The sequence below is a fragment of the Enterobacter sp. BNK-8 genome (assembly GCF_048685095.1).
In the GTDB taxonomy this organism is placed as follows: domain Bacteria; phylum Pseudomonadota; class Gammaproteobacteria; order Enterobacterales; family Enterobacteriaceae; genus Enterobacter; species Enterobacter quasiroggenkampii.
In genome coordinates, this window is record NZ_JBLQTN010000001.1 from 1649779 (window position 1) to 1705507 (window position 55729).

Genomic DNA, 55729 nt, shown 5'->3' on the forward strand with positions numbered 1-55729 from the left:
CTCTTCGGTTGCGGCCTTCAGCAGGGTGTTGTTTTCGGCGCGCCAGCGGTTATAGACCGCTTCCATATCGTCCTGCGCCTGCTGCGCGTCCAGATCGCCATAGGCCTGATAGTTATCGGCGCGCAGATACTCAATCGATAAACGCATGACTTCGTGCATCTGGTTCCAGGATTTCTGCATCTCGTCGGTCAATGCCGCCTCCTGGCCCTTAACCTGCGGCAGTTTCTGCCACTCTTTGTTATAGGCTTCGGCTTTTGCCAGCGAGTCGCTTGCGGTGCCCAGCAGTTTATTGATCGCCGCAAGGGAAGCCGGGTCACGCTGGTTTTTCAGGTAGCGGATCGCCACGCGGGTGACGGTGACGCGCGTTTTCACCAGCGTGTTCACGCTGTCGCTCAGGCTTTCCTGCTGGGCGTTGAGCACGCCGGAGTTCTGGAAGTTATGGCGATCGTTGCTGACGGCAGAGTAGAACAACCCTCCCGTGACAACTTGCAGCAGACAGAATATGGTGAGGGCAAAGATAATACCGGTAATCACGTGCAGATTTTTCAGCATAGCGGTCGTCCGTTAGAGAAGATGCAGGGTTACTTCATTACTATCGTCGTAGAGAATGTAAACTTTAATTAACTCGCGCTTAACTAAAGGCTCCCAGAGGGAACCTGTTGTAAATCCGGATCATTTTTATGAGGAAGGCCAACATGAGCAGCATTGATAAAAGCGGGACGTACGCGCTTGGGACGCGGACGGTGAAACGACTGGGCTACGGCGCGATGCAGCTGGCCGGGCCGGGCGTCTTTGGGCCGCCGAAGGATAAGCAGGCCGCGCTGGAGGTGTTACGCGAGGCCGTGGCGGCGGGGGTGAACCACATTGATACCAGTGATTTTTATGGCCCTCATGTCACCAACCAGCTGATCCGCGAGGCGCTTCATCCTTATCGGGACGATCTGACGATCGTCACCAAGATTGGTGCCCGTCGCAACGACAAAGGCGCCTGGCTGCCGGCCTTTTCCGCACAGGAGCTGACGCAGGCGGTGCATGACAACCTGCGTAATCTGCAGCTGGACGTGCTGGACGTGGTGAACCTGCGGATCATGTTCAGCGCGCACGGGCCAGCGGAAGGGTCGATTGCTGAACCGCTCTCCACCCTGGCAGAATTACAGCAGCAGGGGCTGGTGCGGCATATTGGCCTGAGCAACGTCACGGCCACCCAGGTCGCGGAAGCGCAGAAGATGGTGCCGGTGGTGTGCGTGCAGAACATGTACAACATTGTGAACCGGGGTGATGATGCGCTGGTGGATCTGCTCGCGCAGCAGGGGATCGCGTATGTGCCGTTCTTCCCACTGGGCGGCTTTACGCCGCTGCAATCGTCCGGGCTGAAGGCTGTGGCGGATTCTCTGGGCGTCACGGCAATGCAGGTTGCGCTGGCATGGCTGCTGCAGCGTTCCCCGAATATCCTGCTGATCCCGGGCACCTCTTCCGTGGCGCATCTGCGGCAAAACCTCGCGGCGGGGGAACTGCAGCTGCCGCCTGACGCGCTGGAAACATTGAATACGCTGATGGACTGATCGTCACAGGCGCAAAGCCCGACATGCACTTCCGGGCTTTGCGCGTTTTAAATCTTCTGACACTTCAACGCGTTTGGGTTCGCTTCCGGAAATGACCTTGATCCCTGGCCATAATCCGTAATACTGTATTTATATACAGTATCTGGCGAGAAAGGCATTATGGACACTCTCTTTTCTTATCATCCAAACCAATCTATTGAATTACCGTTGTTTGCAGAGCGTGTAGCCTGTGGTTTCCCCAGTCCGGCTCAGGATTATGTGGAGGATCGTCTCGATCTTAACCGGCTGGCAGTAAGACATCCCAGTGCGACCTATTTTATCAAGGTGAGTGGAGACTCCATGATTGGCGCGGGGATTGGCGACGGCGATCTGCTGGTAGTTGATCGCTCGTTAAATGCCGAACATGGGGATATCGTCGTGGCGTCGGTCGCCGGTGAGTTTACGGTGAAGGAGCTACAGACGCGCCCGGCTCTGAGACTTCTGCCGCATAATGTCCGCTATCAGCCGATTACCTTTCATTCCGAAGAGGAACTGCAGATCTTCGGCGTCGTCACCCACACGCTTAAAACGCATAAACATGTTCGCGCTGGTTGATGTGAACAGCTTCTATGCCTCCTGCGAGAAGGTATTCCGCCCCGATCTGGAGGGGAAGCCCATCGTGGTGGTGTCCAACAACGACGGCTGCATTATTTCACTGTCGCGGGAGGCAAAGCAGTTCGGCATAAAAATGGGTGAGCCCTATTTTAAATTCAAAGAAAAACGGTTTCCGGAACGGGTTTACGTCTTCAGTTCAAACTATGCGTTGTATGCCGACCTCAGCAGTCGGGTGATGCAGACGCTGACCGATCTCGCTCCGGCCATAGAAATTTACTCGATCGACGAGGCGTTCGTGAACGTTTCAGGGATCGGTAACTGCCTTGCACTGGAAGCGTTCGGACACCAGATGCGCACGCAGGTCTTTAAAAATACGGGCTTAACCGTTGGCGTCGGCATTGCCCCGACAAAAACGCTGGCGAAGCTGGCCAACTATGCGGCGAAACGCTGGGTCAGTACCGGCGGCGTGGTCGATCTGTCGGGCCGGGAGCGGCAGCGTAAACTGCTGGCAAAGGTTCCGGTAGAGGAGGTATGGGGCGTAGGGCGGCGCATCACGAAAAAACTGAATGCGATGGGGATTACCACGGCGCTGGAGCTGGCGGAGGCCTCCTCGTGGGTCATTCGCAAACATTTTAACGTGGTGCTGGAGCGTACGGCGCGCGAGCTTCGCGGCGAGCCCTGTCTTGACCTGGAAGAGTACACCCCCACGAAGCAGCAAATCATCTGTAGCCGTTCGTTTGGTCATCGCATTACGCAATATGAAGAGATGCACCAGGCGATTTGCGCCTACGCGGAACGCGCCGCAGAGAAACTGCGCGGCGAGCATCAATACTGTCGTTTTATCAGCGTGTTTGTGCGCACCAGCCCGCATGCAGACAACGAAATTTATTACGGTAATCAGGCTTCGGTCACCCTGATGACGCCCACCAATGACTCGCGGGATATCATCCGTGCCGCCACGGAGGCGCTGGGGCGGATATGGCTCGACGGGTATCGCTATATGAAGGCCGGTGTCATGCTGGCGGACTTTTTCAGCAGCGGTGTCGCTCAGCTTAATCTGTTTGACGACAATCGCCTGCGCGCCAATAGCGCGGCGCTGATGGAGATGATCGACAGCGTAAATCACTCCGGCAAAGGGAAGATATGGTTCGCCGGGCAGGGGATTGAGAAACCGTGGGCGATGAAGCGGGAAATGTTGTCACCGGCCTATACGACGCGATACGCGGATTTACCGGTGGCGAGGTAAAAGGCGGTTATTTTGTGGCGTTGTGGGTCGCGATCTCAGGCAGTAATTGCTCAATCACGCTGACGACTTGTCATCAACGATCGGCGCGTTATACTCACGCGTTAAAATAAATGTATTGTGGGGCAGGGATATGCACGAAAGTCTAAAAATGATATCAGTCGCTCTGCCCCTCATTGCGCTTCTCATTCTGTTAAGCTTTTTGGTCAGACGCATTCGCCAGGCAAAACGTATCATTTCAGACCGTAACGGGATGAAAAAGATATCTGCCAATCCCTCAATATTTGGCGGAAATGCAGGTAAAACCTGGTTTTATGATGACCAGTTTTTATATGAAGTTAAAAACAACGCCACCCGTAAAATTGCGCTGGCTAACATCATTAAAATCAGACCGGGGAATACAGAGATAAACAGCAGACGGGTCTGGATTGTTATTTACCGTGATGGTGCAAATGAAAAGCAGGTGCAGTTTTATAACAATCTTACCCTCTGGAATCATAACTTCACGGCTTTTCTGGCAGCGGTAAAACGTGCCAATCCTGACGCTGTCGTTAAAGAACGCGCAATCCTCAATCTATGAAAAAGAGCCGCAGACGGTTTGCGGACGCTGCTCCTGTGCAGCGCCCATAGCATCAGGGTTAAGGGCTTACTCAACCGTTAATGCATCGACAACCTCGGCCACGCTTTTCACGCTTCGGATATTCCCAATCCCCGTGCCGAGCGCGATATAGCCTTCATCGGTGTTATCTTCCAGCATGCCCAGGCGCAGGCCCCGTAATCCGCCCATCGCCTTGCCCAGCGCTTCGTTGCTTGCGCCCGCTTTATCCATCGCCGCCAGTTTTTCCGCCAGCTTGCCGGGAAGAGAACGATAGTAGTGGGGGACGGTGCGGAAAAGCAGCAGGTCCAGGCCGTTGGCGGCAACAATTTTCTCTTTGACCCCCTGCGGCACGCGGCTTTCTTCGGTACTGATAAATACGGAACCGGCAAACACGCCTTCCGCCCCCAATGCATGCGCCGCTCTGGCGGTGCGATTATCGGTAATACCGCCCGCGGCCATCACCGGGACGTGCTTCACGGCGTCGGCAATCAGCGGCACGATGGAAAAGGTCCCCAGCGCCGTCGCGGGTAGCGTCCCACCCTCGTCAAAACCGGTGGCGACGATGATGTCTGCCCCCATCTCTTCAGCCAGAAGGGTGTTTTCCGGCGTGGGATTGATGTCGCGGTAGATAATGGCAATGCCCGCCTCTTTTAACTCACTAAACAGCGCGGGAATAATGCTGCCTTCCCCGTAGCCCGTGTACACCACGGCCCTGACGCCTTCTTCTTTTACCACCTTAAGAATTGGCCCGGTCCAGACGTCATTAACGGCGGTGGGGATCAGGTTGACGCCGAAGGGTTTTTCGGTCAGCCGTTTGGTTTTACGAATTTCTTCCCGCATTTTTTCGGCGGTTGCTTCCGGCGTGGAGACCGCGGTATCGGCGGTTAACCCTGCGTTGGGACCCAGCACGCCGAGTCCTCCGGCATTGCTGACCGCGGCCACTAAACGGGCATCAGTAAGCCAGGATAACGGTCCCTGAATAACGGGCTTTTCGATACCCAGGATCTGACAGATACGGTTATTTTTCATAGCAGACTCTCCCTTACGTTTGAATGAGGGAGAGTGTAGAGAGTAAGATTGTTAGGAAAAATAGCCAGAAAGATTCATCACTGTTATAAAATCAATAACAATCATTTTCTCCCGCTCGCGGCAAGACATCCCTTATGCAAATAAACCTCTTTGAATCTATTCGGATTTTTATTGAAATTGTCGACTCGGGGAGCCTTACCCAGGCGGCAGAGAATCTGCAGGTCCATCGACCGGCAGTGACCAAAGCGCTGCAGCTTCTGGAACAACACAGCGGCACGCGGCTCCTGCAGCGCACAACGCGTCGGATTAGCCTGACGCCGGATGGGGAAGCGTTTTATCGCCGCAGTAAACCCCTGCTGGCGCAGGCGGATGAATTACTGGAGTCGTTTGGTTCGGACCGTGCAATACACGGCCAGTTGCGAGTCGATATGCCTGTCTCTTTTGCAACGCTGCGGGTGATACCCAATCTGCCTGATTTTTATCGTCAGCATCCCGAGATCGAGATCATTCTGAGCAGCTCTGACCGCCGTCGGGATATGCTGCGGGACGGCCTGGACTGCGTGCTGCGGGTGGGCGAGCTGGACGATGGCGATTATATCGCGCGTAAAGTCGGGAACATTAAAATCACGACCTGTGCCAGCCCGGCCTGGCTGGCAAAACACGGTACGCCAGAAACGCTGGAGGATTTACGAAAGCATCAGGCCATCAACTGGATTAACAACAGCAGCAGGCACATTCAGCCGTGGACGTTTACCACGCCAGAGGGCGTCGCGGAGATCGCGCTACCCGGTAAGCTGGTGGTGGATAACTCCGAGGCCTACATCGCGGCAGGCCTGGCCGGGCTAGGGGTAATGCAGGGGATGAATCTCTTTCTCCAGCCTTACATTGACCGCGGCCTGCTGGTTGAGGTCTTGCCAGCCTATCGCTCGCCGGACCGCAAACTGTCACTGCTCTACCCACACCGCCATCTCTCCCGCAAGGTGCGGGTATTTACCGAGTGGCTGGAGAGTCTGGTGTGAAAGCGGCCAGCTCATGGCATAGCGCACCAATCTGCTCCACGGCATTGAGCAGGCGGGGCGTCGGTTCGTTTGCGCAGTTTAGCCGCAGAAAGTGCGTGAGTTCTGCGCCAGGAGAAAACAGGGGACCGGGGCTGACGCCAATACCCCGCGCCAGCGCGCGACGATGCACCTCCAGCGCGTTGACCTGCGGAGGAAGTTCGACCCACAACAGAAAGCCAGCTGCGGGGACGTTTACGCGGGTGCCGGGGAAAACTGGCCCCGACCTGCGCCACGACGGCGTCTATTCCCTCTGCGATCCGCCGCTTTAGCCGCCGCAGGTGACGGTCGTAGTCGCCGCTTGCCAGCATCTCGCTCGTCGCGGCTTCCAGCAGCGGCGCACCTGCCCACTCTCCGGCCATGCGGGCCTGCAAGACCTGCGTGTAATAGCGTCCGGCGGCAATCCAGCCGATTCGCCACCCCGGCGCAAGCGTTTTTGACAGGGAGCTGCAGTAAATCACATTCCCGCTCTGGTCGAAGGCTTTGCAGGCCGGAGGACGTTGCCCGTCACCGACCAGGTCACCGTAAACGTCGTCCTCAATCAGAGGAATACCGGCCTCTTCAAGCAGAGCAACCAGTTCCTGCTTGCGCGCGACGGGCATGCTGGCACCCAATGGGTTTTGCACGGTGGGCGAGGCCAGAACGGCCGCAGGACGGTGGCAGCGGATGGCGTCAGCCAGCGGTTCCAGTAACAGGCCTTCAGCAGGATCGGTGGGGATTTCTAAGGCCTTCAGGCCTAAATCCTCCAGCAGCAGGAGCGTGCCGAAGTAGGCGGGCTGCTCAATCGCCACCACATCACCTGGCTGACACACGGCCCGCAGGGCCAGGCGCAGCGCCTGCGTCGCGCCCGCGGTGATAATAAGATCGTCCGCGCCGAAACGGGCTCCCCACTGCGCAGCGCGCGCGGCAATCTTACTTCGCAAGTCTGCTCTTCCAGGAGGCAGGCTGTAGCTCTGCCCATGCGCGTCCAGACGACGGCCCGCGGAGTGCAACGCCCGCTGCAGCGCTTCCCCGGGCAGCCACGCGGGATCGGGCAGGGCGGCGCCCAGCGGGACCAGACGGGTTTCTGCACTGCTGAACAGCGACCGGGCCACGGCGGACAGGGTGACGGGGACCGGGCCAGCCGGGGAACGCGCGGGCTCCGCACGCTGAGGCTGGCTGATCTGGCGAATGTAGTAACCCGAACGCGGACGCGCAACGATCAGCCCCTCGGCCTCAAGGCAGCGAAGGGCCTCCAGCGCCGTCGGAAGGCTAACGTGCTCGCGTTCGGCCAGTTTTCGCGCGGAGATCATCCGGTCACCGACTCGCAATGCGCCTGAAGAGAGCGTGAGGCGTAGACTCTCAGCAATCCGGCGATAGTGTGGTGAGGAGGTGGACGGGGCAGACATGGGTATCTGTTCAGGCTAATTTTCGATAAAACTGACTATACAGCCAATGATGCGCGCCATCTATAGTGTCCGGCATGTTCAGGACAAGGAGGCATTATGCACAGCGATAATTTCGACATTTCCTCGTATTTCAAACGCATAAACTACACCGGACCGGCGGCGGCCGACACGTCCACCCTGCATGCGCTGATGCGTCATCAGCTCTTTTCCGTTCCCTTTGAAAATCTGGACGTGCAGGCGGGTAAAATTGTCTCGCTGGCGCCAGACGACATTGCCGATAAGGTGTTAAAGAAAGGGCGCGGCGGCTACTGCTATGAGGTGAACGGGCTTTTCGCCATGGCGCTGGAAGCGTTAGGGATACCTTACCGTTTTGTGGCGGCGCGTCCGATGTTCTACCCTGCACGGCGGCCAAAAACCCATATGGCGTTAATCGCTGAAGTGGAGAGCAGGCAGTGGCTTTGCGATCTCGGGTTCGGCAGCTACGGCATCCGCGCGCCAATGGCGCTGGACACGCTTGACGTGGATATCCCCCAGGATTTCGACACGTTTCGCCTGAGCCGCAGCACAGAGGGTGAGTATCTGCTCGAGGCGAAGGTGGAAGGCGAATGGGCCCGACAATACGGCTTCGATCTCACGCCTCAGGAGTGGATTGATTTCGTCCCGGCCAACTACCTGAACTCCACGCACCCGGATGCGATCTTTGTGCAGAAGCGGGTGGTGGTGCAGCACAGCCCGGAAGGACGCCAGATTTTACTGGGCGATATGCTGAAAACCATCACGGCGAACGGCACTGAAACGCGGCAGCTGGCGGAGGATGAAATCCGCCATGTCCTGACAGACCGTTTTGCGCTCACCGCCGCGTAATCGGAGAAAAATGGAGACTCAGCCCGGCCCGTCGGCTGTGGCTTTGCGCTGAGCCCCCCACTGTAACAGCAGGCTAAACGACGCGGGTAACACGGTCAGCGTCACCAGCGTCGCAGCCAGCAGCCCGCCGATGATGGCATAGGCCATTGGGCCCCAGAAGACCTGGTGAGAGATGGGGATCATCCCCAGAATGGCGGCACAGGCAGTCAGACAGATGGGTCTGGCCCTGTGCTCCGCGGCCGCCATAATCGCGGCATCATTTGCCATCCCCTGAGCAAGATTGCTGTCAACCTCGCTAATCAATATTACCGCGTTACGCACGATCATCCCCGCCAGGGCGATGACGCCCAGCAGCGCGACAAACCCCATCGGCGTTCCGCCAGGCAGCATAGCCAGCACGATCCCCGGTAAACCAAACGGGGCCATCAGGAGCGCCAGCAGCATCCGGGAATATCGCCGCAGCTGAAGCATCAGCAGCAACAGCATGATGACCAGCGTTACCGGAAGAACGGTAAATACGGAGCTGTTCCCCTTATTCGATTCGGCAACCGCGCCGCCTTCTTCAATGCTGTAACCTGCGGGCAGGTTCGCGCGCAGTTTATCCACCGTCGGACGCAGCGCGGCGGATACCTCTTCAGCCCTCAGCCCCGGGGCGAGGTCGGTTTGCACCGTGATAAAGGGCACACGCTGCCGACGCCAGATGACCGGATCGTCCACGCCCCAAACCGGCGTTGCGACGGCGCTGAGCGGAATTTTTTTACCGTCATTCCCCTGAATCGTGAGTGAGGAGAGGGTGGCGGTGCTCTGGCGCGCGCTGTCCTTGGCCCTGAGCACCACGTCGACAAGGCGGTCATTATCTCTGATGGACGTGACAACGCTGCCGGACCAGACGGTATTCAGCGTGCGGGCGAGGCTTTCTGACGATATTCCCGCCGCTCTGGCCGCCGTCTGATTTACCTCAAGGGTAATGACTCTCTCCGGCTCTCCGGCCGTCTGGTTAACGTCGCGTGAGAACGGGGAGCGGCCAATCGCGTCCGTGAGACGGTTCGCAAACGCCCGGACCTGCAGATAATCCGGCCCGCTCACCCGGTATTTGATGGGCCAGCCGACGGGAGGCCCCAGCTCAAGGGGCGACACGCGCGTGATGATGTCGCTAAATTGCGTCGCCAGGATCGTGTTGAGCTGTGCGTGCAGACGATCCCGCGCCGCAAGATCCTTCGCGACCACAACCATCTGGGCGATATTTTCATTTTCCAGCAGCACGTCCATCGGCAGGTAAAAACGGATGGCGCCTGAGCCAACGTACGTCGAAAAGCGAACGATATTGCTGTTGTCGGCCAGCGCTTTTTCCAGCTTTTCCACCTCTCTGAGCGTTTCCGGCTGCGACGCGTTGGCCGGAAGCGTCAGGCTGACCAGCAACTCGGGCCGGTCCGAGGCGGGGAAAAACTCGCCCTGCATAAACGTCGTGCCGTACGCTGACAGCCCCAGCGCGGCAAGCGCAATCAGTACGGTAGCGAGCCGGTGGCGGAGCGCCAGGCGTAAAAGCCGTCCATACCCGCGCGCGATCCTTCCCGGTCCTGCCGCGTGATGTCTGACTTTTTCCGGCAGCAGCCACGTGCCCGTTAGCGGCGAAAACAGGATCGCGACGGCCCAGGAGCAGAGCAGGGCGATGAGCACCACCGCAAACAGGGAGAAGCAGTATTCACCGGCGCTGGAGGCCGCAAAACCAACGGGAATAAAGCCGGCAATCATGACCAGAGTACCGGTGAGCATCGGGAAGGCCGTCGTTTTGAATGCATAGGTGGCCGCGTGTCGACGGGAATCCCCGGCTTCCAGCCGGGAGACCATCGTTTCGACGGCGATCATGGCGTCATCCACCAGCAGGCCCAGGGCAATGATCAGCGCCCCGAGCGAGATACGCTGAAGGCCAATACCGGCGAGCATCATGCCGACAAACGTCATGGCAAGCACCAGCGGAATGGCCGTCGCCACCACCAGTCCGGCCCGCAAACCCAGCGAGACAAATGAAACCGCCAGCACGATAACAACGGCTTCGATAAGTACCCGGATAAATCCGCTTACCGCGTCACTGACCACCGCTGACTGATCGGCGACTTTCACCATCTCGATACCGTGCGGCAGCCCGGCGCTGAGGGTCGCCATTTTTGCGTTCAGCGCAGCACCGAAACGCAGCATGTTGCCTGTCGGCGCCATCGACACCGCCAGACCGATAGCCGGTTTGCCGTTCACCCGGTAGGCCGGGGCCGGTGGCTCAGCGATTTCCCGAGTGACGGTGGCAATGTCGGTCAGCGGAATATAGCGATTGTTAACGTGCAGCGTGACGGCGCGTAAACTCTCTTCGGTGGTGAGCGCCCCGCTGACTTTTATCGCCATGTTCTCCTGCCCGGTACGCATCGTTCCTGCCGGGACAACGGCGTTTTGCGCCCGGAGGGCGTCGGCAACGTCCTGAATATCCAGCCCCATACCGGCCAGGCGCGCCGGAGAAAAGGCGAGAACCCACTGCTCCTGCTGTTCGCCCAGCAGGGTGGTTTTACCCATATCCGGCAGAGACATGAGCTCGCGCCGTATTGTCTCTGCGCGATCCCGCACCTCCCGCAGCGTAAAACCTTCGGGAATAAAGGCGTAAATTGTGCCGAACGTGTCGTCAAACTCGTCATCCACGGCAGGACCCTGCACCCCTTCGGGCAGGGACGGCGCGATGTCCTGCATTTTTTTGCGAACCTGATACCAGATATCGGGCACGCTTTGCGGGGGCGTATCATCACGGAGGTTGACGTGGATAACGGTGCGTCCGGCACGGGTTTCACTTTCGAGATAGTCCAGCCAGGGCGTTTCCTGCAGCTTTTTTTCAAGCGTATCGGTCAGCAGGCGGGTGGTATCCGTCACGGAGGCTCCCGACCACTGTGCGGAGACGACGGCCGTTTTAATGGTGAATGCCGGATCTTCATTACGCGGCAGCTTTTCATAGCAGAACACGCCCATCGCAATTACCAGCAGCATGAAAAAGCTGACCATCTGCTGGTTCTTCAGCGCCCAGGCGGAGAGGTTAAATTTGGTTTCCGATTCTGTGTTCATGGCTGAACCTCTCCGGCCATCACCGGCTCGCCGGATCGTAATGTGCTCACGCCCGCCGTAATCACCCGATCGCCTGGCTCAAGGCCGGAGGCAATTATGACGGAGGAGGCCGTATAGCCGACGGGCACCACCACGCGCAGTTGCGCCTGCGAACGCGGGGTAATGACGAAAACGGCCGGTTTGTCGCCGACGCGGGTCAGCGCCGACGCGGGAAGCGCGTACCCGTGCGGGGCGTCGGAGGGCAACGTCACGGTGACGCTGGCGCCCAGCGCCATGGCCTCCGGCGGGTTTTGCAGGGTAGCTCTGACGCGCCACGTGCGGGTCTGAGGATCGGCCTGCGGGGTGATATCCCGCAGTACGGCAGACGCCTGCACCGACGGGTCGCTGAGGAGGGAAACCTGCAAAACCGCTTTATCCAGAGTCGGGATCGCATCGGGCGCGGCAATGTCAAACGCCACGTCGCGGGCTTCCCCGGTCGCCAGCGTCAGCACGGACTGACCGTCACTGACAACCTGGTCCGCAGAGGCGCTCACGGCTGTGATGACGCCCGCTTGTGGGGCGATCAGGCGCGTCCAGCCGAGACTTTCGCGGGCATTTCGCCATGCGGCCTCGCTGCTTTTTAAGCGCGCGCGAGCGACAAGCCAGTCAGCCCGGGCGCTGTCGAGCTGCGTGCGGGCTATCGCGCCTGTTGGCATAAGCTTTTGCATGCGACTGACGTTAAGCGCGGCGACCTGGGCTGAGGCTTTGGCGCCTTCATAGTCGGCCGCGGCGCTGTCGAGCTGGTTTTGCCCGGTCGTATTATCAAGCGTGGCCAGCAGCTGTCCGGCAGTGACCCGGTCGCCAATATCAACGCTACGCGTCAGTATCCGGCCTCCGGTGCGAAAGCTCAGGGTCGTTTCATCGTGGGCATGGATCTCACCGGTTCTTTCCAGCGCGGGAAGGGAGTGGGCGGTGCCAACGACGACGTAGCGTACCTTACGCACTGGGTCAGGTTTGTTTTCGTGTTTATCACCGCAGCCGGTCAGCGGAAAAATCGCCAGCGCAAGCAGGGCCAGGGGAAGAAAATGCAGCCAGGAAAGGGTGCGCGCCACGCCGTACAAATGATGCAGGCAGTGGCGGAGGGAGAGAAAAAATTCGTCTGACATAACGCCGCTCCATAAAGGGAATGGCGTTATTAAATGCGCGCTACGTCGAGAAAGATTCGATGTTCTGTCAAGGCTTTATCAAGAGTGGAGATTTTCATTATCGGACGGATGCCAGGGCAACAAAATGCACACCGCGAGGCCGCCGGTTTCCGGTAATGACGCGCTAATCTCTCCCCCATGCGCCTGGCAAATCGCCCGGGCGATGGACAAACCAAGGCCGCTGCCGCCGGAATGCCGCGCGCGGGACTGCTCCTCGCGGCTAAAGCGTTTAAACATTTCCGGTAGGAACTGAGGCGACACGCCCGGCCCGTCATCGGTGAATTCGAGGATGTAATGCCCGCTGGCGTAATGCAGAGCCACCTCAAGGTGGCCGCCTTCGCGTCCGTAACGTAGCGCATTTTCCATGAGGATGGTAACGACCTGTCCCATACGGAACGCATCGCCCCGGAAGGGGCTGGTGTGCGGGTTACGCAGCGTTATCCTGAAATGATGCGCATCCGCCTGGGGCATGATCCAGGCAGCCCGCTCCTGAATCAGCTCATCCAGACAGAACGGCTGGTCCTCCAGCACAAGGTTACCCGCGTCTGCCAAAGAGAGAAGGTGAAGTTCATCGGTGAGGCGGTTGAGGTGCTGGAGCTGTTTCATCACCATGCCCAGCTGCGCCGGGCTGGCATCAAACACGCCGTCTAGCATGCCCTGCAGACGCCCGATGGCGGCCGTCAGGGGCGAGCGCAGCTCGTGCGCCATCGCGACGTGCGAGGCGCGGAGCTCTTTCTCATAGCGGGCAAGTTGTCCCGTCATAGAGTTAAAGTCGGTCGCAAAGCTGACCATTTCTGCCGGTGCATCTTTGATCAGCTCAGCCTGACGGCCAAACTGACCTTCGGCGACATCCTTTGCCGCATCGCGAAGTCGGCTGAACTGCAGTGCCAGCGGGCGGGCGTGTTTGAGCCCCATCACCACAATAAACGGGATCATCACCAGCACCAGCAGGGCCACCGTGACCCAGTCCGCTGAGGCGATGGACGGCGTGGAATAGCTCAGGCCCCACCAGGTGTCCACAATCGAGTGGAAGCGGGCCGGGTTGGCCTGCGGGTTCTGGCTGAGCGTCAGAAACTCCTGCCGGACCGCTGGCGGCATCCTGCCCATGATCCAGTAGTTCTGGACCGCATAGCGCAGCCACATGCAGGTGGCAATGACGATCACGCTGCCGATGGCCAGCGCTAAAATGCGCGCGCAAATCCAGCGCCACAGAGAGGCGTGTCGGTTTTTTATCATGGCTGTCTGAACCTGTAACCCACGCCGCGCACGTTGATCAGCACGCCGGAAATACCCACCGCTTCGAGTTTTTTACGCAGGTTATAAATATGGGTGTCCACCACGCGCTCCAGCGCCTCGCTTTCCGGCAAGCAGTGTTCCAGTAAATACTGGCGGGAGAACGGGTGCGCAGGCGAGCGCAGCAGCGTTGCCAGAAGCGAGAATTCCGTTGGCGTAAGATCGAGCATCACAGGCGTGTCGTCGCCGTTGTCCACGCACGCCACAATGGCGGCGACATCCACCGCCAGCGTTTGCCAGCGAAGGATCTTTTCCTCTGTCTCTTTTTTACTGCTGCGCCGCAGCACCGCCTGCACCCGCGCCACCACTTCGCCCGGATGATAAGGCTTCACAACGTAATCATCAGCACCGTAACGCAGGGCGCCAATGCGATCGGGAGTATCCCCCATGGCCGTGACCATGATCACCGGCACATCGCTTTTACGACGCAGGCCCGCCAGCACCTCGGTGCCGTTAAGTCCCGGCAGCATTACATCCAGCAGGATGAGGTCGGGCTTCCACCGCTGCGCCATATCCAGCCCGGAAAGACCGTCTCCGGTAATGGTCACGTCGTAATTTTCACGCCGTAAATAGGCTTCGAGCACGCCAGCCGCATCGGCGTCATCTTCAATAATCAGCACTCTTCTGGATAACATCCGTTCACCTTGACCATTTCTTAACACTATCCCGACGATTCATTGATTCAGCCAAATCATACTGCGCCAACATTGTGTGGCTGTCCCTGTCTCAGGAGACGCCAGCGTCTGTAAGGAGAGCAGTATGATAGCGATAAAAAAAGTCCTGTATATGTCCGTCCCGCTTCTGATGGTCGTGGCATCCGCCGCGCAGGCGGATGATGACACCGCGTCCGATTCCTTAACCGTCGGGCTGGGAGGGCAATATGCCCCGCGTTACTCAGGCTCAGACAAGCAGGTGTGGCAGGTGGTTCCTGTGCTGCAGGGACGCAAAGGCGCTTTCTTTGTTGATGCACCAAAAGGGGTGGGATATGACCTGCAAAACGACAGCGGTTGGTATTTCGAACACACGCTGGGCTACGACCCCGGAAGGGCTGATAAAAATTCTGGCTGGCGTGAGGGTGCAAACAACCTGAAAGGGATGGGGGACATTAATGCCACCCTGAATACCGGCCTTGCCGTCGGCTGGCAGGCCGCGCCATGGCTGAGCATGGAAGGCAAAGCGACGCTGCCGTTAACCGACAGTCAGGGGGCAAGCTATCAGGCCTCCGTTACGCTGATCCCGGTACAAAATAACCAGGACACGATCGCCTTTCAGTCTGCGGCCCTGTTTGGCGACAGCCGTTATATGAATACCTGGTATGGCGTCAGTGAGCAGCAGAGCCGCCGCACCGGCTATCGCCGCTATTCAGCGCCGGGTGGATTTTATGGCGTCGACACCAGCCTGACCTGGAGCCATCAGTTCGATGCTCACTGGGGAACAGTCCTCAGCGCGGACTATACCTGGCTTGGCGACCATGCCAATGAAAGCCCGATCGTGATGCGGCGCAATGAGGGGTCTGCAACCGCCGCTATCACCTGGACATTTTAAATTCGCGCCGCACGATGTGAGCGAGGGGGAGAGAGGATTACTTCTTCTTATCCATCATCGCCTTTAAATCGGCAAACGGGTTAAACGTGGCGACGCCCACGTCTTTTTGCGCATCTTCCCCGGCCACCACGGTGGTGCCGTACTGATCTGCTTCGGTGTATTTCGAATGCTCGTGATCGTGGCAAAACAGGCACAACAGCTCCCAGTTGCTGCCATCTTCCGGGTTGTTGGTATGGTCGTGATCGATATGGTGAACCGTGAGTTCACGCAGATTGGAATAGACAAACTCGCGCGAACAGCGTCCACACACCCATGGATAGATTTTTAATGCTTTTTCGCGATAGCCGCTTTCCAGCCGCGCGTAGTTTTTGGGGATCAAAGCCATTGCCGGTTTTACCTGTCATAAAAATAGTGAGCCAATATATCTCATCAGGCACTGTAAATGTATATACGCTTCCTCCGTTAGAGTGATAATGTGCCTTCAAGCGTAATGACGCATTTTCCGCCGACGCGAACCACCGCCTTTCCTGAGGAGGCATCGTATCCCGTGAACAGTACGCTTGCTCGTCCCATATCGACCCCCTGACTGACTGTCAGGTCAAGCGTCGTTTTGTCGCGGTGTAATGCCAGTAGCGCCGTAACAGCGGCGGTCGCGCTGCCTGTTGCAGGATCTTCCGTCATTCGGGGCGTAAACATGCGTGCTTGCACATCGCAGGGCGCATCGGAATCTGAATCCAGGGTATAGGCATAGAGTGAAACTGCACCGTCCAGTGGTAACGTCGCACGAAAACCCTGTAAATTGGGCACGCATCGACGGAGCGCCTCGCGAGAGGCCAGCTCGGCTATCAGGAAGGGCAGACCCACCGACGCGACGACGGGCATATGTACCTCGGTACGGATATCTTCTGCGTTCAGGGACAAGCAGGCAGCCACCTTTTCCGGGCTAACTTCAGAGCGGCAGGAGAGTGCCTCTGGTACCAGGAGTTCTGCGCCAGTCACCGTATCGTTGTCACGCAGCAGGCGCACGGGCACCAGGCCAGCGATTTCCTCGAAGTGCAGTGTATCAGGCAGGTGCTGATGATTCATCGCAGTGTGATGAGCGAGCACGTAGGCGGTACCCACATTCGGGTGCCCGGCGAAGGGGATCTCGCGCGAGGGCGTAAAAATTCGGACGCGTGCTGTATTGGATGGGTTGTCTGGCGGCAGCACAAACGTCGTTTCGCTGTAACCAAACTCAACGGCGACCTGCTGCATTTGTGCTTTACTCATGCCCTCCGCATCGAGTACGACGGCAACAGGATTACCCAGAAACGGCGTGTCAGTAAAAACATCCGCCACAACATAGCGTCTTTTCATTTTTTATCCAGTGTGAAAGGTCCCGACCTATAGTAGTAACGTTAATTCAAACGGATAACCAACGGGTTTTTACCTGAGGGACATGAAACTATTTCAATCAATTTATTTGAATCATTCCGTTAAATAAACGGCATTTATTCTTACCGGGTAATGCGTAAAGTGGACAGAACGCAATGCATTATCAGGACACAGAGTTATGAAAAAGATCGGGTTTTTATCGTTTGGTCACTGGACGCCTTCGCCGCAGTCCGGCACGCGCTCAGCGGCTGACACGCTGCTGCAGTCCATCGATTTAGCCGTGGCGGCTGAAGAGCTGGGGGCAGACGGCGCCTATTTCCGCGTGCATCACTTCGCGCGACAGCTTAGCTCGCCGTTCCCTCTGCTGGCCGCCATTGGCGCAAAAACGAAGACCATCGAAATCGGCACCGGCGTGATTGATATGCGCTATGAAAATCCGATGTACATGGCTGAAGATGCGGGCGCGGCGGACCTGATTTCCGGTGGTCGCCTGCAGTTGGGCATCAGCCGTGGCTCCCCGGAGCAGGTTATTGATGGCTGGCGTCATTTCGGCTATGTCCCGCAGGAAGGGGAAAACGAGTCGGATATGGCACGTCGTCATACCGAGGTGCTGCTTGAGGTGCTGCGTGGGGAAGGGTTTGCCAAACCGAACCCGCAGCCCATGTTCCCGAATCCGCCGGGGCTGCTGCGCCTGGAGCCTTATTCAGAAGGGCTGCGCGAGCGTATCTGGTGGGGTGCCGGTTCTAATGCGACGGCCGTGTGGGCCGCAAAACTGGGCATGAACCTGCAAAGCTCAACGCTGAAGGACGATGAAACCGGTGAGCCGTTCCATATTCAGCAGGCAAAACAGATCCGCGCGTACCGTCAGGCCTGGAAAGAGGCTGGGCATACGCGTGAGCCGCGGGTGTCGGTCAGCCGCAGTATTTTTGCGCTGATGGACGACCGTGACCGGATGTATTTCGGGGCCAGCCGCAACGACAGCGATAGCGTGGGTTATCTTGATGAGAAAACGCGCGCCATCTTCGGGCGCAGCTATGCCGCGGAGCCGGACAAGCTGGTTGAACAGCTGAAAAAGGACGAGGCGATTGCCGAGGCGGACACGCTCTTACTGACCGTGCCGAACCAGCTGGGTGTGGATTATAATGCGCACGTGATTGAGTCTATTCTCAAACATGTCGCACCGGCAATGGGCTGGCGCGAGTAGTTCCGCTATCAGCCTTGAGATCGTAATGGAAAATCTGGCCCTCTGGTATCGCCGGTTTGGCGAGCCAGAATCTGTTCTGCAACCTGAAACCGCGCCGCCGGGCGCGCTTGCGCCGGGACAGCTCCGCGTGCGGATGCTGTTTTCTCCGGTCAACGCGTCCGATCTTATCCCCATCACCGGTGCCTATCGTCACAGAACCCCGTTACCGGCGGTCGCGGGGTATGAAGGTGTCGGTGTTGTCACCGAGGCGCCCGCCTCGTTTAAGCATCTGGTGGGGCAGCGCGTCCTGCCGCTGCGCGGTCAGGGCACCTGGCAGCGCTATGTGGATTGCCCGGCAGAGTATGCGATACCCGTTCCGGACACCGTCGACGCACATCTGGCCGCGCGGGCCTATATTAACCCGCTGGCGGCGCAGATGATGCTGACCCGCTACCCGCCGCGTGGAAAGCGAGTCTTGCTCACGGCTGCCGGATCGGATTGCGCCATTCTGCTGGGGCAGTGGGCGCGTCAGGCGGGGGCGGAAGCGGTGTATGGCATTCACCGTTCTGCCGTGCATGCTGAACGGCTGGAGGCGATGGGCATTACGCCTGTCGCACAGCATGACGCAAACAGAATCGGCACCGTCGCCGCCCGTAGCGATATCGTCTACGATGCCACCGGCGGGCCGCTTGCGGAAACGATCCTCAGCGTGATGCCCGAGCAGGGCATGTTTGTCTGCTACGGGCTGCTCTCCGGGCAAACCTTCACACAGCAGCGGCCTGCGCCGCGCGTGGCGTGGTTCCATATTCGAAACGGTCTGGATGCGCTCAGCGTTGAGGCGTGGCGCGCGGAGTTCGATCGCATCTGGCTGAGGTTGCCCGACAGTGAGTACAGCGACGTTACGGTGTACCCGCTGGCGGAGTGGCGAAGGGCGCTCAGCGCTTATCGTGAAGGTGGAAGGACTCGCAAGCCCCTCCTGTCGATGGCGGAATGACGGCTAGTGATGGCTCATATCGCTCAGCAGCACGGCGATACTTTGCCCGCCCGCCGTCTGCTCCAGACCAATCTTGACGATGATGGTGAGCGGAACGGAGAGCAGCATCCCAACGGGCCCGAGCAGCCAGCCCCAGAATATCAGGGACAAAAAGACCACCAGCGTGGACAGCCCCAGGCCCCGGCCCATCATGCGGGGTTCCAGTATGTTACCGAACACCAGATTGATGACCAGGTATCCGGCCAGCAGGATCAGCGCGTCATAAAGCCCGCTGAAAACCAGCACCTGAAGAATAGGGGGGATCGCCGCCAGCACGGAGCCGATGTTGGGAATGTAGTTAAGCGCAAACGCCAGTAACCCCCAGACGAACGCAAAGCGGACGTCCAGCGCCAGAAGCATCACCCAGACGACAACGCCCGTCACCAGGCTAATGGCCGTTTTCAGCACCAGATAGCGGGAGACGCTGTCCAGCGCGCGTTGAATCGCCCCCATTCCTTCGACCGGACGGACCATTATCTGCTGCAGCTTTGCAGGAAGCTGCGGCACCTCCAGCAGCATAAACACCACCGTTAAAAACAGCAGGAAAATGGAGGTCATGGCATTGGAAAGCTGAGCCAGCAGGCTGGTGACGATCGTCATCGCCGCATTGGGGTCGATATATTTCAGCAGTTCTTCAACTGAGACTTCGATACCCGCGCGTTGCAGCCAGGGCTCCAGCTGCAGCAGCGGTATTGCCAGCGAAGAGCGGTATTTCGGCAGCGTTCGCGCCAGTTCATTGAGCGAGGTCCCCAGATAAGCCACCAGCAGTACCATCGCCACAATAATGATGCTGATAAGCAGCGTGATGGCCAGCACGCGCGGGATGCGTAGCCGCGTCATACGCTGAACCAGCGGGTTGAGGATCACCGCAATAAACAGGGCCAGAATAAAGGGCACAATAATGTCGGCGGCAAAGCGCACGCCTGTCAATATGATCACCAGCATGCCCAGCATGATGACAATTTTTAACCCGTTCAGGGTAATGATGGGTTTAGCCATGGTGACTCCGAAATTTTCTTTATATTTATAATAAAGGTGAAAGGCATTGCAATAAACTAACCAAAATAAAACGGAGTGGGTAAAGAATTGCAAAGACTTTGAGTAAAATCCTGGCTTATGGTACAAATTCGGTGTGTTTAACTACCGAGGACAATTTTCATCCGCAAAGACGAGAAGCAACAACGCGGATAATTGTAATTTTATGGACAATATGTTCAGGACGTACTCTTCAAACAATACTGCTGTATACTCCACCTCTTTCTGCCTGCTTTCTGGTGAGCAACACTGGCGCACCGCACTATAGTCATTTCTTCTGCCTGAGCTGGCGCTAAGCGCTTAGCTGACTGATTTCAATTCGTATTTTTGGGTTTGCTGCACGCAGCGGGCCACGAAGGATTATATTCTCAAGCAGGAGAAAAACATGTTTTACTGGATTTTATTAGCCCTGGCTATTATCGCTGAAATTACCGGCACGCTGTCGATGAAGTGGGCTAGCGTCAGCGATGGCAACACCGGTTTTATTTTGATGCTGGTGATGATTTCGCTTTCGTATATTTTCCTCTCGTTTGCGGTGAAAAAAATTGCGCTGGGCGTCGCGTATGCCCTGTGGGAAGGGATCGGTATTTTGTTGATTACGCTGTTCAGCGTGCTGATATTTGACGAAACATTAACAACAATGAAGGTCGCCGGGTTAACGACGCTGGTCGCGGGTATTGTGCTGATTAAATCAGGTACCCGTAAGCCGTCTAAAGTGCAGAAGGAGCAGAACCATGCAACAGTTTGAGTGGGTTCATGCGGCCTGGCTGGGGTTCGCCATCGTGCTGGAAATTCTGGCGAACGTTCTGCTGAAATTCTCCGATGGTTTTCGCCGTAAATTCTACGGCCTGATGTCGATTGCCGCGGTTCTGGGGGCGTTCAGCGCGCTGTCCCAGGCGGTAAAAGGAATCGATCTTTCGGTCGCCTATGCGTTGTGGGGCGGTTTTGGTATCGCCGCGACGCTGGCTGCAGGCTGGGTGCTTTTCGGTCAGCGTTTAAATAACAAGGGCTGGATGGGACTCATCTTGCTGCTTGCAGGTATGATTATGATAAAACTTGCCTGACGTTCATAAAGCCATCCTTTACAGGCAGCGAAATTCGCTGCCTGTATTACGCTTAGAAAAGCAAAACCTTAAAGAGGATGGCTGATGTATCGCACATTAAGCTGGCGCAATATTCCCACCGCGAGAACGTTGTTTGCCATGGTCTTTATGGCGGGCATCGGCTTAATCATCTCCGTCGTCGCACTCCTCTATCTTTCCCTGCATCTTATCAGCACCAAAACCAATGAAATTGATGAACACCGCACGGCGCTTTCCGTGCAGGGGGCCATTCAGACATCGGTTAACCGCGTCTCCTCGCTGGTGCTGGATAACGCAGTCTGGGACGATGCGGTGCGGGAGGCCTACCGTCCCACGCTCGATACCGACTGGCTGTATAACACCTGGGGCGCCGGCTTTAAAATCAACAACCTCTATGATGGCACCTTCGTGCTTGATGAGCATTTCAATGTCATCTGGGGATCGTTTCAAAGTCAGCCTTTTCTGGAGACGAATCTCGATTTTTTCGGTAAGGGGCTAAAAGCCCTGATTGCTCAGCACGCGCGCGCCTTATCAAGCGATAAAAATATTTATGCCGGGATCAGCAAAACGCGAAGCGGCGTCGCCTTTGTGGGCATTGGGCTGATTCGCCCGATGGTTGGAAGATTACAGGTCACCGACGAAACGCGCCGCTATCTGGTGATCACCCGTCATCTGAACGCCAGAATCTTAGCCGACCTGGGGGCGACCTTTCAGATCGATAACCTGCACTTTACGCCGGAAAAAATTAACGAAATGAGTATGCCGCTGCGCAGTTCGGCAGGGGAGCTGCTGGGCTATCTTAACTGGCAGGCACGGCTTCCGGGGGCGCAGGCCGCCCGGGCGGCATCCTCTGATATCACGCAGATTGTTGTGCTGGCATCGGCTCTGATCCTGCTCTTTATTCTGGTGAGCAGCGTGGGGCTGTACAAGCTTGCGCGAGGAGAAAGCCAGGCGCGTCTGGTGGCGAGAACGGACTGGCTAAGCCATCTGCCGAACCGACGAGCGCTCATCGAAGCGCTGGATCGGGTGAGTCTACGCGGGGATATCGACGTCAAAAGCGTGGTGTTTATCGATCTGGATGGTTTTAAAGACGTGAATGACATCTACGGTCACAGCGTGGGAGACGATCTCATCGTGGCGATAGCGAAAACGCTGAGTGAACGCGTGCCGCCAGGGGGAATGCTGGCGCGTATGGGCGGGGATGAGTTTGCCATGACCATCGGCGATGATGAGGCAGAAGCACAGGCCACCGCCTTTGCCGTTTCGGTGCTGGATTTTCTCACCACCCCGATTCAGCTGGGGGAACGCACGATCCATATCGGGGCCAGTATCGGTATCGCCAGCGGAACCCTGATTGAATGCACCAGCTCCGAGCTGTTTCGCCGCGCCGATATTGCCATGTACCATGCCAAAATGAGCGGGAAAGGGCGTATCACCCACTACGACGCCGAGCTGAACAGCGCCCGGGAGCGTAAGCTGGCGATTGAAAATCAGATCCGTAACGGTCTGGAGCGCGATGAGTTTGAGGTCTGGTATCAGCCGATTATTGACGCCCGCAGCCAGAAAATGAGCAGTGTCGAAGCGCTGGTCCGCTGGCCACGTCGCCCGGACGGGCCGCTGGGCCCGGATACCTTCATCGCCATTGCGGAGACCAGCGGTCTGATTTACAAGCTGGGCCAGTTTGTGCTGCAGCGCGCCTGCCAGGATCTCCAGCCGTATGGTGACTTAATGCTTTCCGTTAACATTTCTCCCGCGCAATTCCGCGATCCCGCCTTCGAAGACAAAGTGGCCAGCGTGCTGGAGACCACTCATTTCCCTGCTAACCGACTGCAACTGGAGGTCACGGAGTCCTATGTGCTGGAAAACCCGGAGCGTGCCCGCATGGCGATAGCCAATCTTAAAGCGCTGGGCACCGCGGTGGCGCTGGATGACTTTGGCACTGGCTATTCCAGCATTGGCTATTTGCGGCGTTTTAACTTCGACACGATCAAGATTGATAAATCGCTGGCCGGGCTGGTGGACAACGATGAACAGGCGGCCGCGCTGGTAAGCGGCACGGTGCGGATCGCCAACGCGCTGGGGATGGCGGTGGTCGCCGAAGGGGTCGAGACCGAAAGACAAATGAAACTGCTGCGGCTGGCTGGCTGCGATCAACTGCAGGGTTTTTGGTTCAGCCAGCCGATGCCGATTGAGTCAATCAGGGCATTACATCAGGTCAGACGATGCTGATTTACTGCTGCGCCAGCGCTTCCAGCTTGTCGCGAAAACCGGTCACGGACAAGGCTCGGTTATCTGCGCGCCAGCGATCTTTCGCCGCCGGGGCAGAGCTCTGCACACCGATCAACTGCCAACCGTTATCTGTTTTCAGCATCAGCGGTGAGCCACTGTCACCCGGCAACGTATCGCACTGGTGCGAGAGTACGCTGGTTTGCGCCCAGCCCGTCACAATACAGTCGGAGTGCGTGTAAAGCGTATCCAGATGGTCGACAGGATAGCCGGACTGCGTCACTTTCCGGTCGGCAGCTTTCAGCGCGGCGGTGAGGGCATCTTTGTCGCCGTCAAATAACGGCAGCGGTGTAATGCCGGAAGGGGGATAGCGTAAAACGATGAGGCCAAAGTCCCATGAGGCGGCCGCCGGTGGCACGATCCAGCCGTCACCATCCGGTTTCAGTCGTTTGCCGAGAGACGGATCGACCCGGCCTTCAATGCCGTGAATTTCATAGCGCCAGGTGCCTTTTTGCGACACAAACCGCAAGGCCACCGCTTTATCCGGCTTGCCGTTTGGCGGCGTTAACAGACAGTGGCCTGCTGTCAGGGCAAGCTGTGGGGTAATCAGCGTCGCAGTACATAAGTTACCGCTGGCGGTTTCCAGTTGACCTATAGCATCCCAGGGCGCCTGGGTGGGATCGGCGACGCGCGTGCGATCGTCATGACCGAAAAAAAGCGTCTTTAGCTCTTTCGCGCTAATGGTGTCATCACCGCCATCATCCGCATGTGAGAATCCAGAAAAAAGACCAAACGTTCCCAGTAACAACACAACAGATTTACGCATATCACACTCTGGTGGGGGTAATTATGATTATTAAAAGTGAACCCTATGAAAATACTATAGACGGGACAGCGCTAAAGTGGGAGTAAAATCAGCGTGCTACAATCAGGAAAGATAAAAGTGGCTGGCGATGAGCGCGCATAAAATAAGCAGGATCAGAATCAGCTCAAACCGATAGCGTCGCAGCATACGCCCTCCGGATAAAAAAAACGGCGCGGAACCTGTTCCGGTTCGGCGCCGGTTTACCAACGTGCCCCGAAGGGCACGGTTTAGCTTGTACTCTTACGCAGCTGGCTGTGCAGCTGGTTTAGCAGCTTCGTGTTTTACTGCTTTTTTGTGATGCTTTTTAGCAGCCTGAGCTTTCTGTTCTACAGCCGGTTTAGCGGCTTTTTTGTGGTGGTGCTTTTTAGCAGCCTGCGCTTTCTGCTCTACAGCGGGTTTAGCGGCTTTTTTGTGGTGGTGCTTTTTAGCGGCCTGCGCTTTCTGCTCTACAGCGGGTTTAGCGGCTTTTTTGTGGTGCTTTTTGGCAGCCTGCGCTTTCTGCTCGGTTGGTGCTGCGGTTGCAGGTGCAGCGGCTTCTTTTTTCGCTGCAGCTTTGTGGTGTTTCTTATGATGAACCGCTTTTGCTGGGGCAGCGGTGGTGGTTGCAGCAGGTGCGGCAGCCGGTGCAGCAGTTGCGGTAGTGTCAGCAGCAAATGCAGCAGAAGACAGACCCATAGCAGCGGCAACAACCAGAGCTAATACTTTATTCATTCTCATACCCTCGAATTTGGTTTTTCATTTAACCCCACTGCGGGGCCGTTGAAATAACTATATCCCTGTAAACTCGGGGTTTCCGTGAGTGATTGGTATCGGCGTGTAACCATATGTACATTGCCGGGGGGCTAGCACAGACGGCCCACTCTCCATAGAGGGAGAGGGCTGGGGTGAGGGGGAACATACGGCTCTTTTACCTGAGGTCCCTCATCCCCGGCCAAACAGATTACAAATAGCGGGAGGTCAGATGTTCGCGGAAGTAACGGATGTTCAGATCCTCGCCCGTCGCCTGGGTGATTAACTGCGACGTGCTGAAGCGACTGCCGTGCTTCCAGATGTTCTGACGCAGCCAGTCAAAGAGTGCGGAAAAATCGCCCTCAGCGATGGAGGCCTGCAGACCCGGAAGCGCCGTTTTCGCGGCGTGGAACAGCTGTGCGGCATACATGGCCCCCAGCGTATACGACGGGAAGTAGCCAAAACCGCCGTCGGTCCAGTGGATATCCTGCATACAGCCGTTGCGGTAGTTGTCTTTGGTGGATAACCCGAGCCAGGCCTGCATTTTCTCGTCCCACAGGGCAGGGATATCGTCCACTTCGATCTCGCCGTTGATCAGCGACCGCTCAATCTCATAGCGCAGCACCACGTGCGCCGGGTAGCTCACTTCGTCTGCATCGACGCGGATATAGCCCGGCTTCACGCGCTGGTTCCAGGCGATAAAGTTCTCTTCGCTGAACGCCGCCTGGCTGCCAAAACGGGCGTGCACCGCAGGGAGAAGATGCTTGAGGAAGGCTTCACTGCGTCCCAGTTGCATCTCGAAGAACAGGCTCTGAGATTCGTGGATCGCGGTTGAGCGGGCCAGCGCAATCGGCTGTCTTGCCCATGCGCGCGGCAGGTTTTGTTCGTAGCGCGCGTGTCCGGTTTCGTGGATCACGCCAAACAGCGCGCTGAGCAGCTCATCCTCGTCATAGCGCGTGGTGATGCGCACGTCCTCCGGTACGCCGCCGCAGAACGGGTGCGCGCTTACGTCGAGGCGACCGCCGTTAAAATCGAAGCCGAGCATCTTCATGGCTTCCAGGCCCAGTTCACGCTGTGTTGCCGTCGGGAAAGGCCCCTGAGGAGGAACAAACGATCGCTGAGCCTGTTTTTCCACGACGTTTGCCAGCAGGTCCGGCAGCCAGGACTTCATGTCGCCGAACAGCACGTCCAGACGGGCGCTGGTCATGTCGGGTTCAAAAATATCCAGCAACGCATCGTACGGCGTACAGCCTTTGGCTTCCGCCCGCAGGCGCGCCTCTTCACGGCTGAGTTTGACCACCTCTTTCAGGTTGGCGGAAAAACCCTGCCAGTCGTTGGCGGGACGCTGGGTGCGCCAGGCGTGTTCACACCTGCTGCCCGCCAGGGATTTGGCTTCCACCAGCGTTTCCGGCAGCAGCGAGGCCTGCTGATAGTGGCGCGTCATTTCCCGCAGGTTGGCCTGTTCGACGTCATTCAGATCTTCCCCTGCCGCCGCGGCTAACAGGTCGCCGACTTTTTTATCGGTCAGGAGCTGGTGCTGCAGGACGCTCATTTCCGCCAGCGCCTCGCCGCGCGCGGCGCTGCCGCCGGGCGGCATCATGGTGAACATGTCCCAGCTGGCGATGGAGGAGAGGTGCGAGAAGCGGGAGAGGCGCTGGAAGGTTTTCACAAGTGACTGATAGGCTGATGTTTTTTCCAATTCTTATTTCCTCATGCCGGGGATGTGTTTCAGGGAGCATACAATGAAACAGACCAAATTCCCCAACATTTCCCACGCGGAGGAAATCTGTGCAGATCTCCTCCGTTGAAACCGTCCCCGGCATTCCGGGAGACGGTTTTCGGTGGGCACTCAGGACTTATCGCGCATAACCTGTTGCAGGATCGCCAGCGCCTGGTTGAACTGGGCATCCGGAATGGTCAGCGGATAAAGGAAGCGGATCACGTTGCCGTACTGGCCGCAGATCAATAACAGCAGGCCCTGAGCGAGCGCCTTTTGCTGGATCGCCTGCGCGATGGCGGCTGAAGGTTCACGGCTCTCGGGATCAAAAAACTCCGCCGCGATCATCGATCCTCTTCCCCTTATCGCCACGAGCGCAGGGAAGGTGCCCTGAATCTCCTCCAGCGTGGCTTTCAGCCGATCGCCCAGCTGACGGGCGCGCGCGCACAGCGACTCGTTGTCGATAATCTTCAGCACCGCATGCGCGGCGGCCACCGCAAGCGGGTTGCCGGCATAGGTTCCCCCCAGGCCGCCGGGAGCCGGCGCGTCCATGATGTCGGCGCGACCCACCACGCCGGACAGCGGCATTCCGCCTGCCAGGCTTTTAGCCATCGTCATCAGGTCGGGTTTGTCCGCGTAGTGTTCCATGGCAAACAGTTTACCCGTACGGGCGAAGCCGCTCTGCACTTCGTCGGCAATCATTACGATCCCGTGCTCATCACAGATGCGGCGGATGGCGGCCACTAGCTCTGGCGGGGCGACGTTGAATCCGCCTTCACCCTGAATGGGTTCAAAAATAATCGCCGCCACCTGTTTCGCCTCAATATCTGCTTTGAACAGGCGTTCTATCGCCGTGATGGCATCCTGCGTCGTGATGCCGTGCAGCTCGGAGGGATACGGCACGTGATAAACCGACCCCGGGAAGGGACCAAATCCGAGCTTGTAAGGCGCGACCTTGCCGGTTAACGCCATGGTCATATAGGTTCGGCCGTGAAAACCTCCCCCGAAGGCAATCACACCCGGTCTGCCGGTGTGGGCCCGGGCGATTTTAATGGCATTTTCCACCGCTTCTGCGCCCGTGGTGAAGAACGCCGTTTTGGCCGGGCTCTGCACCGGGGCCAGCTCGTTAAGTTTTTCGGCCAATGAAACGTAGCTTTCATACGGCACAATCTGGTAGGCCGTGTGGGTGAACTGGTGAAGCTGTTTTTCCACTGCGGCCACCAGTTCAGGATGACGATGGCCGGTATTCAGTACCGCGATCCCGGCGGCGAAATCAATATAGTCGTTGCCTTCCACGTCGGTAAGCGTGGCATTCTCCGCCGAGCGGGCAAAGAAATCACACATTACGCCAACGCCGCGCGGGGTGGCAGAAAGTCTGCGCTGATGAAATTCCTGGTTACTCATATCAGATACCCTTTTGTCGAAAACGATCATACGCCAAGACGATCGCGCAGGCTGTAATACGCCGCGCCCATCGCCGTGAATGGAATCCGCAGGCTGCGACCGCCCGGGAAGGGGTAGTGCGGAAGATTAGCAAACGCATCAAAGCGCTCAGCGTCACCGCGCAACAGTTCCGAGATCAGCCGTCCGGCCAGGTGGGTGCAGGTCACGCCGTGGCCGCTGTAGCCCTGCATGTAATAGATGTTTTTATCCAGACGACCAAACTGCGGCATACGCGACAGGGTCAGCAGGAAGTTGCCCGTCCAGCGGTAGTCGATTTTGACGCCTGCCAGCTGAGGGAAGGTTTTGAGCAGCTTTGGCATCACCAGGCGCTCGACATCGTCCGGATCGCGCGCGCCATAGACGACGCCACCACCGTACAGCAGGCGGTTGTCGGCGGTGAGACGGTAGTAATCCAGCAGGTAGTTACAATCTTCCACGCAGTAGTTATTGGGGATCAGCGTGCGGGCGACCTCTTCCGGCAGCGGGGCGGTGGTCACCACCTGGGTGCCGCAGGGCATGCTGCGTTTTGCCAGTTCCGGTTCGATCTTATCGCCCAGATAAGCATTCCCGGCGACGATCACGTAGCGGGCCGTCACCTGGCCATGCTGCGTGCTAACCACGGCCGGGCTGGTGTGCTGAATGGCGGTCACCGGGGACTGTTCATATACCCGCCCGCCGTTCAGGCGAATGGCGTCCGCTTCGCCGATCGCCAGGTTCAGCGGATGAATATGCCCCCCGCTGCGGTCCAGCAGCGCGCCGGTATAGCGTTCGCTGTCGACCTCCCGGCGGATGGCGCTGGCGTCCAGCAACTCCAGCTGCGTGTTGCCGTAGCGTTCCCAGTTGGCTTTTTGCTCCTCCAGCGTCTCCAGCTGCTTATGGTTTAGCGCCACAAACAGCCCGCCGGGACGATAGTCGCACTGGATCTGATAGCGCTTGATACGCTCCCGAATGATTTCCCCGCCTTCAAACATCATGCTCCCGAGCATTCTGGCGGCATCGGGCCCGTAGTTTTTCTCGATCACGTCGATATCGCGGCTGTAGGAGTTAACCAGCTGGCCGCCGTTGCGTCCGCTGGCGCCGAAGCCTATGCGCGCCCCTTCAAGGAGCACCACGTCATAGCCCATTTCGGCGAGATGCAGCGCGGAGGAGAGGCCGGTATAGCCGCCGCCCACCACGCACACGTCACAGCTGATCGACTCGTTAAGCGTCGGGAAAGGTTCGTAAGCGTTCGCGCTGGCCGCGTAGTAGCTGGTGGTATGTTCGGTCATGATTGAGACTCCAGAGCAATCCAGATGGTTTTCAGTTCGGTAAATTTTTCCAGCGCGTGCAGGGACTTATCGCGACCGTTGCCGCTCTGCTTATAGCCGCCAAAGGGAACGGTCATATCACCGTCGTTATAGTTATTGACGAAGACCGAGCCTGCCTTCAGGCGGCGGCTCATGCGGTGCGCCCGGGAGAGATCGCGGGTCCATACCGCCGCGCCAAGCCCGTATTCACTGTCGTTGGCCAGCGTTAAGGCGTCCTCTTCGGTTTTAAATCGGGTGACGACCAGCACCGGGCCGAAAATCTCTTCCCGGCACAGCGGGGAGTCGGGCTCGAGGTCGACAAAAATGGTTGGACCGACTGCGGAAGGCCATGATTGTTCCCGCCCGTCCAGCAGCAGCGAGCCTTTCCGGGTTCCTTCGCGAATAAACGTGTGGACGGTATCGGCGTGCGCAGCGTCGATGAGCATGCCCATCGTGCTGTCGGGGTCGAGCGGATCGCCCGGCTGCCAGTGACGGGCCTGCGCTTTCAGCTTTGTCAGGAATTCATCGGCGATGCTCTCTTCGAGCAGCAGGCGGGTACCGGCGATACAGACTTGCCCCTGGTTGTAAAAAATCCCGGCGGCGGTCGCGCTCACGGCCTTGTCCAGGTCCGGACAGTCGGCAAAGATAATGTTGGCGCTCTTGCCGCCTGCCTCCAGCCAGACGCGCTTCATGTTGCTTTCTCCCGCGTCCTTCAACAGCTGCTTGCCGGTACGGGTAGAGCCGGTAAACGTCAGCACCTCGACCTCCGGATGACGTGCCAGCGCCTGGCCTGCTTCGTGGCCGTAGCCGCTTATCACATTCAGCACGCCGTCCGGCAGGCCCGCTTCTTTCGCCAGCCCGGCCAGCCGCAGGGCGGTGAGCGGTGATTTCTCCGACGGTTTCAATACCACGCTATTGCCCGCGATCAGCGCCGGGCCCAGCTTCCAGCAGGCCAGCAGCAGCGGGAAGTTCCAGGGGACGATGGCCGCAACAACCCCGATGGGCTCGCGCACGATCATCGCCAGCTCGCCCGGACCCGTAGGCGCCACTTCGCCGTAGACTTTATCCGCCGCTTCGGCGTACCAGCGAATGGCGCGCGCCGCGCCGGGAATATCATCGCGCAGGCTGTGGCGGATGGGTTTTCCGGTGTCCAGCGTTTCCAGTAAGGCCAGCTCTTCGCTATGGCGTTCCATCAAATCGGCGAGCGTATTTAACACGGCCTTGCGCCGCGCCGGAGACGCCTGCGACCAGTCACCGCGCTCAAATACCTCACGCGCGGCCTGAACCGCGCGGTCCACGTCCGCCTGTTTGCCCCGGGCGACGTTCGCCAGCGTCTGCTGGGTCGCGGGATTGACGGTTTCAAAAGTGGTGTTATCGGCGGCGTCACAATAGGCGCCGTTAATAAATAACCGGGTCTCAATGGCGCTGTTTTTTGCTTTATCCTGCCAGTAAGTCAGGTGCTGAAAATGCATATTCACTCCTTTCTTTCGCAATCAGATAAATAAGGTCATGGCCGTTTCAGGCAATACGAAGCCGTGGGGCATCCCGGGAATTAACCCGTTAAATGCCGACAGCGATCGTTTTTATATTTCCCGGCGTAAGCGCGCTTACGCCGGGACTGAGTGGTAATTAGAACGTGGTAGGGGTGTGGGCACTGATAATGCGGCAGATGCCTGCCGAGGTGTTGCTGAAGCTGTGCGGTATGCCGGTATTGATGGCATAGCTCTGCCCCGCAACCAGGTGATATTGCTGGCCATTAATGGTCAACAATATTTCACCTTCCAGTATCGTACCGATCTCCTCACCCTGGTGTTTGATCCTCTCTCCGGTCGTGGTTCCAGGCTGGTAAGTTTCAAAAATCATCGCCAGCGTACGGTTCGGATTTCCGTTATGAACCAGCTTCATCGAAACCCCCTGACTGCCTATTTCGATAAGGTCTTCCTGATTAATAACCACCTGCGGTTCATCAGGTTTTTCCGGTTCCGAAAAGAATTCCGAGAGCGACAGCCCATAAACTTTCAGCAGCTTCTGTAGCGTACTGATGGCAGGACTGACTTTATCCTGCTCAATGGTGCTGATGGCACTGTGTGTTAACCCAGACAGTTCGGCGGCACGCCGCTGCGAGAGACCCAGCTGTTGGCGGATCTCAGACAGACGTTTCCCTGGCGCCAGTCCGTCATCGCTCATAGTTGCATTTCCTTTACGGTAGTGGTCAAAGCCGCTGCTTCTCAGCAATGTGGCTTTGACAGGCGGTGATAAAACCTTCAAACAACATACGTGACAGGGCGTACTCGCTGCTGTTCCATTCGGGGTGCCATTGCACACCGAGGGCAAAAGGGTGGTCATGAACGCTGACCGCTTCGACCAGCCCGTCCGTCGAGCGGGCCTCCACGCGAAGCCGTGGTCCTAACGTCCGTGCACCTTGCCCGTGTAACGAGTTTACCCAAAATGTGTTACAGCCTGGTATTAATTGAGACAGCAGTCCTCCCTCCTGAACCTGAACTTCATGAGACGGGGCGTATTGTAGCTCAACCGGCAGTTCAGGATCTTCCCGGTGCTCAAGCAGGTCGTTCTGCTCGAACAGGCGGCGATACAGCGTCCCTCCCGTTGCAACAACCAGTTCCTGCAGCCCCCGGCAGATGGCGAAAATGGGGATGCGCCTTTCGAGCGCGGCGGCAATCAGCGCCATACTCAGAAGATCTCGCCCGGGATCGGCGTTAGGCTCATCGCCGTTTTCACCATAAAGGTGCGGCTGCACATTACTTGGGCTGCCCGGCAGGTAAATCCCGTCCAGGGTCGGGAGCAGAGCGGTAAGGAGCTCTGGCTCTGCCAGCGCATGCGGTAAGGCAATCGGTAAGCCTCCCGCGTTAATAATGGCATTCAGGTACTTTTCTTGCAGGGTCTGGGTCTCATGACCCTTAAGCCTGTTTCTACACATCACCACGCCAATAACTGGCTTGTTCATTATATTTTCCATGATCGCCCTCACAAAGTGGACTAAATTTAGGCCATTATCGCCTGCAAAACGGCCTTTTCGTTCAATATTTTCTCAATCTAGCAACGGGATCTGCCTTTTGCAAACTTAATTTAACATTTGACAAACAATTTATTTGCATACAGATTCGATAGGGTGGACATTATATTTGACAGTCCAGAGCAGCGAACGCAAATCCAAAAACGGTGGTAAATCATGGAAACCAATATCGTAGAAGTTGAGAACTTTGTGCAGCACACGGATGAGAGGCGGGGCAGCGCCTTTACGCAGGAAGTGAAGCGCTATTTAGAAAAGTATCCTGACACCCAGTTTATTGATGTCCTCCTGACCGACCTGAACGGCTGTTTTCGCGGCAAACGCATCCCGGTTGCCGGACTGAGCAAGCTTGAAAAAGGCTGCTATTTCCCGGCATCGGTTTTCGCCATGGACATTTTAGGTAACGTCGTGGAAGAGGCGGGCCTGGGGCAGGAGCTCGGCGAGCCGGACTGCATCTGCGTGCCGGTACCGGGCACCCTGACACCGTCCGCCGCCGACCCGGAATACATTGGTCAGGTGCAACTCACCATGGTCGATGAAGATGGCGCTCCCTTTGACGTTGAGCCGCGGAACGTACTCAACCGACTCTGGCAGCAGCTGCGCCAGCGCGGTCTGTTCCCCGTGGTAGCGGTAGAGCTGGAGTTCTATTTACTTGACCGTAAACGCGATGCCGACGGCTACCTGCAGCCACCCTGCGCGCCGGGCACCGACGTGCGCAACACGCAGAGTCAGGTCTACTCGGTTGATAATCTGAACCACTTTGCTGACGTGCTGAACGACATTGACGAACTGGCGCAGCTGCAGCTGATCCCCGCTGACGGGGCAGTGGCTGAGGCTTCCCCGGGCCAGTTTGAGATAAACCTGCACCATACGGAAAACGTGCTTGATGCCTGCGACGATGCGCTGGCGCTAAAACGTCTCGTCAGGCAGATGGCGGAAAAACATAAGATGCACGCCACGTTTATGGCAAAGCCGTATGAAGAGCATGCGGGCAGCGGGATGCATATCCACATCAGCATGCAAAACAACCGAGGCCAAAACGTGCTCGCAGACGCCAACGGCGAGGATTCCGCGCTGCTGAAACGCGCGCTGGCCGGGATGATCGATCTGATGCCTGCATCCATGGCGCTGCTGGCACCGAACGTCAACTCCTACCGTCGCTTCCAGCCGGGAATGTACGTGCCGACGCAGGCCTCATGGGGACATAATAATCGCACCGTTGCCCTGCGTATCCCCTGCGGCGATCGCCATAACCATCGGGTCGAGTACCGGGTGGCGGGCGCTGACGCGAATCCGTATCTGGTGATGGCGGCGATTTTTGCCGGTATTTTACATGGGCTGGATAACGATTTACCCCTGCAGGAAGAAGTGGAAGGCAATGGTCTGGAGCAGGACGGACTGCCGTTCCCGATTCGTCAGAGCGATGCGCTGTGGGAATTTATGCAAAACGATAGCCTTCGCGAGCGGCTGGGCGAACGTTTCTGCCACGTCTATCACGCCTGCAAAAACGATGAATTACTGCAGTTTGAACGCCTGATTACCGAAACTGAAATTGAGTGGATGCTCAAAAACGCCTGATGACGTGCCCCGGTAAGGGGCCGCTTTGTTTCATCTCATACGTATCACCAAACGGCCTGCGCGGAGCCTGGCCTAACTGTTTGCTGGCACGCCAGCTATCTCCCGGGAGTCGCGTTATGGAGCGCAGGCGGCACAGGGATTTTCTTAACGACACTGTGTGACGAGGTAGGAAATGATGCAGATGTTCAACTATCCGCAGGGCGAAGGGGGCCAGTCAGGCACCTGCTGTGAGTGCGAGCCAGAGACGGTGCGCTGGTGCGATCGCGTGTGTTCTTTACAACTTCCCCCTTTGCTAAGCAGGTTTGCGTTAAGGACAGCGCGATTGCAAACCACGGTAAGCATGGGGGGGACGGTTTATGGCGACTAACACCTCTCTTGACTCGCCGCGCATGGCCGGAAGAACCCGGCTGCGCAGTTCCCTCAAGCTCTGGCAGGTGGTCATGATGGGGCTGGCTTACCTCACTCCTATGACCGTGTTTGATACCTTCGGCATTGTGTCCGGTATCAGCAACGGCCACGTGCCCGCCTCGTATCTCCTGGCGCTGGCTGGCGTCATGTTTACCGCCATTAGCTACGGCAAACTGGTACGGCAGTTCCCGGAAGCGGGCTCCGCATATACCTACACGCAGAAATCGATCGGCCCCCACTTAGGCTTTATGGTCGGCTGGTCATCGCTGCTGGACTATCTCTTCCTGCCGATGATTAACGTGCTGCTGGCGAAGATCTACCTTTCCGCGTTGTTCCCTGAAGTTCCGCCGTGGGTCTGGGTAGTGGGGTTTGTGACGATCCTGACGCTGGCGAACCTGAAGAGCGTGAATCTGGTCGCCAACTTCAACACCCTGTTTGTGCTGGTGCAGATCGCCATCATGGTGGTGTTTGTCATCCTCGTGGTGCACGGACTGCATAAGGGGGAGGGCGTCGGCACCGTCTGGTCGCTCCAGCCGTTTATCAGCGAGAACGCTCACCTGATCCCGATTATTACCGGCGCGACTATCGTCTGCTTCTCTTTCCTCGGCTTTGACGCGGTCACCACGCTGTCGGAAGAGACGCCAAACGCGGCGCGGGTGATCCCCAAAGCCATTTTCCTCACCGCTTTGTATGGCGGGCTGATATTCATTGTTGCCTCGTTTTTCATGCAGCTCTTTTTCCCGACGATCGCCCGCTTCAAGAACCCGGACGCCGCGCTGCCGGAAATCGCGCTGTACGTGGGCGGCAAGCTTTTCCAGTCGGTGTTTCTGTGTACCACGTTTGTGAATACGCTCGCTTCAGGCATGGCATCGCACGCCAGCGTCTCGCGCTTACTGTATGTGATGGGGCGTGACAACGTGTTTCCGGAGCGGGTGTTTGGCTACGTGCATCCGAAATGGCGTACGCCGGCCCTGAACGTCATTATGGTTGGGATAGTGGCGCTGTCGGCCCTGTACTTTGATCTCGTGACCGCGACGGCGCTGATCAACTTTGGCGCGCTGGTGGCGTTTACGTTTGTTAATCTCTCGGTGTACAACCATTTCTGGCGGCGTAAGGGGCTGAACAAAACGTGGAAAGATCGGTTCCACTATCTCCTGCTGCCGCTCATTGGTGCCGTCACGGTCGGCGTGCTGTGGATAAACCTCGAAGCGACGTCCCTGACGCTTGGCCTCATCTGGGCGGCACTGGGGATCCTTTACCTGACATGGCTCACGCGCCGTTTCCGCAAACCGCCTCCGCAGTTTGAAGCCGGTAAGATAGAACAGGCCTGGGATTCCTGAACGAAAAACGGCACCAGTACGCTGGTGCCGTTTTTCGGGAAACGGACATCCGCCCGCAAGCCTATTATTTCAGACGTTTATGAAGACTTGCGCCCACCAGCAGTGCGGCACAGAGCATTAGCGCGATAAACCCGCCCACGCCGTTCCAGCCGTAGTTATGCCAGAACACGCCGCCGAGCGTCCCGGCGATGCTGGACCCCAGGTAATAGCTAAACAGATAAAGAGACGATGCCTGACCTTTGGCGCGACGCGCACGCGGGCCAATCCAGCTGCTGGCGACCGAGTGGGCGGCGAAGAACCCCGCGGAAAAGAGCAGCATGCCGGCAAAAATCAGCCACAGGGAGGAGAAGAGCGTCAGCAGCAGGCCGACCAGCATCACCGCCGTGAAGAACAGCATGACCGGGCCGCGTCCATAGCGGGCGGTCATCGCCCCGGCCTTTGGTGAACTCCACGTACCGGTCAAATAAGCCACCGAGAGTAAACCGACAATAGCCTGGTTCAGATGCCACGGTGAGAGCATCAGGCGATAGCCAATGTAGTTAAACAGCGTGACGAAGGCGCCCATCAGCAGGAAGCCGGTCAGGAACAGGCGCGGCAGCCCCTTGTCGCGCCAGTGCAGACGGAAGTTGATAAACAGCGTTTTCGGACGCAGCGATGTCGGGCGGAAATGACGCGATTCCGGCAGAATTTTCCAGAACATCAGGGCGGATGCCAGCGCGAAACAGCCGATGACCGCCAGCGCAATCCGCCAGCTAAAGAAGTCCGTGAATACCCCGCTCAGCAGACGTCCGCTCATCCCGCCAATCGAGTTCCCGCTGATGTAAAGCCCCATAGAGAAGGCGACAAAGCTCGGGTGGATCTCCTCGCTGAGATAGGTCATTCCGACCGCCGCCACGCCGCTGAGCGAGAGCCCGATCAGCGCGCGCATCACCAGAATCCCGTGCCAGCTGGTCATCATGGTTGAAAGTAACGTACAGACCGAAGCCAGCATCAGCGCGGTTACCATCACCGGTTTACGCCCAATGGCGTCGGAAAGAGGGCCGGTAAAGAGCAGGCCAATCGCCAGCATCCCGGTAGAAATGGAGAGTGAAACGCTGCTGCTGGCAGGCGATACGCCAAACTCATGGGAGAGCACGGGCAGGATCGGCTGAACGCAATAGAGCAGGGCGAAGGTGGCCAGACCGGCGGAAAAGAGCGCCAGCGTGACGCGCATAAATTGGGGAGTACCACGTTTAATGAACTGAACCGGCTGCGATGTTGCAGGTAAATCATTGATATCGCTTGCCGGATCGATATCAATGGTAGTTGTACGACTCACACAGTTTCCTTGCTTAAACATCCCCGTGATTTCTGGTGACGGGTATGACCACCTCTTCAGGGTAGGAAAATGTAAATATTCTGTCTAATATATTAATAATCTCAAATGATACGTTAGAAATATGAATATCGAGCTGCGTCATCTTCGCTACTTTGTCGCCGTCGCCGAAGAGCTGCATTTTGGCCGCGCGGCGGCACGGCTGAATATCTCTCAACCCCCGTTAAGCCAGCAAATTCAGATCCTGGAGCAGCAGGTCGGGGCGCGCCTGCTGGCCCGCACCAACCGCAGCGTGAGCCTGACGGCGGCGGGCAAGCAATTTCTCATCGACAGCCGACAAATTTTGAGCATGGTTGAGGACGCCGCCGCTCGGGCAGAACGGCTGTATCTCGGGGAGGCCGGAGAGCTGCGCATTGGGTTTACCTCGTCCGCGCCGTTTATCAGCGCCGTCTCGGAAACGCTGTCGTCATTCCGCCGCCATTTCCCGGATGTTCATATTCAGACGCGCGAGATCAATACCCGCGAGCAGATTGCGCCGCTCAATGAAGGTTCGCTGGATTTGGGGCTGATGCGTAATACCCAGCTGCCGGACTCGCTGGCGTGGGAGGTGATCCTGCGCGAGCCGCTGATGGCCATGATCCCACACGATCACCCGCTGGCGTCGCGTCCGACGGTGTCGCTGGCAGAGCTGGCAAAAGAGCAGTTTGTCTTTTTTGATCCGCAGGTCGGAACGGGTCTGTATGACGATATCCTGGGGCTGATGCGCCGCTACGATCTTGCCCCGGTCATTACCCAGGAAGTCGGGGAAGCGATGACCATTATCGGGCTGGTCGCCGCCGGGCTGGGCGTCTCTATTCTTCCGGCCTCCTTTAAACGGGTACAATTGCGCGAAATGCGCTGGGTGACCATCGCCGAAGAGGATGCCGTTTCAGAGATGTGGCTGGTCTGGGCAAAACATCGCGAACAGAGTCATGCCGCACAGCGCTTCAAACAGCAGTTGATGAATGCCTCCTCCGGGGGGCATTTTCAGGGAAAAGTGGGCAAAAATGTGCAGTAAATCACATGGCTAAGTAAATATTTGACGGCAGCCATGCAAGTGCTTCACCATAGCCAACAGTTTATTTCGAAGCTCGAAAATAAGGGAGTACGAGGTGGTCGCTGATAGTCAGCCAGGGCACATTGATCAGATTAAGCAGACCAACGCTGGCGCGGTATATCGCCTGATCGATCAGCTTGGTCCGGTTTCGCGTATCGATCTTTCGCGCCTGGCACAGCTGGCACCCGCCAGTATCACCAAGATTGTCCGCGAGATGCTGGAAGCGCACCTGGTTCAGGAGACGGAAATTCAGGAGCCGGGCAGCCGTGGCCGTCCGGCAGTCGGGCTGGTGGTGGAGACGGAAGCCTGGCACTACCTGTCGCTGCGCATCAGCCGCGGCGAGATCTTCCTTGCGCTGCGCGATCTGAGCAGCAAGCTGGTGGTAGAGGACCGTCTTGAACTGCCGCTCAACGCCGAGGAATCGCTCCTCGAGGCGATTGTCTCGCACATCGATCGCTTCTTCATCCGCCATCAGCAGCGGCTTGAACGCTTAACGGCGATTGCCATCACCATGCCGGGCATTATTGATACCGAAAATGGTATTGTCCACCGCATGCCGTTTTATGACGATGTCAAAGAGATGCCGCTGGGTGAGGTGCTGAAAAACCATACTGGCGTACCGGTCTACATTCAGCATGACATCAGCGCCTGGACGATGGCGGAGGCGCTCTTCGGCGCGTCCCGCGGCGCGCGGGATGTGATTCAGGTGGTTATCGATCATAACGTCGGGGCGGGGGTGATTACCGACGGTCGTCTTCTCCACGCCGGAAGCAGCAGCCTGGTGGAAATTGGCCATACCCAGGTCGACCCGTACGGCAAGCGCTGCTACTGCGGCAACCACGGCTGTCTGGAGACCATTGCCAGCGTGGAAAGCGTGCTGGAGCTGGCGCAGGTCAGGCTCAGCCAGTCCATGAGCTCCTCGCTGCACGGACAACCCTTAACGGTGGATTCTCTCTGCGTCGCCGCGCGTCAGGGCGATCTGCTGGCGAAGGACATTATTACCGGGGTGGGAAATAACGTTGGCCGCATTCTGGCGATTATGGTGAACCTCTTCAACCCGCAAAAAATCCTCATTGGCTCACCGCTCAGCCAGGCGGCGGAGATCCTCTTCCCGGCGATTACGGCCTGTATTCAGCAGCAGTCGCTTCCCGCCTACAGCCGGAACATTGCGGTAGAAAGCACCCAGTTTTCCAATCAGGGCACGATGGCCGGCGCGGCGCTGGTCAAAGATGCCATGTATAATGGCTCGCTGTTGATCCGCCTGTTACAGGGTTAACTCTTTTCCGCAGATGTAAGAAAAATTGCGCTATCTCAAGCCGGGTAGCGCACGCATCCCGTAGACTTCCTCCACTGAATTATTTACCTGGTTTATATTTTCGAAGCATACCCAAGAGGTGGAGTGAGTCATGCTTAAGCGTTTCTTTGTTACTGGTACTGATACCTCTGTCGGCAAGACCGTCGTATCCCGCGCATTGCTGCAGGCGCTGGCAGCAAGCGGTAAACGCGTGGCAGGGTACAAACCGGTCGCAAAAGGGAGTAAAGAGACGCCAGAGGGATTGCGTAATAAAGACGCCCTGGTGCTGCAAAGCGTCTCGTCACTGGAGTTGCCTTATCATGCGGTCAATCCCATCGCGTTAAGCGAAGAGGAGAGCAGCGTGGCGCACAGCGGCCTGATTAACTATCCCCTGTTGTCCGATGGCCTGGCGAACCTGAGCGAGAAGGTCGATCACGTGGTGGTCGAAGGGACGGGCGGCTGGCGCAGCCTGATGAACGACCTGCGCCCGCTGTCGGAATGGGTCGTGCAGGAACAGCTTCCGGTGGTGATGGTGGTGGGGATCCAGGAAGGGTGCATCAACCACGCGCTGCTGACGGCGCAGGCGATTGCCAATGACGGTCTGCCGCTGATGGGCTGGGTGGCCAACCGCATCAACCCGGGCCTCGCGCACTATGCGGAGATCATCGACGTGCTGAGCGCTAAACTGCCCGGACCGCTGGTGGGTGAGCTGCCTTATCTGCCTCGCGCCGAGCAGCGCGAACTAGCGCAGTACATCGATCTCTCTGCCCTCGGTGGCGTGTTGACCGTAGACAGAGTCGTGGCGTAACGTCCGCGACAGCACGGACGCCAGCACGCAGGCGACCAGCAAACCGGGCAGTAAAAAATACTGTCCGGTCATTTCACAGACCATCAGCGCCGACATAATGGGCGCGTGCGTGGTCGCGGCGAGTAGCGTTGCCATCCCTGCCAGCCCCAGCAAAATTGCCGCCTCAGAACCCGGCAGCCACAGCGCGAAAAGTTGAGCAAACAGCATGCCTGTCGCCATGCCAACAAACAGCGTCGGCGTGAACACGCCGCCCGGCGCGCCCGACCCGCTGCTCGCCAGTACTGCCAGCAATTTACAGATGAACACCCCGGCAATAACCGACAGCAGCGGCGGCGCGAGCAGAAAAGCCTGCACCACGCTGTAGCCGTTCCCCCACACCTTCGGCGTCAGAAGAGACAGCAGTCCGACGATCGCACCGCCGAGCGCCAGCTGCCACGGCGGCGAAAGTTTGAGGCGCAGGAAAAGACCGTGGCTGAACGCCATCAGCCACATCAGCAGCGGCCCGCATAGACCCGCCACCAGCCCCATCGCGGCCAGCAGGGCATAATCGGCCGCGGTGAGGATGCCGCTCAGATGGACCGCGTAGAGCGTGCCGGCACCCGGTGCCAGGAGCTGCGTGGTGAGAAGCGCCACCACCGCCGCGATAACCACGGGCCCGAGCGAGGCCAGCATCAGGGTGCCAAACAGAATCTCCGCAATGAAAAGGCTTCCGGCTAACGGAGCGTGGTAGGCGCTGGCCATCCCGGCCGCGGCGCCGCAGGCGATCCATAACTTCCATTCGGATTTGGGCGTAAAGCGCCGGGCAAAAAAGGAGGCGGCAAGGGCAGCAAGCAGGATCATCGCCCCTTCACGCCCGATGGCGCTTCCGCTGGCCACGACCAGCAGCGAGGCAAGGGATTTCACCAGGCTGGCGCCGTAATCAAACTGGCCGTCGCCGGTCTCCAGCGCTTCCATATAATCGGTGGGGGCATGAGGCCGCTGGGCGGTCAGCCGTTGCCATCCCCAGAGCAACAGTCCGGCAGCCAGCCCGCCCAGCGCGGGCGTCAGCGCGCGCCGCCAGGGTGAGAGCGAGGCGGCGGCATTCACCAGGCTGCCGCTGTCGTTGCTGAGAAGCAGCCACTCCAGCAGGTACATGCTGTGGCGGAATACTGCAACGGCCAGCGCGGCCAGCACGCCGGTGACGGTGGCAATCAGCAGTCGGCGAAACATCGCGCGGATGTCGGGGTACGTATGAAGACGTTGCATGAGTCGCGAGTAAACGGGGACGATACAATATTGTGGCGGGAAATCGCGGGGTTAGCAAAAGGTATGCGTGCGAAAAAGCCGGGCGATGCCCGGCCAGAAAGGTTAGCTCTCGCTATGAATATTGAGCGCCCGACGCGTACGCCCTGAACTGAGATACTCGGCAATATAGTCCTGAGAAATCTCACCGTTGTAGCGACCGTCCTCATCCACGATCGGCATCCAGCTGGTGTTGCTCTCATACAGACGAGAAAGCACCACGCGCAGGTTGTCTTCCGCTTTGCCGGTCATGCGGAACGGATGCAGGATGTCGGCGCAGGTTCCGCTGGCGTTACGCGCTTCGCGACGCTTCACAAAGCCCAGCGGTTTGCCGTGTTCGTCAACTACGGTAATCGCGCGAATATCGTTATCATCCATGGTCGCAAAGGCTTCAGGGAGCGGAGTAGAGCCCCGCACCGTAATGGTCGGTTGCTGGTCGGTGACGTCGCCCGCCGAGACCAGCAGCAGGCGCTTCAGCGTGCGGTCCTGACCGACAAACGAGCCGACAAACTCGTTCGCCGGTTTCGCCAGCAGTTCATCCGGGCTGGCGCACTGCACGATTTTCCCCTGACGGAACACCGCAATACGGTCGCCGAGCTTCAGGGCCTCGTCGATATCGTGGCTGACCAGCATGACGGTTTTTTTCAGCTTGCGCTGCATCTCCAGGAACTGGTTCTGGATCACCTCGCGGTTAATCGGGTCCACCGCGCCGAAGGGTTCATCCATCAGCAGTACCGGAGGATCCGCCGCCAGGGCGCGGATCACGCCGATGCGCTGCTGCTGGCCGCCGGACATCTCACGGGGATAGCGATTCAGGAACTTATGCGGATCCAGCGCCACCATGTCCATCAGCTCTTCGGCGCGGGTTTTACAGCGCGCTTTATCCCAGCCCAGCATGCGCGGTACGACGGTGATGTTCTCTTCGATGGTCATGTTCGGGAACAGGCCAATCTGCTGGATCACGTAGCCGATGTTGCGGCGCAGGGTGACGGTGTCCATCCCGTTGGTGTCTTCACCGTTGATCAGGATCGTCCCGCTGCTGGGTGTAATAAGGCGGTTAATCATCTTCAGGGTGGTGGTCTTTCCGCAGCCGGACGGACCGAGCAGGACGCACATTTCCCCTTCGGGTACGTTCAGGTTGACGTTGTCGACGGCCTTAAAGGTCTGGCCGTGCTTCTGTGAAAAGTGTTTGGTGAGGTTTTCCAGTTTTATCATTATCGAATCCCCTTTGGAGTCAGAACCACCTGCAGACGGTGCAGCAGCCAGTCGAGCACAATCGCTAAAAGACAAATCATCAGCGCGCCCGCGATCAACATGCGGATATCACTTCCGCCGATGCCGTTGAGCAGCAGCAGGCCCAGACCGCCCGCGCCGATCACCGCGGCAATCGCCATCACGCCGATGTTCATCACCACGGCGGTGCGGATCCCGCCGAAAATCACCGGCAGCGCCATCGGAATTTCGACCCAGCGCAGACGCTGCCAGAAGGTCATGCCGATGCCGCGTCCGGCTTCACGCAGGCCAGGCGGCAGGCTGTCGAGCGCCGTATGGGTGTTACGCACAATCGGTAGCAGCGAGTAGAGAAACACCGCCGTGATCGCGGGCAGGGCGCCAATCCCCTGACCGATCAGCGAAAACAGCGGGATCATCAGGCCAAACAGCGCAATGGAGGGAATGGTCAGCACGATGGTGGCAATCCCCAGCACCGGCGTTGCCAGCCACTTGTGGCGAACAATCAGAATGCCGAGCGGGACGCCGATGAGAATGGCTAAGCCCACAGCCAGCGCCACCAGCCACAGATGCTGCAGCGTCAGGGTTAACAGGTAGTCCCAGTTGTCCAGAATGTAGTGAATCGTCTCCATAGCGCCTCCTACAGCAGCTGTTTGCTACGCAGGAAATCACGGGCGACCTGCTGCGGTGACTGATGGTCGATATCCACCTTCTTGTTCAGTTCGGTGATAACGTCGTTGTTGAGCTGGGCAGAGAGGGTGTTGAGCGCCTCTTCCAGACCGGGGTTGGCCTCCAGCGTGTCCTTACGGACCACCGGGGTGACCGCATAGCTCGGGAAGAAGCCTTTATCGTCTTCCAGCACCTTGAGGTCGAAGCCTTTCACGCGACCGTCGGTGGTGTAAATCAGCCCGGCGTCGACGAAGCCGTCGCGCACCGCGTTATAGACCAGGCCGGGGTCCATCTGACGGATCTGCGGGCGGTCCAGATCCATCTTATAGGCGGCCTGAAGCGGCTTCATGCCGTCGCTGCGCCCGGCAAATTCCAGGTCTAAGCCCAGCAGCCAGTTTTTGTCCGGGTTGGTTTGACGGATCTGCTCAATCTTCGCCACCATGTCCGACATGGTGTTGATATGTTCCGCTTCGGCGCGCTTGCGCTGCATGGCGAACGCATAGGTGTTGTTCATGTCGGCGGGCTTGAGCCAGACCAGACCGTGCTTCGCGTCCAGACGTTTCACCGTCTCGTAAGACTCCTCTGGCGACATGCGCTTGTTGATGTGGTTAAAGATGATTAATGACGTGCCGGTGTACTCCCAGGTCATGTCAATCTGTTTGTTGATCATCGCGTTACGGGAAATCACCGTGGCGATATTGGTTTGCGGCTGAACCTGGAATCCTTTCTTTTGCAGGTACTGCACGGTCATCGCCGAGAGAATGTGCTGCTCGGTAAAGCTCTTGGTTGCCAGAATCAGCGGGGCCGCCATCGCCTGGCTGGTGAACAGCGCCGCGGCACACAGCGCCGTCAGGCCGGAAAACAGTCTCATAAAAGCTCCTTGTTATTGTTATCGAGCGAGATGGGGACTCATCACGCGACCCAGCGCCGCCAGCAGGGTATCGAGGATCAGGGCGAACAGGGCGGTGGCCGCCGCGCCGAGGATCAGGGTCGGGAAATCGTTCAGATAAATGCCGGGGAAAATCAGCTCGCCGTAGCTGCTGGCACCAATCAGGAACGCCAGTGGTGCGGTACCGACGTTAATGGCGGTGGCGATGCGGATCCCCGAGAGCATCACCGGCCAGGCGGCAGGCAGCTCAACCTGGCGCAGACGCTGCCATTTGGTCATGCCAATCCCGTTTGCCGCTTCCAGCAGCGACGGCGGGACCGAGCACAGCCCGGCGTAGGTATTACGCACGATCGGCAGCAGCGAGGCGAGGAACAGGGCGATGATGGCGGGCGTATCGCCGATGCCGATCACCACCATTGCCAGGGCCAGCACGGCCAGCGGCGGCAGCGTATTGCCGACGTTGAAGATTTGCATCACATATTCGGCGATACCCCGCGCGGCCGGGCGGCTCAGCAGAATACCCGCCGGAATACCCACCAGCAGGGCAAAGAACATTGATGAGAAAACCAGAATCATATGCTGTTGCCCGAGATAGATCAGGTCAACCTGACGCGCTCTGAGGGTCTCCAGCCCGATCCCCCAGACGAGGAGGGCGAGGACCACAATAATGGCGCCGACAAACAGCAGCGAACGTTTGAGTAATGGGTGCATTGCGGTGTGTCTCCCTGTGCGCATGCGTTATAGCAACCACCGGTTGCCTGTTGTTATGCCATGTTTCGGCAGGGGTAGATGACCTATAGCAAGCGTTTGGGAAGGGTTCCAGCGAAGGGGTAAAATCAGTAACCCTATGAAACTAGTGGCAACCTCAGGTCAGGCCTTATGGCGTAAGGCCTGATTGTGGGGCGGGCAGAATAGTCCTAAAGAAGAGATTTGAATGTGACGTTGTCACGAATAATACACCGCATTCCCGGTGACGCGGCGCCGTAATTACGCTGCACCGGGCTCTTTTGATTTCCACTCTTGCCAGATGTTCTCGAGTCCCTTCCGGTATGACGTAACGGTGAACGCAGGGAAATGCTCTTTAAACTTCGTCGAATCAAACAGGTTGTCAGCCTCGTACCGGGGCAACAGCTCGCGCATTTCGCGCGCGCCTTGCGAAAACAGCGCCGTCGCGGCGAAGGCCAACTTGCCGAGGACGGAGTAGTCCGCTGGCTGTCCAAAGACCTCACAGGCGAGAGTGACGAACTGCTGGTACGTCAGCCTTTCATCGCAGCAGGGCAAGTGCCACGTCTGCCCGTAGGCCTCAGGGGTATTGCCCAGCAGAGCGAGCGCGCGACTGGCATCCGGCGTCCAGATGAGGGTGCGAAGCGTGTCGTCACGCACCGGAACGCGCGGACGCTTATGCTGCTTCAGCCTGTCGATAATGAGCGTATTGGTGAAGCTCTGCGTTTTCTCAGGCCCGTAAAACTCCGGCGCCCGACCGATGAGGACGGGAATGTCGCCCCGTTGCATTTCGTCAAGCACCCGGTTTGCCATCAGGGCGCGCACGTGGCCTTTCCGCCCCCGGGGCGCAAAGCGCGTCTCTTCGGTTTGCGGCACGTTACTCTGGGGGTACATATAGGTGTTGTCGAAATAGACGAATTTTGCCCCCGCCTTACGCGTGGCCTCCAGGGCATTGTCCAGCATGGTCGGAAAATGACGCTCCCACATCGCGGAATCAGGCGGCAGACCGGCGGTAAAATAGACCGTATCGCTACCGTTAATCGCCACTTGCGTCTGCTGCGCATCCAGGAGATCGGCTGCAACCGTGCTATCGCTGGCGTTGACTTTCTGCGGATGGCGGCTGACCAGCCTGATCTCGTCGGTATATTCGCGTTTAAGCTCGCGGGCAAGTTCACGGGCAATTTGCCCGCTGGCGCCCAGAATAGTGTGCATTTTAGCTCCTGATGAGATGACGATCCGGTTGACCGCATAAAAAGTTTAAGCTTAAAGTTAACTTTAAGGTCAATATGCCAGAGCGGACGAAATGAAAATTGGCGAGCTGTCGAAAATGACGGGAATTACCCCGTCGCGCATTCGGTTTTATGAGGCGGAAGGCTTACTGCCGCGACCCGTCAGGCAGGGGAACGGGTACCGTACCTATTCCGCTGATGCGGTTGCGCTGCTGAACATTATCGACAATGCACAACGGACCGGGTTCACCCTTGAGCAAATACGGCGCTTCTTGCCGCAGCCGCAACAGCGCTGGGATCATGAGGGACTGATCCAGTCCCTGAAGACACGCATTGCTGAAATAGAGGCGATGCAGAAGCAGCTGGAGGAAAACCGAAGGGAGCTGCTGGACCTGGTCACGAGTATCACCCACAGGCCGGAGGGCATCACCTGTGATGACAACATGCAGCGCCTGCTGGGGCAGTTGCAACCCTCAGACGCCAGCGCGAACCCGTCGAACCCGCGACGAGACGGTGATAATTGAGACGGTGGCGACAACCGCGAGCATCAACCCCAGCGCCAGCATGGCGTTGAAGCCAATCCATCTGAACAGCAGCAGCCCCGCAATACCACCTGTAATGAACGAAAACAGGGTGGTTAAGTGGGTTTTTAGCTGACTTTTTTGCGCCGCCGTATCTTTGGAGTAATCCCTGCGCAGCATCGCCACCATGACGGAGGCCAGGGAAATCCCCGCGTCCGTTAGCGTGCCGGTAATGTGCGTCGATCTTACCCGTCCGCCGGAAAGCTGTGTGGAGGTGGAATTATGAATGCCCATCAGAAAGCAGAGAAAAAGAATAATCTCGCGATTGCTGGTGAGCGCATGGAAATACATTTCGTAGAAGGAAACGCCGGTCAGTAATATCCCCTCGACAAAAAGGATCTGGCAAAAAACCAGCCTGACGTTATGGATAATACCCCATATGACGATCGTACGCGCAATAATGGCGCCAGCCACAAAAGAGAGAATTATCGAGCCGAAGAAAATAATATCGCTCAGATCGGTAGAAGAAACTTCGCTGGATAATTGTGAGGTGTTGCCGGTCATGTGTGAGGGGAAAAAACCAAATGCCCCGAGGGCGATGGCGTTCAGCAAACCTGCTGAGGTCGCCAGCCAGAGAGCAAGCCGGCGATCCTCCTGATGCGTTCGTTCTTTCTTGAGTTTAATCAGCAAGAATACCTCCGGGTTGAGCTTTGCCTGACTATTCAGGCTAGCAAAGCGGTGCAACGGGCTGTCCAGGATATGGCTTAATTATTATTCCCTCTGACGACAATCAGGGTTTCGTAATTAAAAAAACAGCCTCGTTGCGGTATTCATTCAGGCATTAAGTTTTACACCATGCCGTTATTGCCGTGACGCAAAAATGCCGGACGCTGGTTAAGGCGCTCGAACCAGGCCTCAATGGCGGGCACGTCTGGCTTATCAAACGGCGTCATTTTCCAGCGATTCACCGACAGCCCAAGCACCACGTCAGCGAGGGTAAACGTCTCGCCCGCCGCAAAGGCCCCGGTGCGCTGCAGCTGTTGTTCCAGAATGGTGATGCAGTGGTTCCACTCCTTGATTCCTGCCGCAATGCGCTCAGGGTCGTTAAAGGCCGGGTTTTTACGCCCCAGCGCCGGGAAGACATAGCGCCAGGCGTTGTTAAACTCAGTGGCCTGCCAGTCCATCCAGCGCTCAACGTTGGCGCAGGCCTGCGGTTCTGCGGGCAGCAGATCGTGACGTTCGGCCTTGCGCGCCAGATAACGGCAGATGGAATTGGACTCCCACAGCACGAAATCACCGTCAATCAGCACCGGCACCATGGCGTTGGGGTTCAGGGTGCGGAAGGCATCCGTTTCCGTCGAGGCGAAACCGCTGCCGTAATCTTCCTGCTGATAAGCGATGCCTGCTTCTTCGCAGGTCCAGAGTACTTTACGAACGTTGATGGAGGTGGTTTTGCCGAGGATGCTGATCATTACGCAGGTGTCCTTTAATGGATGTTATTGTTTAAAAACAATACACGAACGGTGAAGAAAAGCGTCAAAAAATCATCCGGTGCGTTATTTGTGAAGACGCGAAAGCAGAAACGTTAGCGCTGCCGCAAAGAGGAGCACTATGCCACTCAATGCAAACGAGCTCTGCCAGCTATAACGATCGAACGCTATACCGCCCGCCGTTGAGCCGAGCGCAATGGCGAGCTGGATCACCGCGACCATCAGTCCACCGCCGGCTTCAGCATCCTTCGGCAGCGTTCGCGCAATCCACGTCCACCACCCCGTCGGCGCTGATGTTGCCAGCATCCCCCATAGGCCTGACAGCAGGGCCACAATCCACACGTTATGCCCGGCGAGAATCAACGCGACTGCGATGGCCGCCATCAGTAGAGGGATCGCGATCAGCGTTATGTAAAACGCGGCATTAAGCACCAGGGCAACGAAAAGGGTGCCCACAAAACCTGCAACGCCTATGGTGAGCAAAATCAGCGACAGCCCGGCTCCGCTCACCCGGGTGACGGTTTCAAGGAACGGGCGCAGATAGGTAAACAGCGCAAACTGCCCCATAAAGAACAGGCCGCAGGCCAGCAGACCAACGGAAACGGCAGGCTGGCGGAATAACCGAAAAACACTTCCTCGTGATGTACCGTTTTTACGCGCGTTCATGTCAGGCAGGCTTAAACACTGCCAGATGAACGCGACTATCGCCACGGGCACCAGACAAAGAAATGCGCCGCGCCAGCCAATAGTGGCCCCAAGATAGCTGCCAAGCGGGGCGGCCACCACCGTTGCCAGCGCGTTACCGCCGTTGAAAATGGCCAGCGCGCGCGCAACCTTATGCGGCGGAACAAGGCGAATGGCCGTTGCGGCAGACATGGACCAGAACCCGCCTATAGCGATACCGATCAGCGCGCGGCCTGCCATGTAAACCAGATAGTTTGGGGCGAAAGCGATAATCATCCCCGAGAGCGCCATCAGGAGCGTCATGCCCAGAAGAAGGTGTTTGCGGTTTATATTCCCGGCAAGCCGGGAAAGGAAGAGGCTGGTCAGCACCGCCAGTGCGCCGGAAATCGCGATCCCCTGGCCAGCGAGACCCTCCGTAACGCCCAAATCTCTGGCAAGGGGGGTAAGCAGGCTGACGGGCATAAATTCCGAGGCAATCAGGACAAATACGCACAGGGTCATGGCAAAAACGCCACTCCAGTGTGCATGCTCTGTGTTCTGTGATGTGGTGCGGCTCAGTGTAGACATAGTCAGATTTCACAAAGAGCCACCCGTACAGGGCGGGTGGCGTAGAGATTTATTTCAGGTTGGTTTTGAAGAACTGCTCAAACTGGCCGAAGGGGATCTTCCCGGCAGCATTATCGTAGAGATCGACATGGTTTGCGCCCGGAACAATCACCAGTTCCTTCTGCTTGCTGCCGACCGCTTTAAACGCATCTTCAGCAAAGTAGCGGGAGTGTGCCTTTTCACCGGTTACGATAAGCGTTGGGATAGTAATTTCCCCGCCGTAGCTCAGCAGCGGCATATTCATAAATGATAATGGCGTGGTCGCGGTCCACGCGCCGGTTGAGTTGACGGATCGCGCATGGAAGCCGCGCGGCATACGGTAGTAGTCAAAGAACTCTTTGAGTACCGGATTCGGGTTGTCAGGTAACGCCTCCGGCAGAATACGTTCAGCTGCCGTCACCTTGCCGTTCTCATCGACATAAATGTCATGGCCGCCGTGCGCGAAGGTACCGTTCTCAGCATCTTTCCAGCGCTGTGCGTTCAGATACTGCAGAACGGCACGGCGGTCAGACGTTGAATAGCGATCTTTCCCGTCGCCCACGCCGTGGCCCATCGCCCGGCTCATGTCATACATCACGCTGGTGGCGACCGCCTTCACGCGGGTGTCCATGGATGCTGCGTTGAGCGCCATACCGCCCCAGCCGCAGATGCCGAGAATACCAATGCGGTTACGATCAACTTCTTTCTGCAACCCGAGGAAGTCCACCGCCGCGCTAAAGTCTTCGGTGTTGATATCCGGAGACGCTACGTTGCGCGGCTGGCCACCGCTTTCGCCCGTATAGGACGGATCGAACGCCAGGGTCACAAACCCATTTTCTGCCAGGGTTTGCGCATACAGGCCGCTGGACTGCTCTTTGACTGCGCCAAATGGCCCGCTGACCGCAATCGCCGCCAGCTTGCGGTCGCCGCGGTTTTTGGGAAGATACAGATCGCCTACCAAAGTGATCCCGTATCGGTTCTGGAAGGACACTTTACGGTGATCGACTTTGTCACTTTCGGCGAAGGTTTTATCCCATGTGCTCACCATCGAAACAGGCGCGTTTGGGTTGGTGGTTTCTGCATAACTCATTGTTGTCACTACACTTAATGATGCACATAGCAGCATCGCAACGGACAGTTTTTGGGTAAATGTTTTCATAGAAATGAACCCTGGGTTGTTGTGTTGCGGTCATTATAGTTAGCAGAAATAGTGCTGATTAGAGGGTTAAAGCTGCTAGGATTCATATCATATTGTTATAAATGGGTGGGGATGATGGCGAAACGGGAAAACTATAATGAGCTGTACCTGTTCATGCAGGTGGTACGGGAGGGGAGCTTCACGGCGGCCGCGCTTCGGCTTGGGCTGGCGCAATCCGGGATCAGCCGCTCGGTTCGCGAGCTGGAAGAGCGATTGGGCGTTCAACTTCTGGTCCGCACCACGCGCAAGCTCTCGCTCACCCATGCCGGGGAACAGCTTTATCAGACCGCCGAGTCTGCATTCGATACGCTCGATACGGGTCTGGCGACCCTGGCACACTATCGTCAGACGCCGTCCGGCACGGTGCGCATTAATGCCAGCCAGCACGCTATCGATAAGTGTCTGCTGCCAAAGCTCGCCATTTTTAAACAGCGTTACCCGGACATCAGGCTGGAACTGATGAATGAAAGCCGCTTCGTCGACATTATCGCCGAGCGGTTCGATGCGGGTGTCAGACTGGGGCCGGAAGTGGGGCAGGGAATGATTGCAGTGCGTATCACGCCTGATATGGAAATGGCCGCGGTGGCTGCCCCGGAACACTTCAGACGCTACGGTTTTCCGCAGACGCCAGCCGATTTAGTGGCTCATCCCTGCATTGCCTACCAGTTTGCCGACGGTAGTGACTATCAGTGGGAACTGGTGCACGACGGGAAAAAAATCACCCATCGGCCAGAGGGGCAATGGGCGCTGTCTGACAGCTACATGGAAGCCGAGGCCGCCCGGCTGGGGCTTGGGCTGGCCTATGTTCCGGTGGAGCTGGTGGCTGACGATCTGGAGCGCGGAACGCTTATCCGGGTGTTGCAGCGCTATAGCCTGCGCATGGACGGGTTGTATCTCTATTATCCGCACCGCAACGTGTCGCCTGCCCTGAGGGCTGTGATCGATACGCTGAAAATTTAGGGCTGCATAACATCACGAGAGCGGACATTCAAACTGCCCGCCGGTGAGCTATGACTAAAAATAAATCAGGACCGCTGTGGTGAGGCAAATTTTGCAGCAATCATTTCAGATGTGGGCTGTATTCCCCCAAGACTCCACTGTTCCGGTTCATGCTCGTCAATACGGATCCATACTGAACGCCGGAATTCAGGATCGCCGTTTCCCTCAATTTCAACAATAAGGTCAGTCATACGACGTAGCAGTTCTTTTTTTTGCTCCGAATTCATAATTCCTTTAATGGTTTGCACATTTACGAAGGGCATTGTATTCTCCTTAAATAACTGAGTCTTTAAATCATACTCAGGTTACGAGGCAAACGAAGAGATGTCAAAAAATAAATCATTACCGTACTTATTACCTGAGCTTTGTGGGTTAGCGGCGGCCGCTGAGCTTCTTGGCGATCAATGGGTTTTGTTGATTCTGAGAGAGGCGTTTTATGGGGTAACACGCTTTGAAACAATACGTGATCATACAAAAATCACCAGGCAGACGCTGGCGAACCGGTTAAAAAAAATGACTGAACTCGGCCTGCTTTGCAAAATCCCTTATCAGGAAGAAGGGGCGCGTGAACGGTATGAGTATGTTCTCACCGCCAAAAGCCGCAGCCTTGCGCCGATTCTTTTCTCTTTGATGGAGTGGGGTCATAAAAACATACTGCACGACGCACCGCATATTGCGTTAACAGACAAAGAAAGTGGAGAAGTGGTGAATTGCGCCTATGTTACCGCCGACGGTAAGTTCGTTGACCCTAAAAACGTTCGGTTAACGTTTCACGACAGCCAGTACTTAGCCGCCATGCCCCAGGCGCCTGACCATACTGACGCTTAAAGCTGCGGTTGAAGGACTGCCGGGAGTCAAAGCCCAGCGAGAGCGGTGATTGATACCCTTAAAATTTAGGGCAGCGTTGTCATTCTGGAAGGCGTCTCGCAAACCGCAAAGTAACCTTATGAAATTCAGCGTTATGTCTTTTCCTCTACGGGGCGCGGTCGTAAAGTGCCTGCGTTGCGGCACATCTGCAATCGGGCGTAGGAACCCGTCAACCATATAGTGACATTACGTATGTCGCAGCAGTGCCGATCTCGTTACAATAACGGTGGCGCTGACGGAGCAGCCGTAAGGCTGGCCGTTTTCTATATGGGCGGTATTCCTACCTCTGTCAGCGCTACCCCCCGAGCGTAGGAACTCAAAGGGTGGTTAAATAAACTCCATATAGAAGGAAGCCTTGTATGGCGACTATCCCAACCTTGACTTATCTCCCGTCTGACGAAAACGTCATTCTGCAACGTATCTCCCGGCCGCTTCCGGCTGATGCCGATCTCTTTGACGTCGCCGACAACTGCGCCGCGCTGGTGAGCGTGCTGGTCGAAACCGATGATATCGCGAGCCGTACAGCGCTGTGCGAGCGTCTCCTTCAGGCTCTGCGCAGGCTGCGTGAACTCTGTGATGTCGATCTTCCGCCATACCTGATTGAACAGTTGATCATGGGTGAGAAAACCAACTCCTGCGTGCCCGACTGCTGGCAGGACACCTTAACGCAGGTGGACTATGTTCTGGCGCTGACGCAAGCAGTTATGGGTGGAACGCTACCCGCTCACGTAGCGAAAGAGCTGACGGGCCTGCTGCACGATATGGTGTGGCTGCTGGCTGAGTTTGTAAAGGAGCCGCGCATTACTGCGCATTAAGGGGCTGGCGTGGAGGGGCGGCAGCGCCCCTTTGAAGCCGTGATTAACGCGATCGGTTCCCGGTATCCAGAAGCGACGTACCGTAGGAGTTGTCGATAGTACAAAGCCAGCGATCGTCGCTTTCCAGCCGAAAAACATAGGTCGCGCGGCGCGACATTTCCGTTATTCCACCCTGACCATCAGGAAAACGCAGAACGGTTTCCATGATAACGAGGGCATTGTCACCGCCTTCGATCACCTGCATCTCTCCTTGTTCCACAATCAATTGGTCCTGGAAATAATCCGAGATGGCAATAAACGCGTTGCGGATGTTTTCTTTGCCTTTAACCGTCATGCCGGGCTTAACGACCAGAGCCGCGTCTTCGGCGTAGTATTCCATCAGCGCGTCATAGTTTTTGGTGGTGATGGCGCGATCGCAGGATTTGATGATCTGGTGTAGCGGATGTGGGGTCATGCGCGATCCCTCGTTGGTGGGGGGAACGTGTATTAACGTAACAGTCTGGCGTGTTTGTATAGCTACCAGGTTTTGTGATTGGAAGGTTTAGCATAGAAGCGGATAGTTTTAAGGTTACGCCTGCTATGAATTGTGAGCTCAACGGGGTGATTTCTAAACTGATATCAAGTCATTAAAACCTGCATCTGTCAGGTTTTGTGTCAGCAGTCACTACAGCAGGATAATAACTTCCTTGGGTAACTAAAGATTTTTTGCACAAAGTCGATAACTCCCCGGAAGACAGTCATTTGACGAAACAGTATTTATCAGGGGAAAAAGAAGTTGAGATTTCTAACATTGTTTATCCTCCTTATTGCTATTACCTTACATGCCGAAGAACATGATTATGGCCCACCTGTCTCTGTATGCCTGAACAAACATACCTTTCCCTATATCAACACGATGATTCCAGCTGAAAATATTGTTAATGACGCTTATCTGGCGTGCCAGGGTGTCGTTGATGAATGGAATCATGAGAGAGAATCCTTGCCCAAAGAAATGGTAATCAAGCAGAATAAGGAGTTGCGTGATATGTATATCAGGATGATTGAGATCCGTCGGAAAGCGAGTGCTCACAAAAAATGAGGGACTCTTGTATCGATTGACTAGAACAAAAAGCAGACACTTAACGGGTGGCATGGAAACGCTTTGATTATTCGTAAAATATAAGAGCGCGAATTCACATCATCGTTGAAGACTATTTTATTAATAAAGGGATGACTTATGAAAGCAGGTGTTTTTTTAAATCTATTATTATTGACGTTATCATTTGATGTCGCGGCATTTACTCAATTCAAACCGGCGGTCTTAAATGCTGCTCTTTTATTCGATCATGATGCAACAACCGGGAACGTAAAACATAGCCTCCAGTGGATGCGGGATGTTACAGGTAAACTTCAGGTTATGACAGAAGTTAGATATGATCGCAGCGGATGCTTTACGAGTATCAACATGGTTGACAAGGCAAATGATCGAGAGTTTCATTTGGTCAATAAAGATGGATTACTGACGTCACTTAAAGGCCAGCGTATTACCGGGAAAATAAATAAGCGCTGCGAAATTACTGAGCTTGAGAATGAAAAAGGTAATTACTTACTCAGTTATAATATACGTGGCTTGCTGGAAAAAATAATGGACAAAGATACGGGCGAAGTTGTAGAGCGATATGAATATCACAACAGCCAATTCCCCGTTCGCATAATAAACTACAAAGATCCAAAAGATGAACGCATCGTTTACCCATCCGGGAGTGCGCAATTCCTTGACTCAGAATTAGTGTCGAAAAGAGAGGACATCACTTTCATGGTGAAGCAAAGCTGTGCTTACACCGCTGATGGTAATGCAGATAAATGCTCGCTGATAGCATCCACTAACGACGACTATCGTGACTCAAGCCTCGTATGGATTTCTAATCACAAAAATGAATATTTCTAAATTATATTAAAAGGACTGAACCCACGTCATCTTCCCGAAAGGTTGATTAACGTACTATTTTTTTATGTAAGTGCATCATCTCCTGCTTTGGAACGATGGTATCGTTAACATCAATCAGCAGGAGAGTACTACAGACAGCCAAAAAGCCGTAAGCAGTTATCTGCTTACGGCTTCCAGAACGGTGATGATTTTCTGGCAATCAGGCCGCTTTCACAGCCCTGATTTTTTTGGCGTCAGCCGCGTCGGATTCTGTTTTATCCGCTACAGCTGGAGCAGTGAGATCGGGAAGCTTGCTGGTACGCAGAATATGCTGCACGGTCTCTTTCTG

General features: G+C 57.0%; 56 protein-coding genes and 1 pseudogene (2 of these 57 running past the window's edge). 25 read left to right on the top strand and 32 right to left on the bottom strand.

The window, feature by feature from the left end; genetic code table 11:
* A protein-coding gene (tcp, locus tag ACMGGU_RS07965; RefSeq protein ID WP_045910356.1) for a methyl-accepting chemotaxis citrate transducer crosses the window boundary here: on the bottom strand, nucleotides 1-552 show its start. It extends 1110 nt beyond the left edge of the window; the window shows 552 of its 1662 coding nt (coding positions 1-552); it begins with the start codon at nucleotides 550-552; its stop codon lies beyond the left edge, outside the window.
* 143 nt (nucleotides 553-695) lie between these two features.
* Here tcp and ACMGGU_RS07970 point away from each other — a divergent pair, with 143 nt between their 5' ends.
* From ACMGGU_RS07970 to ACMGGU_RS07985, 4 genes are all read left to right on the top strand, one after another.
* Nucleotides 696-1562 (top strand): aldo/keto reductase family oxidoreductase, encoded by an 867-nt coding sequence (locus tag ACMGGU_RS07970; protein WP_196346210.1) that lies wholly within the window; start codon nucleotides 696-698, stop codon nucleotides 1560-1562.
* A gap of 159 nt (nucleotides 1563-1721) precedes the next feature.
* Complete coding sequence (gene umuD / locus ACMGGU_RS07975) at nucleotides 1722-2156, top strand: translesion error-prone DNA polymerase V autoproteolytic subunit (protein ID WP_104948725.1); 435 nt, start codon at nucleotides 1722-1724, stop codon at nucleotides 2154-2156.
* On the top strand, nucleotides 2140-3402 hold the full coding sequence (gene umuC, locus ACMGGU_RS07980; protein WP_252077263.1) for a translesion error-prone DNA polymerase V subunit UmuC: 1263 nt from the start codon (nucleotides 2140-2142) through the stop codon (nucleotides 3400-3402). Before umuD ends, umuC begins: the two co-directional genes overlap by 17 nt.
* A gap of 130 nt (nucleotides 3403-3532) precedes the next feature.
* Nucleotides 3533-3979, top strand: coding sequence for a hypothetical protein (locus ACMGGU_RS07985; protein WP_048030703.1), 447 nt, complete (start codon nucleotides 3533-3535; stop codon nucleotides 3977-3979).
* A gap of 66 nt (nucleotides 3980-4045) precedes the next feature.
* On the opposite strand, the gene ACMGGU_RS07990 is transcribed toward ACMGGU_RS07985, so the two are convergent.
* The gene (locus ACMGGU_RS07990; protein ID WP_395299155.1) at nucleotides 4046-5026 is read right to left on the bottom strand and encodes an NAD(P)H-dependent flavin oxidoreductase; all 981 of its coding nucleotides are present in this window, start codon (nucleotides 5024-5026) and stop codon (nucleotides 4046-4048) included.
* A gap of 134 nt (nucleotides 5027-5160) precedes the next feature.
* Here ACMGGU_RS07990 and ACMGGU_RS07995 point away from each other — a divergent pair, with 134 nt between their 5' ends.
* The gene (locus tag ACMGGU_RS07995; RefSeq protein ID WP_252077261.1) at nucleotides 5161-6045 is read left to right on the top strand and encodes a LysR family transcriptional regulator; all 885 of its coding nucleotides are present in this window, start codon (nucleotides 5161-5163) and stop codon (nucleotides 6043-6045) included.
* Here the strand turns inward: ACMGGU_RS07995 and ACMGGU_RS08000 are convergent.
* A pseudogene (locus ACMGGU_RS08000) lies at nucleotides 6017-7469 on the bottom strand (PLP-dependent aminotransferase family protein). The gene ACMGGU_RS07995 and the pseudogene ACMGGU_RS08000 overlap by 29 nt on opposite strands.
* 96 nt (nucleotides 7470-7565) lie before the next feature.
* Here ACMGGU_RS08000 and ACMGGU_RS08005 point away from each other — a divergent pair.
* A complete protein-coding gene (locus tag ACMGGU_RS08005) occupies nucleotides 7566-8333 on the top strand; it encodes an arylamine N-acetyltransferase family protein (RefSeq protein WP_262777465.1) in 768 nt (255 codons plus the stop codon).
* Between the two features lie 18 nt (nucleotides 8334-8351).
* Here ACMGGU_RS08005 and ACMGGU_RS08010 read toward each other — a convergent pair whose 3' ends face one another.
* The 4 genes from ACMGGU_RS08010 to ACMGGU_RS08025 all read right to left on the bottom strand — a co-directional run bounded on the left by ACMGGU_RS08010 (nucleotide 8352) and on the right by ACMGGU_RS08025 (nucleotide 14541).
* Complete coding sequence (locus tag ACMGGU_RS08010) at nucleotides 8352-11429, bottom strand: efflux RND transporter permease subunit (protein WP_420300385.1); 3078 nt, start codon at nucleotides 11427-11429, stop codon at nucleotides 8352-8354.
* A complete protein-coding gene (locus ACMGGU_RS08015) occupies nucleotides 11426-12574 on the bottom strand; it encodes an efflux RND transporter periplasmic adaptor subunit (protein WP_395299159.1) in 1149 nt (382 codons plus the stop codon). The genes ACMGGU_RS08010 and ACMGGU_RS08015 overlap by 4 nt, the downstream gene beginning before the upstream one ends.
* 78 nt (nucleotides 12575-12652) lie before the next feature.
* The gene (locus tag ACMGGU_RS08020; protein WP_045910367.1) at nucleotides 12653-13849 is read right to left on the bottom strand and encodes a sensor histidine kinase; all 1197 of its coding nucleotides are present in this window, start codon (nucleotides 13847-13849) and stop codon (nucleotides 12653-12655) included.
* Nucleotides 13846-14541: a response regulator gene (locus ACMGGU_RS08025; RefSeq protein WP_045910368.1), complete on the bottom strand. Its 696-nt coding sequence runs from the start codon at nucleotides 14539-14541 to the stop codon at nucleotides 13846-13848. Before ACMGGU_RS08025 ends, ACMGGU_RS08020 begins: the two co-directional genes overlap by 4 nt.
* Before the next feature lie 124 nt (nucleotides 14542-14665).
* Here ACMGGU_RS08025 and ACMGGU_RS08030 point away from each other — a divergent pair, with 124 nt between their 5' ends.
* A complete protein-coding gene (locus ACMGGU_RS08030) occupies nucleotides 14666-15451 on the top strand; it encodes a MipA/OmpV family protein (protein WP_395299160.1) in 786 nt (261 codons plus the stop codon).
* Nucleotides 15452-15488: 37 nt separating this feature from the next.
* On the opposite strand, the gene yajD is transcribed toward ACMGGU_RS08030, so the two are convergent.
* Nucleotides 15489-15836, bottom strand: a complete 348-nt coding sequence (gene yajD / locus ACMGGU_RS08035; protein ID WP_003857471.1) for an HNH nuclease YajD — start codon at nucleotides 15834-15836, stop codon at nucleotides 15489-15491.
* A 77-nt stretch (nucleotides 15837-15913) separates the two neighbouring features.
* Nucleotides 15914-16807: a PhzF family phenazine biosynthesis protein gene (locus ACMGGU_RS08040; RefSeq protein WP_395299161.1), complete on the bottom strand. Its 894-nt coding sequence runs from the start codon at nucleotides 16805-16807 to the stop codon at nucleotides 15914-15916.
* Nucleotides 16808-17003: 196 nt separating this feature from the next.
* Between ACMGGU_RS08040 and ACMGGU_RS08045 the strand changes: the two genes are divergently transcribed.
* Both ACMGGU_RS08045 and ACMGGU_RS08050 read left to right on the top strand, forming a co-directional pair.
* Entirely contained in the window at nucleotides 17004-18029 is a 1026-nt protein-coding gene (locus ACMGGU_RS08045; protein WP_032651088.1) for an LLM class flavin-dependent oxidoreductase, read from the top strand.
* A gap of 25 nt (nucleotides 18030-18054) precedes the next feature.
* Nucleotides 18055-19002 carry a zinc-dependent alcohol dehydrogenase family protein gene (locus ACMGGU_RS08050; RefSeq protein WP_048222872.1) on the top strand — a complete coding sequence of 316 codons (948 nt, stop codon included), beginning with the start codon at nucleotides 18055-18057 and terminating at the stop codon, nucleotides 19000-19002.
* Nucleotides 19003-19005: 3 nt separating this feature from the next.
* Here ACMGGU_RS08050 and ACMGGU_RS08055 read toward each other — a convergent pair whose 3' ends face one another.
* Nucleotides 19006-20040: an AI-2E family transporter gene (locus ACMGGU_RS08055; RefSeq protein ID WP_032651092.1), complete on the bottom strand. Its 1035-nt coding sequence runs from the start codon at nucleotides 20038-20040 to the stop codon at nucleotides 19006-19008.
* 133 nt (nucleotides 20041-20173) lie between these two features.
* On the opposite strand from ACMGGU_RS08055, the gene ACMGGU_RS08060 reads away from it, so the two are divergent.
* The 4 genes from ACMGGU_RS08060 to ACMGGU_RS08075 all read left to right on the top strand — a co-directional run bounded on the left by ACMGGU_RS08060 (nucleotide 20174) and on the right by ACMGGU_RS08075 (nucleotide 23387).
* Nucleotides 20174-20344: a hypothetical protein gene (locus ACMGGU_RS08060; RefSeq protein ID WP_085930315.1), complete on the top strand. Its 171-nt coding sequence runs from the start codon at nucleotides 20174-20176 to the stop codon at nucleotides 20342-20344.
* 117 nt (nucleotides 20345-20461) lie between these two features.
* Nucleotides 20462-20824: a multidrug/spermidine efflux SMR transporter subunit MdtJ gene (mdtJ, locus tag ACMGGU_RS08065; RefSeq protein WP_008502463.1), complete on the top strand. Its 363-nt coding sequence runs from the start codon at nucleotides 20462-20464 to the stop codon at nucleotides 20822-20824.
* Nucleotides 20811-21140 carry a multidrug/spermidine efflux SMR transporter subunit MdtI gene (mdtI, locus tag ACMGGU_RS08070; protein WP_045910373.1) on the top strand — a complete coding sequence of 110 codons (330 nt, stop codon included), beginning with the start codon at nucleotides 20811-20813 and terminating at the stop codon, nucleotides 21138-21140. The genes mdtJ and mdtI overlap by 14 nt, the downstream gene beginning before the upstream one ends.
* Before the next feature lie 84 nt (nucleotides 21141-21224).
* Nucleotides 21225-23387, top strand: a complete 2163-nt coding sequence (locus ACMGGU_RS08075; protein WP_420300386.1) for a bifunctional diguanylate cyclase/phosphodiesterase — start codon at nucleotides 21225-21227, stop codon at nucleotides 23385-23387.
* A 1-nt stretch (nucleotide 23388) separates the two neighbouring features.
* Here the strand turns inward: ACMGGU_RS08075 and ACMGGU_RS08080 are convergent, their stop codons facing one another.
* From ACMGGU_RS08080 to puuD, 8 genes are all read right to left on the bottom strand, one after another.
* On the bottom strand, nucleotides 23389-24210 hold the full coding sequence (locus ACMGGU_RS08080; RefSeq protein ID WP_045910375.1) for a trypsin-like serine peptidase: 822 nt from the start codon (nucleotides 24208-24210) through the stop codon (nucleotides 23389-23391).
* Between the two features lie 279 nt (nucleotides 24211-24489).
* Nucleotides 24490-24960 carry an acid resistance repetitive basic protein Asr gene (gene asr, locus ACMGGU_RS08085; RefSeq protein WP_045910376.1) on the bottom strand — a complete coding sequence of 157 codons (471 nt, stop codon included), beginning with the start codon at nucleotides 24958-24960 and terminating at the stop codon, nucleotides 24490-24492.
* A gap of 229 nt (nucleotides 24961-25189) precedes the next feature.
* Nucleotides 25190-26677, bottom strand: a complete 1488-nt coding sequence (locus ACMGGU_RS08090; protein ID WP_420300387.1) for a carboxypeptidase M32 — start codon at nucleotides 26675-26677, stop codon at nucleotides 25190-25192.
* Nucleotides 26678-26827: 150 nt separating this feature from the next.
* On the bottom strand, nucleotides 26828-28099 hold the full coding sequence (puuE, locus tag ACMGGU_RS08095; protein WP_223540383.1) for a 4-aminobutyrate transaminase: 1272 nt from the start codon (nucleotides 28097-28099) through the stop codon (nucleotides 26828-26830).
* A gap of 26 nt (nucleotides 28100-28125) precedes the next feature.
* Nucleotides 28126-29406, bottom strand: coding sequence for an NAD(P)/FAD-dependent oxidoreductase (locus ACMGGU_RS08100; protein ID WP_420300388.1), 1281 nt, complete (start codon nucleotides 29404-29406; stop codon nucleotides 28126-28128).
* On the bottom strand, nucleotides 29403-30896 hold the full coding sequence (puuC, locus tag ACMGGU_RS08105) for an aldehyde dehydrogenase PuuC (protein WP_420300389.1): 1494 nt from the start codon (nucleotides 30894-30896) through the stop codon (nucleotides 29403-29405). Before puuC ends, ACMGGU_RS08100 begins: the two co-directional genes overlap by 4 nt.
* Nucleotides 30897-31053: 157 nt before the next feature.
* Nucleotides 31054-31611 (bottom strand): HTH-type transcriptional regulator PuuR, encoded by a 558-nt coding sequence (gene puuR, locus ACMGGU_RS08110; protein ID WP_008502454.1) that lies wholly within the window; start codon nucleotides 31609-31611, stop codon nucleotides 31054-31056.
* Between the two features lie 25 nt (nucleotides 31612-31636).
* A complete protein-coding gene (gene puuD, locus ACMGGU_RS08115; RefSeq protein WP_045910614.1) occupies nucleotides 31637-32401 on the bottom strand; it encodes a gamma-glutamyl-gamma-aminobutyrate hydrolase in 765 nt (254 codons plus the stop codon).
* 213 nt (nucleotides 32402-32614) lie between these two features.
* On the opposite strand from puuD, the gene ACMGGU_RS08120 reads away from it, so the two are divergent.
* The 3 genes from ACMGGU_RS08120 to ACMGGU_RS08130 all read left to right on the top strand — a co-directional run bounded on the left by ACMGGU_RS08120 (nucleotide 32615) and on the right by ACMGGU_RS08130 (nucleotide 35781).
* Nucleotides 32615-34033, top strand: coding sequence for a glutamine synthetase family protein (locus tag ACMGGU_RS08120; RefSeq protein ID WP_395299165.1), 1419 nt, complete (start codon nucleotides 32615-32617; stop codon nucleotides 34031-34033).
* Between the two features lie 181 nt (nucleotides 34034-34214).
* Nucleotides 34215-34400: a hypothetical protein gene (locus tag ACMGGU_RS08125; RefSeq protein WP_420300962.1), complete on the top strand. Its 186-nt coding sequence runs from the start codon at nucleotides 34215-34217 to the stop codon at nucleotides 34398-34400.
* Nucleotides 34390-35781 carry an APC family permease gene (locus ACMGGU_RS08130; RefSeq protein WP_420300390.1) on the top strand — a complete coding sequence of 464 codons (1392 nt, stop codon included), beginning with the start codon at nucleotides 34390-34392 and terminating at the stop codon, nucleotides 35779-35781. The genes ACMGGU_RS08125 and ACMGGU_RS08130 overlap by 11 nt, the downstream gene beginning before the upstream one ends.
* 64 nt (nucleotides 35782-35845) lie before the next feature.
* Here the strand turns inward: ACMGGU_RS08130 and ACMGGU_RS08135 are convergent, their stop codons facing one another.
* Nucleotides 35846-37099, bottom strand: coding sequence for an MFS transporter (locus ACMGGU_RS08135; protein WP_048030688.1), 1254 nt, complete (start codon nucleotides 37097-37099; stop codon nucleotides 35846-35848).
* Between the two features lie 121 nt (nucleotides 37100-37220).
* On the opposite strand from ACMGGU_RS08135, the gene ACMGGU_RS08140 reads away from it, so the two are divergent.
* From ACMGGU_RS08140 to bioD, 3 genes are all read left to right on the top strand, one after another.
* Nucleotides 37221-38153 carry a LysR family transcriptional regulator gene (locus ACMGGU_RS08140; RefSeq protein WP_420300391.1) on the top strand — a complete coding sequence of 311 codons (933 nt, stop codon included), beginning with the start codon at nucleotides 37221-37223 and terminating at the stop codon, nucleotides 38151-38153.
* Between the two features lie 94 nt (nucleotides 38154-38247).
* Entirely contained in the window at nucleotides 38248-39468 is a 1221-nt protein-coding gene (gene mlc / locus ACMGGU_RS08145; protein ID WP_420300392.1) for a sugar metabolism global transcriptional regulator Mlc, read from the top strand.
* Between the two features lie 130 nt (nucleotides 39469-39598).
* Nucleotides 39599-40294: a dethiobiotin synthase gene (bioD, locus tag ACMGGU_RS08150; protein WP_045910385.1), complete on the top strand. Its 696-nt coding sequence runs from the start codon at nucleotides 39599-39601 to the stop codon at nucleotides 40292-40294.
* Here the strand turns inward: bioD and clcB are convergent.
* The 6 genes from clcB to ACMGGU_RS08180 all read right to left on the bottom strand — a co-directional run bounded on the left by clcB (nucleotide 40229) and on the right by ACMGGU_RS08180 (nucleotide 46298).
* Nucleotides 40229-41539, bottom strand: a complete 1311-nt coding sequence (clcB, locus tag ACMGGU_RS08155; RefSeq protein WP_420300393.1) for a voltage-gated ClC-type chloride channel ClcB — start codon at nucleotides 41537-41539, stop codon at nucleotides 40229-40231. The genes bioD and clcB overlap by 66 nt on opposite strands.
* Before the next feature lie 102 nt (nucleotides 41540-41641).
* Nucleotides 41642-42790, bottom strand: coding sequence for an osmoprotectant ABC transporter ATP-binding protein OsmV (gene osmV / locus ACMGGU_RS08160; protein ID WP_069719337.1), 1149 nt, complete (start codon nucleotides 42788-42790; stop codon nucleotides 41642-41644).
* Entirely contained in the window at nucleotides 42790-43437 is a 648-nt protein-coding gene (gene osmW, locus ACMGGU_RS08165) for an osmoprotectant ABC transporter permease OsmW (protein ID WP_014169860.1), read from the bottom strand. Before osmW ends, osmV begins: the two co-directional genes overlap by 1 nt.
* 8 nt (nucleotides 43438-43445) lie before the next feature.
* A complete protein-coding gene (gene osmX, locus ACMGGU_RS08170; protein ID WP_395299167.1) occupies nucleotides 43446-44345 on the bottom strand; it encodes an osmoprotectant ABC transporter substrate-binding protein OsmX in 900 nt (299 codons plus the stop codon).
* Nucleotides 44346-44363: 18 nt separating this feature from the next.
* Nucleotides 44364-45074, bottom strand: coding sequence for an osmoprotectant ABC transporter permease OsmY (gene osmY / locus ACMGGU_RS08175; RefSeq protein WP_025911451.1), 711 nt, complete (start codon nucleotides 45072-45074; stop codon nucleotides 44364-44366).
* Between the two features lie 276 nt (nucleotides 45075-45350).
* Nucleotides 45351-46298 (bottom strand): NAD-dependent epimerase/dehydratase family protein, encoded by a 948-nt coding sequence (locus ACMGGU_RS08180; RefSeq protein WP_420300394.1) that lies wholly within the window; start codon nucleotides 46296-46298, stop codon nucleotides 45351-45353.
* 91 nt (nucleotides 46299-46389) lie between these two features.
* Here ACMGGU_RS08180 and ACMGGU_RS08185 point away from each other — a divergent pair, with 91 nt between their 5' ends.
* The gene (locus ACMGGU_RS08185; RefSeq protein WP_045910390.1) at nucleotides 46390-46839 is read left to right on the top strand and encodes a MerR family transcriptional regulator; all 450 of its coding nucleotides are present in this window, start codon (nucleotides 46390-46392) and stop codon (nucleotides 46837-46839) included.
* Here the strand turns inward: ACMGGU_RS08185 and ACMGGU_RS08190 are convergent.
* The 4 genes from ACMGGU_RS08190 to ACMGGU_RS08205 all read right to left on the bottom strand — a co-directional run bounded on the left by ACMGGU_RS08190 (nucleotide 46789) and on the right by ACMGGU_RS08205 (nucleotide 50754).
* The gene (locus ACMGGU_RS08190; protein WP_048222910.1) at nucleotides 46789-47526 is read right to left on the bottom strand and encodes a YoaK family protein; all 738 of its coding nucleotides are present in this window, start codon (nucleotides 47524-47526) and stop codon (nucleotides 46789-46791) included. The two genes, ACMGGU_RS08185 and ACMGGU_RS08190, sit on opposite strands and share 51 nt — an antisense overlap.
* A 158-nt stretch (nucleotides 47527-47684) precedes the next feature.
* Nucleotides 47685-48308, bottom strand: coding sequence for a glutathione S-transferase family protein (locus tag ACMGGU_RS08195; protein ID WP_262810510.1), 624 nt, complete (start codon nucleotides 48306-48308; stop codon nucleotides 47685-47687).
* Between the two features lie 84 nt (nucleotides 48309-48392).
* Nucleotides 48393-49577 carry an MFS transporter gene (locus tag ACMGGU_RS08200; protein ID WP_395299169.1) on the bottom strand — a complete coding sequence of 395 codons (1185 nt, stop codon included), beginning with the start codon at nucleotides 49575-49577 and terminating at the stop codon, nucleotides 48393-48395.
* Between the two features lie 49 nt (nucleotides 49578-49626).
* Entirely contained in the window at nucleotides 49627-50754 is a 1128-nt protein-coding gene (locus ACMGGU_RS08205; protein WP_420300395.1) for an alpha/beta hydrolase, read from the bottom strand.
* A gap of 114 nt (nucleotides 50755-50868) precedes the next feature.
* Here ACMGGU_RS08205 and ACMGGU_RS08210 point away from each other — a divergent pair, with 114 nt between their 5' ends.
* On the top strand, nucleotides 50869-51753 hold the full coding sequence (locus ACMGGU_RS08210; RefSeq protein WP_420300963.1) for a LysR family transcriptional regulator: 885 nt from the start codon (nucleotides 50869-50871) through the stop codon (nucleotides 51751-51753).
* Nucleotides 51754-51818: 65 nt separating this feature from the next.
* Here the strand turns inward: ACMGGU_RS08210 and ACMGGU_RS08215 are convergent, their stop codons facing one another.
* Nucleotides 51819-52055, bottom strand: coding sequence for a tautomerase family protein (locus ACMGGU_RS08215; RefSeq protein ID WP_032674674.1), 237 nt, complete (start codon nucleotides 52053-52055; stop codon nucleotides 51819-51821).
* A 61-nt stretch (nucleotides 52056-52116) separates the two neighbouring features.
* On the opposite strand from ACMGGU_RS08215, the gene ACMGGU_RS08220 reads away from it, so the two are divergent.
* Both ACMGGU_RS08220 and ACMGGU_RS08225 read left to right on the top strand, forming a co-directional pair.
* The gene (locus tag ACMGGU_RS08220; protein ID WP_223540393.1) at nucleotides 52117-52620 is read left to right on the top strand and encodes a winged helix-turn-helix transcriptional regulator; all 504 of its coding nucleotides are present in this window, start codon (nucleotides 52117-52119) and stop codon (nucleotides 52618-52620) included.
* Between the two features lie 398 nt (nucleotides 52621-53018).
* Nucleotides 53019-53474 (top strand): hypothetical protein, encoded by a 456-nt coding sequence (locus ACMGGU_RS08225; RefSeq protein WP_262821995.1) that lies wholly within the window; start codon nucleotides 53019-53021, stop codon nucleotides 53472-53474.
* Nucleotides 53475-53517: 43 nt separating this feature from the next.
* Here the strand turns inward: ACMGGU_RS08225 and ACMGGU_RS08230 are convergent, their stop codons facing one another.
* The gene (locus ACMGGU_RS08230; RefSeq protein WP_262801777.1) at nucleotides 53518-53928 is read right to left on the bottom strand and encodes a YybH family protein; all 411 of its coding nucleotides are present in this window, start codon (nucleotides 53926-53928) and stop codon (nucleotides 53518-53520) included.
* Nucleotides 53929-54249: 321 nt separating this feature from the next.
* Between ACMGGU_RS08230 and ACMGGU_RS08235 the strand changes: the two genes are divergently transcribed.
* A complete protein-coding gene (locus ACMGGU_RS08235; protein ID WP_262801776.1) occupies nucleotides 54250-54552 on the top strand; it encodes a hypothetical protein in 303 nt (100 codons plus the stop codon).
* A 138-nt stretch (nucleotides 54553-54690) separates the two neighbouring features.
* Nucleotides 54691-55401, top strand: a complete 711-nt coding sequence (locus ACMGGU_RS08240; RefSeq protein WP_262801775.1) for a YnfC family lipoprotein — start codon at nucleotides 54691-54693, stop codon at nucleotides 55399-55401.
* Between the two features lie 199 nt (nucleotides 55402-55600).
* Here the strand turns inward: ACMGGU_RS08240 and ACMGGU_RS08245 are convergent, their stop codons facing one another.
* Nucleotides 55601-55729 carry the 3' portion of a YebG family protein gene (locus ACMGGU_RS08245; RefSeq protein ID WP_024909116.1) on the bottom strand. Its footprint extends 189 nt past the window's final position, so only the last 129 of its 318 coding nucleotides appear in the window; its start codon lies beyond the right edge, outside the window; it ends in the stop codon at nucleotides 55601-55603.

Coding starts and splice junctions, on each gene's coding strand:
- puuC (WP_420300389.1), bottom strand. CDS start 30,896: ATGCATTTTCAGCACCTGACTTACTGGCAGGATAAAGCAAAAAACAGC.
- ACMGGU_RS08130 (WP_420300390.1), top strand. CDS start 34,390: ATGGCGACTAACACCTCTCTTGACTCGCCGCGCATGGCCGGAAGAACC.
- mdtJ (WP_008502463.1), top strand. CDS start 20,462: ATGTTTTACTGGATTTTATTAGCCCTGGCTATTATCGCTGAAATTACC.
- clcB (WP_420300393.1), bottom strand. CDS start 41,539: ATGCAACGTCTTCATACGTACCCCGACATCCGCGCGATGTTTCGCCGA.
- ACMGGU_RS08120 (WP_395299165.1), top strand. CDS start 32,615: ATGGAAACCAATATCGTAGAAGTTGAGAACTTTGTGCAGCACACGGAT.
- ACMGGU_RS08125 (WP_420300962.1), top strand. CDS start 34,215: ATGTTCAACTATCCGCAGGGCGAAGGGGGCCAGTCAGGCACCTGCTGT.
- yajD (WP_003857471.1), bottom strand. CDS start 15,836: ATGGCTTTGATCCCCAAAAACTACGCGCGGCTGGAAAGCGGCTATCGC.
- ACMGGU_RS08140 (WP_420300391.1), top strand. CDS start 37,221: ATGAATATCGAGCTGCGTCATCTTCGCTACTTTGTCGCCGTCGCCGAA.
- osmY (WP_025911451.1), bottom strand. CDS start 45,074: ATGCACCCATTACTCAAACGTTCGCTGCTGTTTGTCGGCGCCATTATT.
- ACMGGU_RS08015 (WP_395299159.1), bottom strand. CDS start 12,574: ATGTCAGACGAATTTTTTCTCTCCCTCCGCCACTGCCTGCATCATTTG.
- ACMGGU_RS08210 (WP_420300963.1), top strand. CDS start 50,869: ATGGCGAAACGGGAAAACTATAATGAGCTGTACCTGTTCATGCAGGTG.
- osmW (WP_014169860.1), bottom strand. CDS start 43,437: ATGGAGACGATTCACTACATTCTGGACAACTGGGACTACCTGTTAACC.
- osmV (WP_069719337.1), bottom strand. CDS start 42,790: ATGATAAAACTGGAAAACCTCACCAAACACTTTTCACAGAAGCACGGC.
- ACMGGU_RS08205 (WP_420300395.1), bottom strand. CDS start 50,754: ATGAAAACATTTACCCAAAAACTGTCCGTTGCGATGCTGCTATGTGCA.
- osmX (WP_395299167.1), bottom strand. CDS start 44,345: ATGAGACTGTTTTCCGGCCTGACGGCGCTGTGTGCCGCGGCGCTGTTC.
- ACMGGU_RS07995 (WP_252077261.1), top strand. CDS start 5,161: ATGCAAATAAACCTCTTTGAATCTATTCGGATTTTTATTGAAATTGTC.
- ACMGGU_RS08195 (WP_262810510.1), bottom strand. CDS start 48,308: ATGATCAGCATCCTCGGCAAAACCACCTCCATCAACGTTCGTAAAGTA.
- ACMGGU_RS08180 (WP_420300394.1), bottom strand. CDS start 46,298: ATGCACACTATTCTGGGCGCCAGCGGGCAAATTGCCCGTGAACTTGCC.
- ACMGGU_RS08030 (WP_395299160.1), top strand. CDS start 14,666: ATGATAGCGATAAAAAAAGTCCTGTATATGTCCGTCCCGCTTCTGATG.
- ACMGGU_RS08230 (WP_262801777.1), bottom strand. CDS start 53,928: ATGACCCCACATCCGCTACACCAGATCATCAAATCCTGCGATCGCGCC.
- mdtI (WP_045910373.1), top strand. CDS start 20,811: ATGCAACAGTTTGAGTGGGTTCATGCGGCCTGGCTGGGGTTCGCCATC.
- ACMGGU_RS08225 (WP_262821995.1), top strand. CDS start 53,019: ATGGCGACTATCCCAACCTTGACTTATCTCCCGTCTGACGAAAACGTC.
- puuD (WP_045910614.1), bottom strand. CDS start 32,401: ATGGAAAATATAATGAACAAGCCAGTTATTGGCGTGGTGATGTGTAGA.
- ACMGGU_RS08220 (WP_223540393.1), top strand. CDS start 52,117: ATGTCAAAAAATAAATCATTACCGTACTTATTACCTGAGCTTTGTGGG.
- ACMGGU_RS08080 (WP_045910375.1), bottom strand. CDS start 24,210: ATGCGTAAATCTGTTGTGTTGTTACTGGGAACGTTTGGTCTTTTTTCT.
- puuE (WP_223540383.1), bottom strand. CDS start 28,099: ATGAGTAACCAGGAATTTCATCAGCGCAGACTTTCTGCCACCCCGCGC.
- ACMGGU_RS08215 (WP_032674674.1), bottom strand. CDS start 52,055: ATGCCCTTCGTAAATGTGCAAACCATTAAAGGAATTATGAATTCGGAG.
- ACMGGU_RS08045 (WP_032651088.1), top strand. CDS start 17,004: ATGAAAAAGATCGGGTTTTTATCGTTTGGTCACTGGACGCCTTCGCCG.
- ACMGGU_RS08050 (WP_048222872.1), top strand. CDS start 18,055: ATGGAAAATCTGGCCCTCTGGTATCGCCGGTTTGGCGAGCCAGAATCT.
- ACMGGU_RS08055 (WP_032651092.1), bottom strand. CDS start 20,040: ATGGCTAAACCCATCATTACCCTGAACGGGTTAAAAATTGTCATCATG.
- puuR (WP_008502454.1), bottom strand. CDS start 31,611: ATGAGCGATGACGGACTGGCGCCAGGGAAACGTCTGTCTGAGATCCGC.
- asr (WP_045910376.1), bottom strand. CDS start 24,960: ATGAATAAAGTATTAGCTCTGGTTGTTGCCGCTGCTATGGGTCTGTCT.
- ACMGGU_RS08020 (WP_045910367.1), bottom strand. CDS start 13,849: ATGATAAAAAACCGACACGCCTCTCTGTGGCGCTGGATTTGCGCGCGC.
- bioD (WP_045910385.1), top strand. CDS start 39,599: ATGCTTAAGCGTTTCTTTGTTACTGGTACTGATACCTCTGTCGGCAAG.
- ACMGGU_RS08005 (WP_262777465.1), top strand. CDS start 7,566: ATGCACAGCGATAATTTCGACATTTCCTCGTATTTCAAACGCATAAAC.
- ACMGGU_RS08100 (WP_420300388.1), bottom strand. CDS start 29,406: ATGACCGAACATACCACCAGCTACTACGCGGCCAGCGCGAACGCTTAC.
- ACMGGU_RS08240 (WP_262801775.1), top strand. CDS start 54,691: ATGAAAGCAGGTGTTTTTTTAAATCTATTATTATTGACGTTATCATTT.
- ACMGGU_RS07985 (WP_048030703.1), top strand. CDS start 3,533: ATGCACGAAAGTCTAAAAATGATATCAGTCGCTCTGCCCCTCATTGCG.
- ACMGGU_RS08075 (WP_420300386.1), top strand. CDS start 21,225: ATGTATCGCACATTAAGCTGGCGCAATATTCCCACCGCGAGAACGTTG.
- umuC (WP_252077263.1), top strand. CDS start 2,140: ATGTTCGCGCTGGTTGATGTGAACAGCTTCTATGCCTCCTGCGAGAAG.
- ACMGGU_RS08200 (WP_395299169.1), bottom strand. CDS start 49,577: ATGTCTACACTGAGCCGCACCACATCACAGAACACAGAGCATGCACAC.
- ACMGGU_RS08185 (WP_045910390.1), top strand. CDS start 46,390: ATGAAAATTGGCGAGCTGTCGAAAATGACGGGAATTACCCCGTCGCGC.
- ACMGGU_RS08040 (WP_395299161.1), bottom strand. CDS start 16,807: ATGAAAAGACGCTATGTTGTGGCGGATGTTTTTACTGACACGCCGTTT.
- umuD (WP_104948725.1), top strand. CDS start 1,722: ATGGACACTCTCTTTTCTTATCATCCAAACCAATCTATTGAATTACCG.
- ACMGGU_RS07990 (WP_395299155.1), bottom strand. CDS start 5,026: ATGAAAAATAACCGTATCTGTCAGATCCTGGGTATCGAAAAGCCCGTT.
- ACMGGU_RS07970 (WP_196346210.1), top strand. CDS start 696: ATGAGCAGCATTGATAAAAGCGGGACGTACGCGCTTGGGACGCGGACG.
- ACMGGU_RS08010 (WP_420300385.1), bottom strand. CDS start 11,429: ATGAACACAGAATCGGAAACCAAATTTAACCTCTCCGCCTGGGCGCTG.
- ACMGGU_RS08025 (WP_045910368.1), bottom strand. CDS start 14,541: ATGTTATCCAGAAGAGTGCTGATTATTGAAGATGACGCCGATGCGGCT.